We start from the raw sequence: 56,729 nt of genomic DNA on the forward strand, positions 1-56,729 counted from the left end.
TTCCCCGAGCCGGTCACCCAGGAGGAGCAGCAGGAGCAGGGGCAGGCGCAGATGATCAGCTCTCAGGAGTCAGCCACCGTGGCGGCGCTCACCGCGCTCGGCTACGAGGTGCCCACCACCATGACGGTGGTCGCTGCCGCGCAGGGCACGGGGGCGGACGGGATGGTGGATCCGGACGACGTCATCGTGGCGATCGACGGCGAGCCGCTCGAGAGCTACCCCGAGCTGCTCACCGCGCTCGACGCCGTCACGCCGGGCGAGGACGTCGTCCTCGGCGTCGAGCGGGCGGGCGAGCCGGTCGACCTGACGATCACGACGGGGGAGGGCGACGGCCGGGCGCTGCTCGGGGTCCTCATCGACCCCGTGTACGACTTCCCGGTCGACGTCACGATCCGCATCGAGGACATCGGCGGCCCCAGCGCCGGCACGATGTTCGCCCTCGGGATCATCGACTTGATGACGCCGCAGGACGAGCTCGGCGGGGCGGTGGTCGCCGGGACCGGCACCATGGACGTCGACGGGCGGGTCGGCCCCATCGGAGGGATCGGGCAGAAGATGTACGGCGCGCAACGCGACGGGGCCGAGTGGTTCCTGGCCCCCGCGGACAACTGTCCGGAGGTGGTCGGCCACGAGCCCGAAGGGCTCGAGGTGGTGTCCGTGGGCACCCTGGCCGAGGCTCGCACGGCCATGGAGGCCATCGGCGCCGGAGAGGGCCACGACCTGCCCCGTTGCTCGTGATCGGAGATCGTGACCGGTTCGTGAGGGTCCCGGTGCCCCCGTGTGCCGGAATCGTGGGAACCTGGGACGACGCTGGAACGTTGTCCTGACGTCCCCGCGTGCCTGCACGTGTCCCGTCCCGAGCACGAATGAGGTGCCCGCACCGTGTCCTTCGCCCCACCCCGACGACCGGACGGACCGCCAGCAGCGAGGCGTCGGAGCCCGCTGCTGATCACGGTCGTGATCCTGGCGGCCCTCGTCGCCGCCCTCATCTTCCTGGCCACGTTCTGGACCGAGGTCCTGTGGTTCACCCAGGTCGGCTACGCCAACGTCGTCTGGACGCAGTGGATCGCCCGAGCCGTGCTGTTCGTCGTCGCGTTCCTCCTCATGGGTGCCGCCGTGTACAGCTCGTTCGCGGTCGGCTACCGCTCGCGGCCGGTCTACGCGCCGTCGACCCCTGAGCAGGCGACCCTCGACCAGTACCGCGAGGCGGTCGAGCCGCTGCGCAAGATGGTGACGTACGCCGGGCCGCTCCTCATCGGGTTCTTCGCAGGCGTGGCCGCGTCCTCGCAGTGGCGCACCGTGATGCTGGCCCTCAACGGTCAGACCTTCGGGCAGTCCGACCCGGAGTTCGGCATCGACATCGGCTTCTACGTCTTCACCCTGCCGGTGGTGCGCTTCGTCGTCAGCTTCCTGATGGCGGTCGTGGTCATCTCTGCCATCGCCGCGGTGGTGACCCACTACCTCTACGGGGGGCTGCGCATCGGTGCGCTGCCGGCCGGGATGTCCCGGACGACGACGGCGGCCCGCATCCACCTCGCCGTGCTCGGCGCCGTGCTGATGCTGCTCATCGGCGCGAACTACTGGCTCGACCGCTACAGCATCCTGACGAACTCGAACGCCCGCTACGACGGTGCTTCCTACACGGACGTGCACGCCGTGATCCCCTCCAAGGAGATCCTGATGGGCGTGGCCGTGCTGGTCGCCGCGCTCTTCGTGGTCGCGGCGTTCCGCGACACGTGGCGGCTGCCGGCGATCGGTGTCGGGCTCATGGTCGTCTCCGCGATCGCCATCGGCGGCATCTACCCGTCGATCGTCCAGCGGTTCCAGGTGGACCCGAACGCCCAGTCGCTCGAGGCGCCGTACATCCAGCGCAACATCGACGCCACGCTCGAGGCGTTCGGCATCGACGGGATCGAGTCCGAGCAGTATGACGCCACGACGGAGGTCACGGCCGGCCAGCTGCGGGACGACGCCGAGACGACGGCGTCGGTCCGGCTGCTCGACCCCCAGGTCGTCAGCCCGTCGTTCCGCCAGCTCCAGCAGAACAAGCAGTTCTACAACTTCACGGACCACCTCTCGGTGGACAGGTACGACATCGACGGGGAGTCGCGCGACACGGTGATCGCGGTGCGCGAGCTCAACCTGGACGGTCTCGCCGACCGCAACTGGACCAACGACCGCACCGTGTACACGCACGGCTTCGGCGTCGTCGCGGCCTACGGCAACCAGCCCGGTCCGGACGGCCAGCCCGCGTTCTTCGAGGGCGGCATCCCGACCCAGGGCGCGCTGACCGAGATGTTCTCGGACGGTTACGAGCCGCGGATCTACTTCAGCCCGGAGGCGCCGACGTACTCCATCGTCGGTGCGCCGGAAGGGACCGACGCGTGGGAGCTGGACTACCAGGCGGACGACGAGGGCGGCCGTCAGGTGCTGTACCAGTTCCCGACGGACGAGGTCTCGGCGGGCCCGGAGATCGGTACCTTCCTGGAGAAGCTGCTCTATGCCCTGAAGTTCGGCGACGAGCAGATCTTCTTCTCCGACCGTGTGACCGAGGAGTCGCAGATCCTCTACGACCGTGACCCGCAGGAGCGCGTGGCCAAGGTCGCGCCGTGGCTGACCCTCGACAACAAGGTGTACCCGGCCGTGGTGGACGGCCGGGTCAAGTGGATCGTCGACGCCTACACGACCACCGACGCCTACCCGTACTCGACGGCGGCGCCGATGCAGGAGGCGACCACCGACTCGCTGACGCTCGCCGCGCAGGGTGTCCCGGTCGACCTGCCGCCGGAGGTCAACTACATCCGCAACTCGGTCAAGGCGACCGTCGACGCGTACGACGGCACCGTGACGCTCTACGCCTGGGACGAGGAGGACCCGCTGCTGCAGGCCTGGAGTCAGGTCTTCCCGGACTCGCTGCAGCCGATCTCGGAGATCTCCGGCGACCTCATGTCGCACGTGCGGTACCCGGAGGACTTCTTCAAGGTGCAGCGGACGCTCCTGGAGCGGTACCACGTCACCGACGCGGTGCAGCTGTTCTCCGGCTCGGACGAGTGGGTGACCCCGAACGACCCCGTCTCCACGTCCGAGCTGGCGGCGTCCAAGCAGCCCCCGTACTACCTGACGCTGCAGATGCCGGGTCAGGACGACTCGGCGTTCTCCCTGACGAGCACGTTCATCCCGGGCGGTCACACCGACCGGGAGATCCTGACGGGCTATCTGGCGGCCAACGCCGACGCCGGTTCGGCGGACGGCGAGGTCGCCGAGGGCTACGGCACGCTGCGGCTTCTCGAGCTGCCTCGTGACTCGACGGTCCCCGGTCCGGGTCAGGTGCAGAACAACTTCAACTCGAACCCGACCATCTCCGAACAGCTCAACATCCTGGGCCGCGGGGACTCCGTGGTGGTGCGCGGGAACCAGCTGACGCTGCCGGTGGGCGGTGGTCTGCTGTACGTGCAGCCGGTCTACATCCAGTCGGCGGAGGGCACACAGTTCCCGCTGCTGCGGCGCGTGCTCGTGGCCTTCGGTGACCAGACGGGTTACGCGGAGACGCTGGACGACGCGCTCGACCAGGTGTTCGGCGGTGACTCCGGTGCACAGGCCGGGGACGCCGACGAGGCGGAGACGGACGTGCCCACGGACGTCCCGACGGACGAGATCACGGACCCGGCGGCGGAGCCCACGGACGAGCCGGAGGAGCCGGCAGAGCCCGCCGAGCCGGAGGAGCCGGCCGAGGAGCCGGCGGCGCCGTCCGGTGACGCCCAGGCCCGTCTGAACGCCGCGCTGGCGGACGCCAACGCCGCGCTGACGGACGGCCAGCAGGCACTGGAGAGCGGCGACTGGGCGGCCTACGGCGAGGCGCAGGAGCGCCTGCAGACGGCTCTCGAGGAGGCGCTCGCGGCCGAGGAGGAGCTCCAGGGCTGACAAGGGCCGGGCGGATGGGGCGCGGTTGTGACCTGCGTCCCATCCGCCCGGATCGATTGGACTTCGACCGAATCGATGCCGTAACGTTCAGGACATCGACGCGGGGTGGAGCAGTTCGGTAGCTCGCTGGGCTCATAACCCAGAGGTCGCAGGTTCAAATCCTGCCCCCGCTACCAATGTGATGTCTCAGGACATCGGAATGGCCTGAACCTACGGATCGTAGGTTCAGGCCATTCGTCATTTCCGGGCAGGTCCGGGTGGTCTGCCGGTGGGCTGGTAGACGACGTTGGGGTTGAGGGTGAGCTCGCGCAGGATCTCTCCGGTGGCGGCGTTGATGATGCGGATGTCGAGGTCTTGGATGAGGGCCAGGACGTAGGTTCGGGCGTAGGTCTTGCCGATGCCGATCTTGTAGAGGGTGCCGCCGTGGCGCAGGGTGATGGTGCCGGCGGTGGAGACCCGGTCGTGGCGGACGCGGTCGTGGGTGTCGCGGGAGCGGTCGGCGCTCGGGAAGGCTTTCGGGCGTGCCTGGTAGGCCGTGGCCGGGGTCGCGCGGTGGGGTAGCGCGCGGTGCGGGCGACGGTGGTTGTAGTAGTCGATGAACGCCTCGAGGAGGGCGTGCAGCTCGCTGACGGTGGTCGGCTGGACCCGTTGGGCGGTCAACCATTTCTTCATGGTCTGCTGGAAGCGTTCGACCTTGCCCTGGGTGGTCGGGCTGGAGGGTTTGCCGTTCTTCTGCACGATGTTCAGCCGGCGCAGTTCTTTTTCCAGGGCGGTGCGTCCGCCCCGGTACTTGTGACTGCTCAGGCGCACGGTGTAGACCAGCCCGTTGTCTGTCAGGGTTCTGGCGGGGTATCCGTGCAGGTCACCGGCTTGGCGGAAGGTGCTCAGGACGATCTGGGCGGTGATCGCCCGGTGGGCGGAGGCGTGGACGACGTAGCGGGAGTGGTCGTCCAGCCAGGTGATGATCTCGGCGTCGCGTCCGGGGCGGCCGTCGGGGGTGGTCAGGCGGTAGTGGGTGAAGTCCGACTGCCAGGTCTCGTTGGGTTGTTCGGCGGCGAAGCGGATGTAGGAACTGCGGGGCCGCTTCCTCGGTTCCGGGTTCACCGTCCCGTGGCGGGACAGGATCCGGTGGATCGTGGCCTTGGACAGCCTGGTGGCGTGATGGTGTTCCAGGTGCCAGGCGATGGTGTCGGCGCCGGCGTCCAAGCCGGCGTCGGACAGTTCCTTGCGCAGGGCCAGGACATGCTCGACGACGGTGTCGGGCGTGGCCTGCGGGCGAGTCTTCGGGGCGCGTGAACGTGGCTCGAACACGGCTTCGCCCTCGAGCTTGTGGCGGGCCATGAGCTTGGAGATCCAGCCCTGAGACACGCCGTAGGTGCGGGCGGCCTCGGACTGGGACTGGCCGGCGAGAACGGCGGTGATGACCAGACGGCGCTTCGACATGGCGGAGCATCCACCACGACCCGATCTCCGGCCGAGCAGCCATGCCGATGTCCCGAGACACGGGTATTCCGATGTCCCGAGACACCTCATTCCGATGTCCTGAGACTGGACACTGCCCCCGCTACCAACAGAGGGCCCCTCGCCTGGTTATCCACCAGGTGAGGGGCCCTTTTTCTTGGTCTCATCCTCGCGGTGCGGCGTCGTGGAGCCCCGGAAGCGACGAGCCACCCGCCGCCGAGCCGATGATGATGTTGCTGCTGCGAGCGGCTCATCGACGGCCGCCCGGCGCCCGGGCAGCGCTGCAGAGGCGGGTGGAACACGCCCGGCCTCGACGAGCGCACACCTCGCCCGACACCGAGCGCACCCCTCGGCCGGCGTCGGCCGTGCTGCGTCCGTCCCCGGCGCGGTGACGTCGAAGGCCGCTCGGTGTTCCGGTCAGCGGGTGAGTGCTGACGCGAGGAAGTTGCGGATGTGCGTGGCGGTCTCGTCGAGGTGGGACTCGAGGAGAAAGTGCCCTCCGTCCAGCAGGGCGATCCGGGCGTCGGGGAGATCCCGGGCGAACGCCTCCGCACCGGCGGGGCCGAAGATCTCGTCGTGCCGCCCCCAGACGGCCAGCAGCGGCACCTGGGACGACCGGAAGTACTCGTGCACCGCGGGGTACAACGGGCGGTTGCTGGAGTAGTCCTGGAACAGCCGGAGCTGCACCAGGTCGTTGCCCGGGCGCGAGACGAGGGCGAGGTCGTGCTCCCAGGTCTCCGGGTCCACGAGGGTGGGGTCCGGCACGCCGTGCAGGTACTGCCACCGGATCGCCTCGCGGGTGAGCGCGAAGCGGATGGCGGACTCGGTGTGCTCGTTCTGGTCCTCGCCCCAGGCCCAGACGTCCTTCCAGAAGTCCTCGACGAACCCGTCCTCGTACGCGTTGCCGTTCTGGCTGATGATCGCGGTGATCGCGGACGGGTTCTCCAGTGCGAGGCGCCAGCCGATCGGCGCGCCGTAGTCCTGGACGTAGATGGCGTAGCGGGTGAGCCCCAGCTGGGACAGCAGCGTGGACGTGATGCGCGCGAGCGCATCGAAGCTGTAGTCGAACTCGTCCACCCCGGGTGCGTCGGACAGCCCGAACCCCAGGTGGTCGGGCGCCACCACGTGGTACTCCTCGGCGAGCTGCGGGATCAGCGTGCGGAACATGTGCGAGCTGGTCGGGTAGCCGTGCAGCAGCACGACTGTCGGGGCGTCGACGGGTCCGGCCTCGCGGTAGAAGATCGTGCGTCCCTCGACGTCGGCGAACCGGTGATGGATGGCAACCATGGGGCTAACCCTCTCAATCGGTAGTAGGTGGTTAGTACAGCATGCCGATGCTAACCTGTCAATACCGACGGAGGAGGTTAGAGATGAACGTGGTGACGCGGGAGGACGAGGGCCTGCTGCTGGATCTGCTCAACACGACGCCCGTCGTCGACGGCGAGCGGACCGATGAGCTCGCCGAGCCTGACGCCGGCCACGAGTGGGCGGCGGAGCATGGCGGTGCCGGCAGCCCTCGGGAGGTCGCGACCCTGCGCCGCGTCCGTGCCGCGATCCAGGACGTCGTCCGCGGAGCCGCTGACGCGCAGACGCTCGAGGCGCACGTCGAACGGATCGAGCTGCGGCCGCGGCTGCGCGACGGCGCCCTCGGCTGGGAGCTGAGGACGCCCGCCGACGAGGCGCTCGCAGCCCGAGCGCTACTGGCGTGGGCGGTCCTCGACGAGCGCGCGCCCGGCCGCCTCCGGCCGTGCGCGAACCCCGACTGCCACCGCTATCTGCACGACCGCAGCAACGCGAACACCGCCCGTTGGTGCTCGATGGCCCTCTGCGGCAACCGGTTCAAGGCCCGTCGGCACTACCAGCGCACACGCAAGGCCGCGGACTGACGAACGTCGCGGGCAGGCGGACGCTTCCGGCGCCCGGCTGTTCGAGATGCGACGATCTCCGGTACGAGGCGACGATGGCGACGAGGCGGCCGTCGTCCGACGATCGCCCGTCGACGCGAAGGGAGTCACCCCGATGCCGCAACGAGATCCTGGCCCCAGCGTCAAGGACGAGGAGCTGTACGAGAAGCTCCGCGACGAGGGCAACAGCAAGGAGAAGTCGGCCCGGATCGCGAACGCGGCGGCGAACCGTGGCCGTCGCTCGGTGGGCGCGAAGGGCGGCCGGTCCGGGTCCTACGAGGACTGGACGGTCGACGACCTGCGGGAGCGCGCCGCCGAGGTCGGGGTCGAGGGCCGTTCGACCATGCGCAAGGAGGAGCTGATCGACGCCCTCCGCTCGCACTGAGTAGCCGCGCGCCCGTCGCGAGTGCGCCACGTCGGGGGCACCATGGGAGGACGACCTCGACTCGACGGCGAGACGGAGGAGAACATCATGAAGGCCTCGGTGGGAGACAGGATCGTGACGGCGTCCGGTGTGGTGGGCGGCGCGGTGCGCGACGGGACGGTCGTGGCGTGCGAGCACGAGGACGGATCACCGCCGTACCGCGTGCGCTGGGCCGACACGGGCGAGGAGTCCCTGGTCTTTCCCGGTCCGGACTCGATGGTCCAGCCCGCGCAGGGCGACGCTGACGACCGGAGCGAGGGTGAGCGGAACTCGGCCCGGTCCGTCACGTGGCAGGTTCAGCTCTCGCTCGTGGAGGCGGCCGGCAGCACGACGGCTGAGGCCGTCCTCCTGGCCGGCCCCGCGGAGCACGACGACATCGGGCGCCTGCGGTCCGTGGGTCACGCCCGCAAGGACCCGGACGACGCGGAGGTGCCGGTCATCGGCGACGAGGTGGCGGCCGGGCGTGCGCTGCGACGTCTGGCGGACATGCTGCTCGGGCAGGCGGAGGACGACATCACGGCGGCGACGGGCACCCCGGCCCACGTGCACCCCTGATGCCGCGCCCGCTCGACCGGGGCGGCACCGCTGCGGTGTGACCGGCGGCATAGAGCCGGACCACCGCACCGTCGTCGACAGGTCCTAGGCTCGACATGTCCTGTTGTCGCGTCGGAAGGCACCACCGTGCGTACGTCCCGTCCCGTTCTCACCGCCGCTCTGGCGTCCCTCGCAGTCGTCGCTCTGGCCGCGTGCGGCGCCGACGACGCCCCGACGGATGACGCCACCGAGCCGGCCGACGGCGCCACCTCGGCCACGCAGTGCGCGCCGGGCGAGCTGCCGACGCTCACGGAAGGCACGCTGACCGTCGGGGCGTCCGAGCCCTTCGAGCCCTGGTACGTGGGCGAGCCCACCAGCGGAGAGGGATTCGAGTCCGCCCTGGTGTACGAGGTCGCCGAGCGTCTGGGCTACGCCGCCGACGACGTCGAGTGGACGTCGGTGACCTTCGAGCAGATCGTCTCCCCGGCGATCAAGCCGTTCGACCTGGCCGCCTACCAGACGACGATCACCGACGAGCGGGCCGCGGCGGTGGACTTCTCCAGCCCGTACCTCACCAGCCGCCAGGGCGTGATCGTGGCCGACGACGGCGACTTCGCCGACGCGGCGAGCCTGGCCGACCTGACCGGTGCCAAGGTGGGCGTTACCGCGTCCCAGACCTCCCTCGACGCGGCGGAGCAGGCATGGGGCGAGGACGTCGAGATCGTGCCGTTCAGCGGCGCCGGCGACGGGATGACGGCGCTCACCTCGGGAACCGTCGACGCGATGGTCATGGACGTCGACCAGGGTGTCGCCGCCTCGACGGTGTACTTCCCGGACACCACCGTCATCGGCACGCTGCCCGACGCCGGTGAGCCCGAGCAGCTCGGACTGGTCCTCGACAAGGACTCGGAGCTCACCGACTGCGTCTCCGCCGCGATCGACGAGATGTCCGCCGACGGCACGCTCGACGAGCTGCGCACCACCTGGCTCGCCTCCGACGACATCGAGCAGCTCTCCTGACCCCGTGAGCGGCTGGCAGCCCTCCGCACGGGCGCGGGAGCGGGACACCTTCCGGCGGGCCCAGCGCCGCCGGGCGCTCGCCGTCGCGACCGTCGCGACCGTCGTCGTCGTCGCGGCGGTGGCGTACGTCGTGGCGACCGCGCCCGGCTGGGAGCGGGCACGCACGGCGTTCTTCTCGCCCGAGCGAGCCGTCGAGGTGCTGCCCCAGGTGGCGCAGGGGCTGTGGCTCAACGTGCGGGTGTGGCTGGTGGCGTCGGTGGTGGGGCTGGTCGTCGGGCTGCTGCTCGCCGTGGTGCGGACCTCGCGGCTGCCGGCACTCTTCCCGCTGCGGGTGCTGACCGTGGCGTACGTCGACGTGTTCCGGGGTGTCCCGGTGCTGCTCGTGCTGCTGCTCGCCGGCTTCGGCCTGCCCGCCCTGCGCCTCGAGTGGCTGCCGGTGAGCGCGGCGTTCCTCGGCGGCCTGGCGATCGTGCTCACCTACACCGCCTACCTGGCGGAGATCTTCCGCGCCGGCATCGAGTCGGTCCATCCCTCCCAGGTGGCGGCGGCCCGCTCGCTCGGCCTGAGCCGCGGGCAGACGGTGCGCCGGGTCGTGCTCCCGCAGGCGGTCCGCAACGTCACGGCCCCGACGGCGAGCATGCTGGTCTCGCTCCAGAAGGACTCCGGGCTGATCTCGATCCTCGGGGCCGTCGACGCGATCCGCGCGGCGCAGATCGCCACGACGGGCGACTACAACTTCACGCCCTACGTCGTCGCGGGCGTGCTGTTCCTGCTGCTGTCGATCCCGCTCACCCGCCTCGTGGACGCCTGGTCCGCCCGGCAGGGATGGCGCGGGCGGCTGCGGGGCGTGAGCGGCGGCGGGGTGATCCGATGAGCGCGGACGCGCTGCTGTCGCTGCGTGGCGTGCGCAAGACCTACCCCGGCGACGGCCGGCGGGCCGAGCCCAAGGTCGTCCTCGACGGTATCGACCTGGACGTCACCGAGCACGAGTGCGTCGTGCTCGTCGGGTCCTCGGGCTCGGGCAAGTCGACCCTGCTGCGGGTGATCGACCTGCTCGAGGAGATCGACGACGGCCAGGTGCTGCTCGACGGTGTCGACGTCGCGGACCCGTGGGTGGACGCCGACGCGGCCCGCGCGCGGATGTCGATGGTGTTCCAGCAGTTCAACCTGTTCCCCCACCTGCGTGTGCTGGACAACGTCACCCTCGCGCTGCGGCTGGTGCACGGCCGGGGTCGCGCCGAGGCAGTGACAGCGGGCCTGGCGATGCTCGAGAAGGTGGGGCTGGCGCACAAGGCACGGTCCTTCCCCGACGAGCTGTCCGGCGGGGAGCAGCAGCGGGCCGCCATCGCGCGAGCGCTGGTCAGCGGTCCCGAGCTGCTGCTGCTCGACGAGGTCACCTCGGCGCTCGACCCCGAGCTGGTGGGCGAGGTGCTCGACCTGCTGGTCGCGCTGCGGGACGAGGGCACCACGATGGTCGTGGCCACGCACGAGATGGGCTTCGCCCGCGACGTGGCCGACGAGGTGGTGTTCCTGCACGACGGCCAGGTGCACGAGCGGGGCGCCCCGGCCCAGGTCCTCGGCGACCCGCAGCGGCAGCGCACGCGCGACTTCCTGCGCCGCCTGCGCTGACACGCCGCGAGGCTCACAGGCCCGCGTATCAGGTCGGGCTCACGTCCCTCCCTCCAGGAGAGGGGGGTGAGCGGGATGAGGCGTCTGGTCCTGTGCTGCGACGGTCGGTGGAACCGGGGGTCCGACGAGCGTGCGTCGTGCCTCGAGAAGATCGCCTGGGTCCTCCGTCGCGGCCTGGTGCCCGGGCGCGACGGTGGGCCCGGCGTCATGCAACGGGTGGGTCACGTGGGTGACGTCGGCGCCCCCGGGCCCCGGCTCGCCCGGGTGCTGGCAGGCGCCCTCGGCCTCGGGATGACGCGCGACGTCGTCGACGGCTACCAGTTCCTGGCGACGAGCCACGAGCCGGGCGACGAGATCGTCGTCCTGGGGTGCTCGCGCGGGGCGTACACGGCTCGCAGCATCGTCGGCATGCTGAGCCAGGTCGGTCTGCTCACGCGCGAGGCGCTCCACGACGGGAGGCTGCCGGAGGCAGCGCGGCTCTATCGTCGGCGCGCGCGGGACACGGAGGCGGCCGAGGTGCTCGCCTGGGACCGGGCGGAGTTCCGGCGCGCGTACGCGCGCCAGGTGCCGGTGCGGTTCCTCGGGGTCTTCGACACGGTCGGCGCGCTCGGGGTCCCCGTCCTGGCCCGGCGCACCTACCGGTTCCACGACGTCCGGCTCGCCGACCAGGTCGAGGTCGCCCGGCAGGCGGTGACGGTCGGCGAGGGGCGGTCCACGGTCGCGCCCTCCTTGTGGGACGTCCCCGCGGACGATGCCGACAGGGTGCGGCAGGCGTGGTTCCCCAGCGGGTCCGACGGCGCCGCCCTGCGGTGGATGGTGGAGCAGCTGCGATCGGTGGGGGTCGCGTTCGACGAGGACCTGCTCCCCGCGCAGGGAGCTACCGATCGTGACCGAGGTGGTCAGGCGCCGTAGGTGTCCTTGACCACGAGGACGGGTACGGGCGAGTCGAGCAGGACGCGCTGTGTCGTGGTGCCCATGAGGAACGTGCCCTGGCTGGAGCGCTTGCGCGAGCCGACGACGACGAGCGTCGCCCCGGTCTCCTCGGCGGCGTCGAGGATCGCGTCGGCCGGCTCGGTCTGCTCGTCGCGGGAGAACACGACCGGTGCGGCACCCGCTGCGGCGAGCAGCGCGTCCAGCTCCGCGGGGGCGGGAGCTCCGGGGGGTTGCGGGTCGAGCACGAGCACGTGCAGCGGCAGGTCGCGTGACGCGGCCTCCTCCAGCGCCGTCCGGACTGCCGCCTCGCCGTGCGGGGAGACGTTGTAGGCCACGAGCACCGTCATGGCCCCAACTCTGTCACACCTGGCGGCGGCCGCGCCGCAGCCCGAGCTCGTAGGCGGCCAGGGCGACGAGCCAGACGGCCGTGACGGGCAGGACGAACCAGAGCATCGTGGCGCTGAACGGTTCCAGGGCCTCGTGGTCGGTGGCGGCCAGCAGGACGAAGGCGACGTAGGCGACGTAGAGGGCGACGAAGAGCGCTCCCTCCCACCGCTTGATGATCTGGCCGGTGAACGCCACGGGGAGCAGGGCCAGGGTGACCGCCACCATGAGGGGCAGGTCGAAGTGCACGGCGGCCGGGTCCACGCCGATGCCACCGGGGGCGATGACGGCGGTGATGCCCAGGACCGCGCCGATGTTGAAGATGTTGCTGCCCACGATGTTGCCGACCGCCAGGTCTCGCTCCCCGCGCCGGACGGCGATGATGCTCGTCGCGAGCTCGGGCAGGGACGTGCCGACGGCGACGACCGTCAGCCCGATGACGAGGTCGCTCACCCCGAACGTCGTGGCGATCTGCGTCGCACCACGGACCAGGAGCTGTGCGCCGGTCACCAGGAGCGCCACCCCGACCGCCACCAGGATGATGTCGGTCAGGACGGAGCGCGCGCGGGTCGTCCGGAACCAGCGGGTCGGGCGCGTGTCGCCGCGGGGCGGTGCCTCGTCCGTCCACCCCCGACGGGAGCGCAGGACCGTGACGACGAGGTAGCCGGCGAGGAGCGCGATCAGCAGCACGCCGTCGACGGTGCTGATCGTCCCGTCGAGCGCCAGGACCAGGGCGAGGGCCGCGAGGCCGATCATCACCGGGATGTCGGTGCGCACGACCTGCGACGTGACGGCCAGCGGGACCACGAGCGCCGAGACGCCGAGGACGAGCAGGATGTTGGCGATGTTGCTCCCGACCACGTTGCCGACGGCGAGGCCGGGTGACCCGGACAGGGCGGCGCCGGCGCTGACGGCGAGCTCGGGGCTGGACGTCGCGAAGGACACCACGGTGAGACCGACGACGAGGGCTGACATCCCCATCGTCCGCGCCAGCGAGGCGGCGCCGCGGACCAGGGCCTCGCCGCCACCGACGAGCAGCACGAACCCGGCGAGCAGCAGCAGGATGTTCGAGAGGCTCACGCGCCCAGGGTACGGGCGGGCGAGCCTCTCGGCGGTCGGGGCGGGCCGTCCCGGGTCAGGCCCTCGCGAGCTGCTCGACGACCTGCCGCTTGGCGCGGGTGAGCATCCCGGCCATGCCGTTGAGGCGCAGAGCGCTGACGGCGCGGGTCAGGCCGAGCTGCAGGGGGAACTCCTCGGGCACGTCGAGGACCTGCTGCGGCGTCAGCCCCGACAGCCCTTGGGCGAGGATCGAGGCGAACCCGCGCGTGGTGGGTGCCTCCTGCGGGGCGGAGGCGTAGAAGTGCACGACGTCGCCGTCGACCTCCGCGAACGCCCGGACGGGGGACTGGCACTCCTCGACCTTCTCGAGCAACCCCGGTGCCAGGGCGTAGCGCTCGGGCAGCTCTGGCAGCTCGCGGGAGAACTCGAGCAGGAGCTGGAGCCGGTCGGGCTCGGTCAGGGCCAAGAAGTCCTCGCGGATCTCGGCCAGAGGCTCGGGCAGGGCGTGCGCGGGATCGCTCATGGTCTCAGTCTCTCTCGGTGCGAGGTAGCGCAGAACTCGGCGAGGTAGCGCACGGTGCGCTACCTCGCCGACGGGCGGTACCGGTTCAGGCGGCCCTGAGGCTCGCGGGCACCTCGCCCGGCTGGTCGCCCGCGACGATCGGCACGCGCACGGCGTTGCCCCACTCGGTCCAGGAACCGTCGTAGTTGCGCACGTCGGGTACCCCCAGGAGGAAGTGCAGGGCGAACCACGTGTGGCTGGAGCGCTCGCCGATGCGGCAGTAGGTAATGACCTTGTCATCGGACCTGATCCCCAGGCCGCCGTCGAGATAGATGTTCTCGAGCTCCGCGCGGGGCTTGTAGGTGCCGTCCTCGGCGACCGCGGTGGCCCACGGGACGCTGTGCGCGGTGGGGATGTGGCCGCCGCGCAGCACGCCCTCCTCCGGGTAGTCGGGGATGTGCAGGCGCTCGCCCGTGTACTCCTGCGGGGAGCGGATGTCGACGAGCGGCCCCTGGCCGAGGTGCGCGAGCACGTCCTCCTTGAAGGCGCGGAAGGTCGAGTCGTCGCGGTCGACGGCGGGGTAGTCGGCGGGCGTCGGCTCGGGCACGTCCGTGGTCAGCTCGCGGCCCTCGGCGACCCAGAGGTTGCGGCCGCCGTCGAGCAGGCGGACGTCGGAGTGGCCGAACAGGGTGAACACCCATGCGGTGTACGCGGCCCACCAGTTGTTCTTGTCGCCGTAGAGCACGATCGTGGTGTCGCGGGAGATGCCCTTGGACCCGAGCAGCTCGGCGAAGCCGGGGCCGTCGAGGTAGTCGCGCTCGACGGGCAGCAGCAGGTCGGTGTGCCAGTCGACCTTCACGGCGCCGGGGATGTGGCCAGTCTCGTAGAGCAGCACGTCCTCGTCGGACTCCACCACCACGAGGTCCGGGCTGTCGAGGTTCTGCGCGAGCCACTCGGTCGTCACGAGACGCTCGGGGTGGGCGTACTCCTGCAGGCGCGGGGTCGGGTCGAGCGGAGCGGGCATGGTGTCCTCCAGTGGGTGCGTCAGCGGGGCCGCGTGGTCCGCACACACCCTAGGCAGGCACCCACCAGGGGCGACACCTGGTGTCCATGATGTGGGACCAGGATTTGAGACGGCTTCCCCGGGCGCCCTCCGGTGCGCCACCTAGACTGGGCGGCACCACCGCACGACGACGTCGGAGGCGCCATGCCGGACCGATCTGCCGCACGGGACTCCGCTGAGCCCGGCCGTGCACCCGGTGCCGGTCGCCCCGTCCGCCGCGACCGCAGGTCCGTGCAGATGGCCTACGACACGTTCCTCGGCACAGGCTCCCTCGCTCCCGGCCTGGACCCGCTCGTCGCCGCCTCCTGGCGACGCAGCCGACGTTCCGGCGTCGACCCGGACTCGCTGCGCGCCGCCGCCGACCTCGGTGACCGGGAGCTCGACGACTACCGCACGACGCACCCCTTGGCGCCCTTCATGCCGCTCGTCCGCGACCTCGTCGTCGACGCGGCACGTGACGACGGTCTGGTCGTGGCCGTCTCCGACGACGCCGGCCGGCTCCTGTGGGTGGAGGGCGACGCCCGCACGCGCACGACAGCGGAACGCGTCGGTTTCGTCGCGGGTGCCGTCTGGCGCGAGGAGAGCGTCGGCACCAACGCCCCCGGCACCGCGCTCGCGACGCGGCGGGCCGTGCAGGTCCTGGGCGCCGAGCACTTCTCCCGCCCCGTCCAGTCGCTCAACTGCGCCGCGGCCCCGATCCGCGCCGCCGACGGCCGGGTGATCGGCGTGCTGGACGTGACCGGCGGCCGAGCCGCCGCCTCCCGCGTGGCGCTCTCGTTGGTCCGTGCCACGGTGGCGAGCCTCGAGCGCGAGCTCCTCGCGCGGGGGCAGGGGACGCCCCCCGCCGGGGTCGCCACCGGCCGCCGACCCGCGGTGCGGCTCCTCGGTACGCCGACGCTGCACCGGCCGGACGGCGACCACCGCCTCTCTCAGCGGCACGCCGAGATACTCGCGCTCCTCGGCGAGCACCCACGCGGACTCACCGTCGAGGAGCTCGCCGTGCTGCTGCACCCGGGCGACCTGTCCGACGTCGCGGTGCGTGCCGAGATCTCCCGCCTGCGACGCGTCGCGGGTCAGCTGGTGACCGGCTCGCGGCCCTACCGGCTGGCGCCAGGGGTCCGCAGCGACGTCGCCGTCGTGCGGGAGCACCTCGCGGCGGGGGACACGACGGCGGCGCTCGCCGCCTACGCCGGCCCCCTGCTGCCGCGCTCCGGTGCGCCCGGCGTCGAACGGGCCCGTGCCGAGCTCACGGCCGAGGTGCGGTCCGCCGTCCTGAGCAGCGGCGACCCGGCCGCGCTGGACGCCTGGACCCGGTGCGACGACGGTGCCGACGACGTCGAGGCGTGGGCACTCCTCGTGCGGCGCGCCGGTCACGGGAGCCCGCTGTGGTGCCGGGCGCGGGCGCACCTCGTGGTCGTGGACGCGGCACTGCGCTGAGCGCCTCCCGCCTCCGCCGGCATGCAACGGTGCTGCAACTCCCGGCGCCTAGCGTGGCGGACACGGCGCGACGAGGCGCCGTCGTCGGGCACCCGGCCGCGAGGCGGACCGTGCACCCGGTGACGTGTGTACTGCGAGGAGGCAGCAAGCATGACCGTCTACACGCCCCCCGGCCAGCCCGGGTCGATCGTCGAGTACCGCAGCCGGTACGACCACTGGATCGGCGGCGAGTACGTGGCCCCGGCCGGCGGGGAGTACTTCGAGAACCCCAGCCCTGTCACGGGGCAGACCTTCTGCGAGGTGGCGCGCGGCAACGCCGACGACATCGAGCGTGCGCTCGACGCGGCGCACGGCGCGGCGCCCGCCTGGGGCCGCACCTCGGTCACCGAGCGGGCGAACGTCCTGAACCGCATCGCCGACCGCATCGAGGCGAACCTCGAGAAGATCGCGGTGGCCGAGAGCTGGGAGAACGGTAAGCCCGTGCGCGAGACGCTCGGCGCCGACATCCCCTTGGCGATCGACCACTTCCGCTACTTCGCCGGCGCGATCCGTGCCCAGGAAGGCTCGATCTCCGAGATCGACGGCGACACGATCGCCTACCACTTCCACGAGCCGCTCGGCGTCGTCGGGCAGATCATCCCGTGGAACTTCCCGATCCTCATGGCCACGTGGAAGCTGGCGCCGGCGCTCGCGGCGGGCAACGCCGTCGTGCTCAAGCCGGCCGAGCAGACGCCGGCCTCGATCCTCTACCTGATGGACCTCATCGGTGACCTGCTGCCGCCGGGCGTGCTGAACGTCGTCAACGGGTTCGGCGTGGAGGCGGGCAAGCCGCTCGCGTCGTCGTCACGGATCCGCAAGATCGCCTTCACCGGCGAGACGACCACCGGCCGGCTGATCATGCAGTACGCGTCGCAGAACATCATCCCGGTCACGCTCGAGCTCGGTGGCAAGTCGCCGAACGTGTTCTTCTCCGACGTCGCCGCCGAGCGGGACGACTTCTACGACAAGGCGCTCGAGGGCTTCACCATGTTCGCCTTCAACCAGGGCGAGGTGTGCACCTGCCCGTCCCGCGCGCTGATCCAGTCCGACATCTACGACCAGTTCCTCGGCGACGCCCTTGAGCGCACGAAGGCCGCCGTGCAGGGCAACCCACTGGACACCGAGACGATGATCGGCGCCCAGGCCAGCAACGACCAGCTCGAGAAGATCCTGTCGTACATCGACATCGGCAAGGCCGAGGGAGCCACGGTCCTCGCCGGGGGCGAGCGGGCCGACCTCGGCGGCGACCTCTCGGGCGGCTACTACGTGACGCCGACGATCTTCGAGGGGAAGAACTCCATGCGGATCTTCCAGGAGGAGATCTTCGGCCCCGTGGTGTCCGTGACCGATTTCGCGGACTTCGACGACGCGATCAAGACCGCCAACGACACCCTCTACGGTCTCGGCGCGGGCGTGTGGACCCGCAACGGCACGACGGCGTTCCGGGCCGGCCGCGCCATCGAGGCGGGCCGCATCTGGACCAACTGCTACCACGCCTACCCGGCCGCGGCCGCGTTCGGCGGGTACAAGGGCTCCGGCGTCGGTCGCGAGAACCACAAGATGATGCTCGACCACTACCAGCAGACCAAGAACCTGCTCGTCAGCTACTCCGGCGTGCGCGACGGCTTCTTCTAGGAGGGGGAACAGATGGCGGACGACGGCGGGGCGGTCGCTGCCCGGGAGCGACCCGCGCGCGTCGCCGTCACCGACGCCGCGGCCGAGCTCCTCGCTCGGCTGCGGCGTCGGCACGGCGACCTCATGTTCCACCAGTCCGGCGGGTGCTGCGACGGGTCCAGCCCCATGTGCTACCCGGCCGGCGACCTGCTCACCGGCGACGCGGACGTCCACCTGGGCGACCTCACCGTGCCGGACGAGAGCGCCGCCTTCACCGTGCCGGTCTGGATGAGCCGGGCCCAGTTCGAGTACTGGAGCCACACCCACCTGACGATCGACGTGGTGCCGGGGCGGGGCGCCGGGTTCAGCGTGGAGGCCCCCGAGGGAGTGCGGTTCCTCATCCGCTCGCGGCTGTTCACGGACGTCGAGGCCGAGGCGCTGCGCGGCTGACCGTCGTCGCACGGGGGGTACCGCACCAGGGTCCCGACCGGCTATGTTGCACTCCGTGAGCACCGAAGCAGAGGCCTTCCCGTCCGTGTCGTCGCTGCCTGCATGGCTCGTGCCGTCCGTGTACCTGAACTGGTCCACGGACTGGCTGCGTGAGTCCATCGCCATCGCGACGCGTTCTCACGAGCATGCACTGCCAGGCGGCCCGGACGGCCCCAAGCGGGGCGACGTCGTCGTGACCGTCCTCGGCGAGGCGGGCGTGGTCGCGTCCGTCGAGCTCATGGGGTCCTCCGACGGCGACTCCTGGGTCACCGACGAGCTCTTCGGCCCCGACCGACCGATCGTGTGGGCCGACCTCTTCGACGGGGCGGACGCCTACATCGGCTCCTCGGGGTGGTTGCCCGCCGAGCACGCCCGCGCGGTGCTCGACGGCGTCGCCAACCAGTTCCACGACGGGCCGGTGCACACCATCGACCCCGGCGACTGCGCCGACGGGACGGCCGCCTCCGACGTGCACGTCCTGCGGGTCCTCGGCCACCGCGCCGTGTCCGGCTGGGCCATGCGCCGCGAGGAGCGGTGCGCCACCTGCGAGCGCTTCGTCGACGTCCACGAGCTGCAGGCGCACGACGACGGCGCGGTGCGGCTCGGCACGACCACGGCCGGCGGCCGCACCCTCGAGCAGGTCATCCGTGACGTGCACCTGATGTGCCCGCAGTGCCACGACCTCATGCACGCCCACTCCGTGTCCGCCCAGCGCGCCCGCCTGCGGCCGCAGTGCCCCGGCTGTGGTGTGCGCGGCAAGACCAAGCGCATCGTGTGGGGCATGACCTTCAGCGACGACGTCGTGAGCTCCGAGCCCGACGTCGTCTACGGGGGCTTCGAGGTGCCCGTGCCGGCGCCGGAGTGGTACTGCACCGAGTGCCACGCGAACTTCGGCAGCACCGTCGTCGCGTCCCGCGTGCTCGACTCCGAGGGGCCGGCCGTGCCGCAGCCCGTCACGGGTGCGATCGCGCGGGTCAGTGACGACACCGAGCTGATGGCCCCCGCGGCTGCCGAGCCGGACGCTGGCGAACCGCGCTGGGAGCCCATCGAGGGAGCCTGATCGGTTCGGTACGACGCGGCCGGGTCGGCACACCTGCGTGCCGACCCGGCCGCATCCTACCGACCTGACCGAGGAGCGATGCGACGTCGTTCAGGCGGCCACGGGTCTGGCTCGGCGACGGCGCCGGACCAGCCCGTGGTCGAAGGGCGGCACGTACGGCGCGAGCCGCAGCGGCATGCCAGCCTCGAGAGGTGTGCGGTCGGCCTTGCGGTGGTTGCACGGCCTGCATGCGGCGACAAGGTTGAGCCACGAGCTCTCGCCGCCTCGGGACCGGGGGACCACGTGGTCGACAGTCTGTGCCGGGCCGCCGCAGTAGGCGCACGCCCCGTCACGGCGCTTGATGCCGTCCTTGGTCACCGCCGGACGCCCACCACCGCGGTAGAGCCACCGCATCGTCACGTAGCGCACGAGCCTCAGGACGCGGGGGAGCGGGTAGGGGCCGAAGGACTTGCCCTCGTCGAACTCCTCGACCACGGCGACCTCGCGGACGAGCATCGTGATGGCGTGCTTGACCGATACCCGGTGCAGCGGCTCGTAGCCGGCGTTGAGGACCAGTACGTCGGTCACGGTCCTGCTCCCTCCTGCGTTGCGCCGGTCCGTACGGCCGGCGCAGTCTCAGCGGCTCCCTCGGTCGGTCGGTGACTCGGACGGCGGCGATCCGGGCAGGACCACCGGACGGGCGCACTGTGGCGTCCGTCACGGAAAATGTAAAGGCCCAGAGCGCGCAGGTCCAGGGCATTGGTGGTTGTTCTCGGCCAGGAGACGGGCTGCGGAGGGGCGAAGCGGGACATCTCCGGCAGGCTCGGTGGTCGCGTCCGCGATCGGCGACGCGGTGTGTTGCGGAGGCCTCGACCTTCCGACGGTCACCCCGCGTCGTCCATCGCCAGCGGCCGGACCGCGCCACCGGCGGCGACGAACAGCCCGTGCAGCCGGAACCCGCGCTGCGCGGCTTGGTCCCGCAGCGCGGCGTTCCAGGCGCGGTCGGCCGTGGTGACGGACTGCTCGCCGGGGCGCTCGAGCATGGCCACGACGGATCCGCCGGGCACGGACTGCTCGGTGACCGAGGCGATGACGCCGCCGAACCGCGCGGCGTCGTCGTCGCTGGGGCGGTCGGGGACGTCACGGACGGGCACGGCGATGCCGGTGACGCGGTCGTCGGAGTCGAGCCAGGCGAGGGTGAGGACGCGTTCGCGGGGCAGGACCCCGCCGCACAGGAAGCTCGCGAGCTCGAGGAGGGCGGCGTCGTCGGCGACCTTGTCGCCCGGGCGGAACGGTCTGGTGGTGAGGTTCATGCCGTCACCCTGCCCGCCGCCGCCCCCCACCCGCACCTGCTATCCACAACCTGTGGACAAACGCCGAACGTCTCGGTTCGGCACGGTTTGGCAGGTCAAACCGTGCCGAACCGAGACGTTCGGCGACGCCCTTAGAAGTAGCGGGCGTAGGCGCTTGTTGTCAGGAACGGCGGGAACTCGTCGCCGAGGGCCACCTCGCGGAAGATCGCGGCGGCCTCGTCGAGGCGGTCGCCCCGCGAGCGCGGCTGGGACTGCAGGAGCTCCCGCAGCATGGACTCGCACAGTGCCCGCGTGATCGTCACGCCCCCGGCGGTCACCGTCCCGGAGTGGATCCACTGCCAGATCTGCGACCGGGAGATCTCCGCCGTCGCGGCGTCCTCCATGAGGCTGTCCAGCGCTGCCGCGCCCGCGCCCCGGAGCCATGAGGCGATGTACCGCACGCCCACCGAGATGTTGGTCCGCAGACCGTCCTTGGTGATCGTCGCGCCGGCACGGCGGGCCGAGGCCACGTCGAGCAGGTCCGCCTGTCCGACGGTCACGTCGTCGCGCAGGCGCTCCACCTGGTTCTCCCGCTCGCCGAGCACGGCGTCGAACGCCTCGCGGGCGATCGGGATGAGGTCGGGGTGAGCCACCCAGGAGCCGTCGAACCCGTCGCCGGCCTCCCGCTCCTTGTCGGCGCGGACCTTGGCGAAGGCCTGCTCGGTGACCTCCGGGTTGCGGCGGTCGGGGATGAAGGCGCTCATCCCGCCGATGGCGTGCGCCCCGCGCCGGTGGCACGTGGCGACGAGCAGCTCGGTGTAGGCCCGCATGAACGGCGCCGTCATCGTCACCTGCGCCCGGTCGGGCAGCACGTAGGAGTCACCGCGGTTGCGGAAGCACTTGATGACGCTGAACAGGTAGTCCCAGCGTCCGGCGTTGAGGCCGGCGCAGTGCTCGCGCAGCTCGTAGAGGATCTCCTCCATCTCGAACGCCGCGGGCAGCGTCTCGATCAGCACCGTGGCGCGGATGGTGCCGCGCGGGATGCCGAGCGCGTCCTGCGCCAGCTCGAAGACCTCGTTCCACAGCCGCGCCTCGCGGTGCCCCTCCAGCTTGGGCAGGTAGAAGTACGGCCCGCGGCCACGGGCGATGAGCTCGGCGGCGTTGTGGAAGAGGTAGAGCCCGAAGTCGACCAGGGAGCCCGACGCCGGCTGCGTCGAGCCGTCCGTGCCCGTGTAGGCCAGGTGCGACTCGAACAGGTGCCAACCGCGCGGCCGGAACACGATGGTCGGCATCTCGGTCAGCTCGGAGGTGCGCAGCGCGTACCGCTTGCCGGGGGTGCGTCCCCCGTCCGACGACGGCGCCTCGAACGTGAGGGCCCCGCGGATCGCGTCGCGCAGCGCACGCTGCCCGGTGATCACGTTGGACCAGGTGGGGGACTGGGCGTCCTCGGCGTCGGCGAGCCAGACCTTCGCGCCCGAGTTGAGCGCGTTGATCGTCATCTTCGGGTCGGTCGGCCCGGTGATCTCGACGCGGCGGTCGGCGAGGCCCGGCGCTCCGGCGGAGCCGGCGACGCGCCACGACGGGTCGTCCCGCACGGGCCGGGTCACGGGCAGGAAGTCCGGGTCGGCGCCGTCGGCGATCTCCCGGGTGCGCCGCTGCCGGGTCAGCAGCAGCTCGCAGCGGGCGTCGGCGAACTGGTCGTGCAGCAGGGCCAGGAACTCCAGCGCCTGCGGCGTGAGGATCTCGTCGAAGCCGGGCTCCATGGGGCCGATGACGTCCATGGTCCCCTCCGCGACGGTGGCGGAGTCGGCCAGGGCGATGCCGCGGGGCGGCGTCGGCGGGTGCTCGGTGGACGGTCGGGGCCGGTCGTCGATCGTGGTCATGGTGTACCTCCAGGTTGTCGCCGCGGGACGGGGGAGAGCGCCCCGCGGCGACGGAACGGGTGAGTCAGAACTGGGCGGCCTCGGTGGAGCCGGCGAGGGCGAGGGTGGCGGCGTCGGGGTTGAGCGCCGTGGACACGCGGTCGAAGTAGCCGGTGCCCACCTCTCGCTGGTGCTTCGTGGCGGTGTAGCCGCGGGTCTCGGAGGCGAACTCCGCCTCCTGCAGCTGCACGTAGGCCGTCATCTGCTCACGGGCGTATCCGTGGGCCAGATCGAACATGGAGTGGTTGAGGGCGTGGAAGCCCGCCAGGGTGATGAACTGGAAGCTGAAGCCCATCGCGCCCAGCTCGCGCTGGAACCTCGCGATCGTGTCGTCGTCGAGGTGCTTCTTCCAGTTGAACGAGGGCGAGCAGTTGTACGCGAGCATCTGGTCGGGGAACTCGGCCTTGACGGCTTCGGCGAAGCGGCGGGCGAGGTCGAGGTCGGGTGTGCCGGTCTCCATCCAGATGAGGTCGGAGTACGGGGCGTAGGCCAGGGCGCGGGTGACGCACGGCTCGATGCCGTTCGTCACCTTGTAGAAGCCCTCGGCGGTCCGCTCACCGGTCAGGAACGGTCGGTCGCGCTCGTCGACGTCGGAGGTCAGCAGGGTGGCCGCCTCCGCGTCGGTGCGGGCGATGATGACGCTCGGCACGTCGGAGACGTCGGCCGCCAGCCGTGCCGCGTTGAGCGTGCGCACGTGCTGCTTGGTCGGGATGAGCACCTTGCCGCCCAGGTGGCCGCACTTCTTCTCCGACGCGAGCTGGTCTTCCCAGTGCACGCCGGAGGCGCCCGAGGCGATCATCGACTTCATGAGCTCGTAGGCGTTCAGCGGCCCGCCGAACCCGGCCTCGGCGTCCGCGACGATCGGCGCGAGCCAGTTGCGTGAAGGGCCGTTTCCGGCGTTCTCAGAGACGTCGATCTGGTCGGCCCGCAGCAGCGCGTTGTTGATGCGCCGCACGACGGCCGGCACCGAGTTCGCGGGGTAGAGCGACTGGTCGGGGTAGGTCTGCCCGGACAGGTTCGCGTCCCCGGCCACCTGCCAGCCCGAGAGGTAGATGGCCTTCAGGCCGGCCTTGACCTGCTGCACGGCCTGGTTGCCGGTCAGCGCGCCGAGGGCGTTGACGTAGTCCTCGGTGTGCAGGAGCTCCCAGAGGACCTCGGAGCCGCGGCGGGCGAGGGTGTGCTCCTCGGCGACGGACCCGCGCAGCGCGACGACGTCCTCGGCCGAGTAGTCACGCACGATGCCGGACCAGCGCGGGTCGGTCGCCCACTGCTCGGCGAGCGCGGCAGCCGTCGTGACCTGGTCGCCCGGGCGGGTTCCGTGGGTCGAGGCGGTCGTGGTCCCGTTCGTGGAGCCGGTCTCGAGCGTCGCGGTCATGATCTTGCCTTCCGGTCGTGGTGCCTTCGTGAGGAGGAACGTGCCCTCGACAACGACTCTGCGCCCTGCGCAAGCCCCCCGACCAGGATTCGTGAGAAGAAGTATCGGGATTCTTCTGCTTCCCAGAAGCAGTGGTCCATGTCACGCTGGACCATGGCCATCACGACGACGAACCGGTCCGGCTCGGCGCTCCCGACGCCGCCCTCGACCGGCGCCGAGCCCGACGCCCTGACGATCGGGCGGCGCATCCGGCACCTGCGCACCCGCCGGGGGATGACCCTCGGTGAGCTTGGAGACGCTATCTCACGTGCGCCGTCGCAGGTCTCCATGCTGGAGAACGGCAAGCGCGAACCCACCATCGCCCGCCTGCAGGCCGTGGCGCGCGCCCTGGGCACCAGCGTCGACGACCTGCTCTCGCCCGAGCCGCCGTCGCGCCGGGACGCCCTCGAGATCGAGCTCGAACGGGTGCAAAGAGGGCCGCTCTTCTCTGCGCTCGGCGTCAAGCCTGTGCGCGTCGGCAAGTCCTTGCCGAGCGATGCGCTCGAGGCGATCGTCGCGCTGCAGGCCGAGCTCGAGCGGCTGCACCGCGAGCGCGCGCTGACGCCGGAGGAGGCGCGTCGCGCCAACACCGAGCTGCGGGCGGACATGCGCGCGCAGGACAACTACTTCCCGGACCTGGAGATCGTCGCGCGCACCCTGCTGGACGACGTCGGGCACACCCGGGGGCCGATGCCACAACGGGCCGCCGTCGACGTGGCCGCGCACCTGGGCTTCACGATCCACTACGAGCCGGACCTGCCGCAGTCGACGCGCGCCGTCATCGACCGGCGCAACCGCCGCGTCTACCTGCCGAGCAACGGCATCCGCGGGCGGTCCGACGCCCGCTCGGCGCTGCTGCAGGCGCTCGCCTCGCACGTGCTCGAGCACTCCGAGCCGGGCGACTACGCGGAGTTCCTGCGTCAGCGGGTCGAGGCGAACTACCTCTGCGCGGCGCTGCTGCTGCCGGAGCGCGACGCCGTCAAGCACCTGCGCGAGGCGAAGGACGCCCGGGCGATCTCCATCGAGGACCTGCGCGACGCGTTCGCGGTCTCGTACGAGACGGCGGCCCACCGGTTCACCAACCTCGCCACGCGACACCTCGGCATCGGGGTGCACTTCATGAAGGTCCACGAGTCCGGGGCCATCCACAAGGCGTACGAGAACGACGGCGTCCGCTTCCCGGCCGACGCGCTCGGTACCGTCGAGGGCCAGCACGTGTGCCGGCAGTGGACGGCGCGGGTGGTGTTCGGGATCCAGGACCGGCTCAGCCCGTACTACCAGTACACCGACACCCCGACGGGGACCTACTGGTGCACCTCCCGGGTCTCGGACACCCCGGAGGGCCGGTTCTCGGTGAGCGTGGGCGTGCCGTACGCGCAGGTCAAGTGGTTCCTGGGACGGGAGACGACGGCGCGATCGACCTCGCGGTGCCCGGAGGACTCCTGCTGCCGCCAGCCGGCACAGCCCCTGGCAGAACGATGGGCGGGCCAGGCCTTGCCGAGCGCTCGTCCGCACGCCTCGATGCTGGCGGCGATGCCGTCGGGCGCGTTCCCGGGCGTCGACACCTCCGAGGTCTACGAGTTCCTGGAGCGGCACGCCCCGACAGCCTGAGACCACGGCCTCGCCTGGCGTGGACGCGCCCCTTGGATAGCATCGAGAAGTACCAGGTCAGGTCCACGGTCCCGACGCAGAATGAAGAGGTTCATGACCGACGACGTCGCCTCGAACCCGCAGGTCCTCGAGGTCGTCGAGGGCCTCCCTCCCGAGCTCGGGCGCCACGTGAGACAGCTCCTCGGCGCCTACACCGCGGAGGATCTCACCGAGCGCGAGCCGCGTGACGTCGTCGGGGCAGCGGCGTCGACGTGCGAGTTCGCTGCCCGTCGCGAGCCCGGGCAGACCCTCGTGCGGGTCTTCACACCGACGCTGCGCGAGGACGGTTGGACGTCGCGTCGCACCGTCGTCGACATCTGCACCGACGACGTGCCCTTCCTCGTCGACTCCGTCGACGGGGCCATCGCACGGCACGGCCGCACGCTCCACCTGCTGCAGCACCCCGTGCTGGAGGTCCGCCGCGACGACGACGGCGCGCTGCTGGAGATCGGGGCCCACGGCGGCCGGCTCGAGTCGTGGATCCACGTGGAGACCGACAGGATCACGAACCAGGAGGAACGTGACGCGCTGGTCGTCAGGCTGCGGGACGTCGTCGCCGACGTGCACAGCTCCGTCGAGGACTGGTCCGCGATGCGCCGGGCCTGCCTCGACATCTGCACGGACCTGCGCGTGCAGCCGCCGCCCACCGCCGACCCGGCGACGATCGCGCCCACGGTGGAGTTCCTCACCTGGCTGGCGGAGGACCACTTCACGTTCCTCGGCTACCGCGAGTACACGCTCGACACCCTCGACGGCGAGGACGTGCTGAGGCCGTTGCCGCACACCGGGCTGGGCATCCTGCACAAGCCGACCTCCGCCGTCGTGCACCTGCGCCCCGAGGCGCGACGCACCGCCCGTGAGCCGCGCCTGCTCACCATCACCAAGGCGAACTCCCGAGCCACGGTGCACCGCGACGCCTACCTCGACTACGTCGGCGTGCGCTCCTTCGACGCCGAGGGGAACGTCACCGGAGAGCGCCGGTTCCTCGGGCTGTTCACGTCCGCGGCCTACGCCTCGTCCGTCCTCACCCTTCCGATCGTCGCGCCGAAGGTGCGGGCGGTGCTGCGGGCCTCGGGCTTCGCCCCGACCTCGCACTCCGGCAAGGACCTGCAGCAGGTCCTCGAGCAGTTTCCGCGCGACGAGCTCTTCCAGGACTCCGTGGACCACCTGGCCGACGTCGCCGGCGAGGTGTCCCGCCTGCGGGAGCGTCGCAGCACCCGCGTCTTCCTGCGGACGGACGAGTTCGGCCGGTTCGTCTCGGCCCTGGTGTACCTCCCGCGCGACCGCTACAACACCACGGTGCGGCTGCGCATCGAGGCGCTGCTGCGCGACGCCTTCGACGCGGAACGCGTCGAGCACACGACGCGCGTGGACGACGGACCCCTCGCACAGCTGCACTTCGTGGTGCGGGTCCCGCGCGACGCCACGATCCCCGACGTCGACGAGGCCGACCTGCAGCGCCGGCTCGAGGACGCCATCCGCACCTGGGAGGCGGCGCTCGTGGACGAGCTGCACCACGTCCACGACGAGGAGGTGGCCGCGGAGATCCTGGGCCGCTACGGGGCGGCCTTCCCCGAGGCGTACAAGGAGCAGGTCGTTCCGGCGGCGGCCGTCGGGGACATCGAGCGCCTCGACGGGCTCTCTGACGCCGACCCGATCGCGGTGCATCTGTACGCGCCTCCCGGAGCCGACCCGACCGTGCGCCGGCTCACCCTCGCCTCGCTCCACGAGCACCGGCTCACCCAGGTGCTGCCGCTGCTGACCGACCTCGGCGTGGACGTGATCGACGAGAGGCCGTACCAGGTCAACCTCGCCGACGGCGAGACGCGGTACATCTCGGACTTCGGGCTCACCGCACCCGACCCCGCGCTGTGGGACGGCGACGGTACCGCGACGGCCCTCGAGGAGACGTTCCGTGCCGTGTGGTCGGGCGCCGCGGAGAGCGACGTGCTGAACGCGCTCGTCCTGCGCGCCGGCCTGTCGTGGCGTGACGTGGTGATCCTGCGGTCGATCGGGCGCTACCTGCGCCAGACCGGTTCTGCGTTCTCGATGGAGTACATCGACGCGGCCCTCATCGCTCACCCGGAGATGGCCGCCGACGTGGTGCGGTTGTTCGCGCTGCGCTTCGACCCGGAGGTCGAGGGCGACCGTGCCGAGCAGGTTCAGCAGGCGACGGCGGCCCTGCTGGCGGGCCTGGACGACGTCGCCAGCCTCGACCAGGACCGCATCCTGCGCGCCTTCGTCGGGGTGGTCGGCGCGGTCTGGCGCACCAACTTCTACACCCGCGACGCGCACGGGGCGCCGAAGCCGTGGGTGTCGATGAAGCTCGACTGCGCGCGCGTGCCGGACCTGCCGCCACCGCACCCGATGGCGGAGATCTGGGTGTACTCCCCCCAGGTGGAGGGGGTGCACCTGCGCTTCGGCAAGGTGGCGCGGGGTGGCCTGCGCTGGAGCGACCGACGCGAGGACTTCCGTACCGAGGTGCTCGGCCTGGTCAAGGCACAGATGGTCAAGAACGCCGTGATCGTCCCCACCGGGTCGAAGGGCGGTTTCGTGGCCAAGCAGCTGCCCGACGCCGGTGACAGGGCGGCCTGGCTGGCCGAGGGCAAGGCGGCGTACCGCACGTTCGTCCGGGGCCTGCTGGACCTCACCGACAACCGGGAGGGCGCCGACGTGGTGCCCCCGGAGCGGGTCGTGCGCCACGACGGCGACGACCCGTATCTCGTCGTCGCTGCCGACAAGGGCACGGCGTCGTTCTCGGACATCGCCAACGAGATCTCCCGCGAGTACGGCTTCTGGCTCGACGACGCCTTCGCCTCGGGCGGGTCGGCCGGCTACGACCACAAGGCCATGGGCATCACCGCTCGCGGAGCCTGGGAGTCGGTGAAGCGGCACTTCCGCGAGCTCGGGCACGACACCCAGACGCAAGACTTCACCGCGGTGGGTATCGGGGACATGTCCGGTGACGTGTTCGGCAACGGCATGCTGCTGTCCGAGCACATCCGGCTGGTGGCCGCGTTCGACCACCGCCACGTCTTCGTCGACCCCGACCCGGACGCCGCGGTCTCCTACGCCGAGCGGAGGCGGCTATTCGAGCTGCCACGTTCGTCATGGGCGGACTACGACCCCGACCTCGTCTCGGCGGGTGGAGGCGTCTTCCCGTTGTCGGCGAAGTCGATCCCGGTGACGCCGCAGATGGTCGAGGCGCTCGGGCTCGACGCGAGCGTCACCGCGCTCACGCCGGCGGAGCTGAAGAGGGCCGTCCTGCTGGCCCCTGTCGACCTGCTCTGGAACGGCGGCATCGGCACCTACGTCAAGGCGAGCGCCGAGTCGGACGGCGAGATCGGCGACCGGGCGAACGACGCGATCCGGGTGAACGGCGACGAGCTGCGGGTGCGGGTCGTCGGTGAGGGCGGCAACCTCGGTGTCAGTCAGCGGGGCCGGATCGAGGCAGCGCAGTCGGGGGTCCAGATCAACACCGACGCGATCGACAACTCGGCGGGCGTCGGCACCTCGGACCACGAGGTGAACATCAAGATCTTGCTCGGCGCCGTGATGCGGGACGGCCGGCTGGGGCTCGCCGAGCGCAACGAGCTGTTGCAGGCCATGACCGACGAGGTCGCGGCACAGGTGCTCCGCGACAACTACGAGCAGAACGTGCTGCTCGGCAACTCCCGGGCGAACGCGGCCGTCATGCTGCCCGTGCACGAGCGGCTCATGGCGTGGCTCGAAGCGCGCGGCGAGCTGGACCGCGAGCTGGAGTTCCTGCCCGACGTCGGTGAGATCGCCGAGCGTGTGAAGCAGAGGCAAGGACTGACCCGGCCGGAGTTCGCGGTCCTGGTGGCCTACGCCAAGCTGGCGCTGAAGGAGGACCTCACCGAGACCGATCTGGCGGACGACCCGTGGTTCGCCCGCACGTTGGCGGCGTACTTCCCGGCCGAGATCCGGGACCGGTATCCGGACGACCTGGCGAAGCACCCGCTGCGTCGGGAGATCGTCGTCAACGCCGTGGTGAACTCGATGGTGAACCGCGGTGGCATCACGTTCGCCTTCCGCGCGGCGGACGAGACGGGGGCACCGACGGAGCAGATCGCGAGGGCGTTCGTGGCCGCGCGGGAGATCCTCGACCTGCGCGGGTTCGTCGCCGCGATCGAGGCCACGGACAACGTGGTGGTGGCCCGGGTGCAGACCGACCTGTACCTGGAGCTCCGCCGGCTGCTCGACCGCACGGCGCGGTGGATCGTGCAGCACCGGTCCCACCGGGTCGAGGTCGGCGAGGAGATCGCGGCGTACTCCGGCCCCGTCCGGTCCTACGCCGTGCGGTTGGGCGAGGTGCTGCAGGGCGCCGAGCTGCGGCGGTACACCGAGCGGGTCGCCGATCTGGAGGAGGCGGGGTGCGACCCGGCCCTCGCCCGGCGCGGCGCGGGTCTCCTGGGCACGCTGCCCCTGATGGACGTCGCCGAGCTGTCGTCCACCCGCGGCTGGGATCTCGACGAGGTGGCACGGACCTACTTCACGCTGTCGGGCCGCCTCGGGGTCGGCGACATGCTCACCAGCGTGTCCGGGCTGCCGCAGGACGACCGTTGGGACTCGATGGCTCGCGCCGCCCTGCGTGACGACGTGTACGCGGTGATGGTTGCGCTGACGGCGTCGGTGCTCGACCGCACAGGGTCCGGTGACGCCCCGGAGCGGATCGAGTCGTGGCTCGAGGCGGGTGGCGCGACGGCCCGGCGTGCGATGGAGGCGCTGGACATGGCGCACGCTGTGGAGCGGCCGGGCATCGCCACGCTCTCCGTCGCGCTGCGCCAGCTGCGCTCGCTCGCCCGCTGAATCGTTGTGGGCGCGATTTCTGGCCCGAAATGTCGTTGATCTCCAGGTATGGTGGCCCAGATTTCGCGCCCACAACGCTTGCGGTCAGGCCTCGAGGAGCAGTGCCTCGCCTTGTCCGCCGCCGCCGCAGAGCGCGACGGCGGCACGTGCGCCGTCCTGCCCGTCGGCCCGGCGCCGCGCCAGCTCGTGCGCGGCATGCACCGCGAGGCGGGCTCCGGAGGCACCGATCGGGTGACCCAGCGAGATGCCGCCACCGTGCGGGTTGACGATCTCGGGGTCGAGACCCAGAGCCCGTGTCGACACCGCGGAGACGACGGCGAAGGCCTCGTTGATCTCCACGTGGTCCAGGTCGTCCGCCGCCCACCCCGCACGGGCCAGCGCCACCGAGATCGCGTGCGCGGGCTGGGAGTGCAGCGAGGTGTCCGGGCCGGCGACCTGCCCGGCCGATCGCACGGTGGCCAGCGCGGTCACCCCCGCGGCCTCGGCCCGTGCCCGCGTGGTGAGGACGAGCGCCGCCGCGCCGTCGGAGATCTGCGAGGAGTTGCCGGCCGTGAGGGTCCCGTCGGAGGAGAACGCCGGCCGCAGGCGAGCGAGCCCGTCGGCGGTGGTGTCCGGCCGCACCCCCTCGTCGGAGGAGACGACCACGGGCTCGCCCCGCCGCTGCGGTACCTCCACGGGCGCCAGCTCGGCGGCGAAGACGCCGTCCTTCGTGGCGCGGGCCGCCCGCTGGTGGGACGCCGCGGCGAGCGCGTCCTGCTCGTCGCGGGAGACGAACACGTCCCCGGAGTTGTGCTGCTCGGTGCTCAGCCCCATGGCCTGCCCGTCGAACGCGTCGGACAGCCCGTCGCGCGCCACGGCGTCCAGCAGGGTGGCGTCGCCGTAGCGGAACCCGGCGCGCGCCCCGGGCAGCAGGTGCGGGGCGTTGGTCATCGACTCCTGCCCGCCGACGAGCACCACGGAGGCCTCGCCGGTACGCAGCAGACGCGCCCCGTCGACGACGGCGGTCAGCCCGGACAGGCAGACCTTGTTCACCGTCACGGCGGGCACGTTCATCGGCACGCCGGCGGCGACGGCGGCCTGCCGGGCCGGGTTCTGCCCGGCCCCGGCCTGCAGGACCTGGCCGAAGATCACGGCGTCGACGTCGCCGGCGAGGTCGCCGGCCGAGGCCAGCGCCGACCGGGCGGCCACCGCGCCGAGCTCGACGGCGGACAGGGTGGCGAGCGACCCCGCCAGCCGTCCCTGCGGGGTGCGGGCGGCGGAGACGACCACGACGTCGTCGGGCCTCGGTGCGATGGTGCTGGTCATGACTGAGCCTTTCTCGGTGGATCGAGGTCGGGGTCGATGCGCAGGGGTGCGCCGGTGGCGGCCACGACCTCGTCGGCCGTCACCCCGGGCGCGAGCTCGCGGAGCACGAGACCGTCATCGGTCACGTCGATCACCGCCAGGTCGGTGATGATGCGGTCGACGACGCCGCGGCCGGTGAGCGGCAGGGTGCACTCGCCCAGGATCTTCGGTGAGCCGTCGCGGGCGGTGTGGTCCATCAGGACGATCAGGCGCCGCGCCCCGTTCACGAGGTCCATCGCGCCGCCGGGCCCCTTGACCATCTTGCCGGGGATCATCCAGTTGGCGAGGTCGCCGGTGGCCGAGACCTGCATGGCGCCGAGGATCGCGGCGTCGATCTTGCCGCCGCGGATCATCCCGAAGCTGGTGGCGGCGTCGAACACCGAGGCGCCCGGCAGCAGCGTCACGGTCTCCTTGCCCGCGTTGATGAGGTCCGGGTCGACCTCGTCCTCGGTGGGGTAAGGCCCCACGCCGAGCAGCCCGTTCTCGGACTGCAGCACGAGGTGACGCTCGGCCGGGACGTGGTTCGGCACCAGCGTCGGCATACCGATGCCGAGGTTCACGTACGAGCCGTCGGTCAGCTCGGCGGCGGCCCGGGCGGCCATCTGGTCCCGGGTCAGTCCGCGCCGCGGCGTGCCGGCCTCCGGGGCCTGCGCAGTGGTCGCAGGGCCCGTGCCCTGGACCGACGGCGCTCCGGCGGGGCGGGTGGTGCGCTTCTCGATCCGCTTCTCGACGTCCCTGCCGACCGGGACGACGCGGTGCACGTAGACGCCCGGCAGATGGATCTCGTCCGGGTCGAGCTCACCGGGCTCGACGAGCTCCTCGACCTGCGCGACGCACACGCGCCCGGCCATGGCGGCCTGCGGCGCGAAGTTGCGGGCCGAGCGGTGGAACACCAGGTTGCCGTGCCGGTCACCCCGGGCAGCGTGCACCAGGGCGAAGTCGGTGCTGATCGCCTCCTCGAGCACGTACTCGGTCTCGACACCGTCCGGGTCGATGAACGTGCTGCGGTGCTTGGCCGGCGAGGCGACCGCGACGTCGCCGTCGGCCGTGTACCGCTGCGGCAGACCGCCGTCGGCCACCTGGGTGCCGACCCCGGCGCGCGTGTAGAAGGCGGCGATCCCCGAGCCTCCTGCCCGCAGCTTCTCGGCGAGCGTCCCCTGCGGCGTCAGCTCGAGCTGGAGCTCGCCGGACAGGTAGCGGCGCGCGAACTCCTTGTTCTCGCCGACGTAGGACGCGGTGATGCGGCGGATGCGGTCCGCGCCGAGCAGGATGCCCAGGCCCCAGTCGTCGACGCCGCAGTTGTTGCTCACGACCCACAGGTCTCGGGTGCCCTGGTCGAGGAGCGCCTCGATCAACGCGATCGGGTTGCCGCAGAGCCCGAAGCCTCCGACGGCGAGGCTGGCTCCGTCGGGCACGTCGGCCACGGCGTCGGCCGCGGACGCGACGACCTTGTCCGGTCCCGTGGGTGGGGCGGGGCGCATGGTGACCTCCGGTGTCGTCGTCGACCGTGGTGATGTGCAGCCGGCTGCCGCTGCTGGTCCTCTGATCGTCACTCTGATAGTCACAGCAACCCGATGTGCACGCAACGCTCGCCGAGGCACATCGGGTGTGCGCGGATGCACACGTCGGCTACCGTGCAACGATGCCGACGCCGTCCGCCGACCACCTGCTCGTCCTGCTCGCCGTGGCCCGCACGGGGCGCTACACCGCGGCGGCCGTCGAGCTCGGCGTCACGCACACCACGGTGGCGCGCACCGTCGCCACCCTGGAACGCAGCCTCGGTGACCGGGTCCTGGTCCGCGGCGCCGACGGCTGGGAGCTCACGGCCCTGGGGGAGCGGGCGACCCGCGCCGCCGAGGCCGTCTCCGACGCCGTCGCCCGCCTCGCCGCCGCCGACGGCGTGGGCGACCCCGTGACGGGCGTGGTCCGCATGACGGCCACCGATGCGTTCAGCGCCTACGTCGTACCGCCCGCCGTCGTCGCGCTGCGCCGTGAGCACCCCGACCTCGCCGTCGAGGTCGTGACCGTCACGCGCCGGCCGGCGCAGCACCGGTCGGGCGTGGACGTCGAGGTGGTGGTCGGAGACGCCCCCGCCCCCCGCGCCCAGGTGGTCCCGCTCGGCGAGTTCGAGCTCGGCATGTACGCCGCGCGCGGCTATCTCGCCGAGCACGGGACGCCGCGCACCGTCGCGGAGCTCGCCGACCACGGGCTCGTGCACTTCATCGACTCGATGCTGCAGGTGGACGACCTGGACACCCCGCGCCGCCTCGTGCCCGGCATCCGCGACGCGATGACGTCCACCAACGTGTTCGTGCACGTCGAGGCCACGCGGGCCGGAGCCGGCGTCGGGTTCGTGCCCTGCCTGGCGGCCGACCGGCACCCCGACCTCGTCCGGCTCCTGCCGGACCAGGTCCGGGACCGGTTGCCGTACCGGGCGCTCGTGCACCCCGAGTCCTGGCGCCGGCCTGCCGTCGCGGCCGTGGTGGCGGCGCTGCGACGGCAGGTCGGGCGGCAGCGTGACGAGCTGTTGGGCACGAGGGGCGGATGACCGCGCTCGCCGGCTCCGCAGGTCAGGGGCGCGGTTGCGGTGTCTCCGCGTCCTCGGCGAGCTGGTCGGGTGAGGTCCCGGCGACCAGCGGCGACCCCGTCAGGTAGCCGGCCCGCGCGAGGGCCATACCTCCGATGGCCGACGTCGCGAGCTGCAGGACGATCGCGACGATCGCCTTGACCGTGTTCTCCGGGCCCGGCAGGAGCAGCAGGACACCGACGAGGACCTGCATGAGCCCGAATCCTGCCGCGGTGGAGATCGCGGAGATGCGGGTGTAGACGTCGGGCAGCTTGAGCACGCCCAAGCCGGCCGTGGCGAACACCACGGAGCCGAGCAGGACGAGGGCGTAGCCGACGATGTCCATCCCTGTCACCTCTTTCCTCGGGTCAGGGCGCGGGCCAGGGACACGGCGGCCAGGAAGCCGGTGAGGGAAGCGACCAGCACCAGGTCGAACGTCCCGGTCGCTCCCGTACCGGCTCCCACCAGGCCGATCAGCGCGATCACGGCGAAGAACAGCAGGTCAGCGGCGACCGCGCGGTTCGCGTCGTCCGGTCCGACCAGGATCCGCCACACGGCGGCCAGCAGGGAGGCGACGATCAGCGTGGCGGCGGTCCACAGGACGATCATGCGGTGCCCTTCCGTCGGGTGGCGGAGAACAGCTTGTCCTCGATGCGGCGCACGGAGGCCGCGAGCCCCTCCGGGCTGCCGTCGTACATGCCGTGCACGTAGAGCGTCCGGGTCCCGGACTCCTCCGTGCGGGTGCCGAGCGTCAGCGTGCCCGGCGTCAGCGTGATCGCGATGGCGAGCAGGGTCAGCTCGGCGTCCGACCGGCAGCGCGACGCGTACTGACCGATCAACGGCCGCGAGGCCTGACCGGGCGTGAGGGTGTCCCAGATGACGGTGAAGTTCGACCGGACCACCAGCGCGAGGAACCACACGGCGAACCAGGCCCACCGCAGAGGCCACGTGAACCAGCTCATCCGCCCATCACCGCCTGCACGTAGTTGGAGGTGTCGACCAGGTTGCCTGCGGCGACCTCGCTCAGCGCCATGAGCCCCTGGGCTCCGATGCCGAGCGCCACGGTCAGGGCGGCGAGGAACACCGCCGGAGCGGCCAGCCCGAAGCTGATCTTGCGGCGTGGCTGGACGGCGAGGATTGTCGCCGCGTCCCGCAGCGCGATCTCGTCGAACTCACCGGTGACGTCCCCCGGCCGCTCAGGGGTACGCCCCGGGCGCCCCCAGAACGTTCCGGACCAGATCTTGAGCATGGACATCAGGGTCACGATGCTGACCGCGAGGGCAACCACCGCGGCGGCCACCTGACCGCCGTCGAACGCCGCCCGGAGCAGGGACAGCTTGGCGACGAAGCCGGAGAACGGCGGGAGGCCGGCCAGCGACATCGCCGCGACGAAGAACGCCGCGGCGATCACCGGTTCGGCGCGGGCGATCCCGTGCACGGTGCCCAACGGCCCTGCCCCGTACCGCACCTCGATCGCGCCGGTGGACAGGAACAACGAGGCCTTCACGATCATGTGGTGCAGCAGGTAGAAGATGCCTGCCGTCAGCCCGATCGGCCCGAAGAGGGCGACACCGAGCAGGATGTACCCGATCTGGCTGACCATGTGGAACGCGAGGATCGAGCGTGTGCTTCCCTCGCCGACCGCTCCCAGCACCCCGACGGCCATGGTGAGGGAGAACATCACCACACCGACCCACAGGTACTCGCTCATCCCCTCGAACACGACGGCGTAGATCCGGTAGATCGCGTAGATCGCCACCTTCGTGTGCAGGCCCGAGAAGAGGGCCGTCACCGCCGGGGACGCAGCCGGGTAGGTGCGGGCCAACCAGCCGTGCACGGGGACGACCGCTGCCTTCATCGACAGGGCGAACAGGCAGACCGCCACGGCGATCGCCACGGCCGTCGACTCACGGGCCGCCCCGGCGAGGTCGGCGAGGTTCACGCTGCCCGCCACGCCGTAGGTCACGCCGACACCGGCGAGGAAGACCGTGGAGATGAGCAGGTTCGCGGTGACGTAGAGCCGGGACCCGCTGACCCGCTTCAAGGGTGCGCTACCGGGCGCCGAGAGGACCAGGAGGCCGTAGGACGGCAGCAGCATGACCTCGATGAACACGAAGAGGTTGAACAGGTCGGCGGTGAGCAGCGCACCGTTCACCCCGGCGGCCAGGACGAGCACCAGAGGAGCGAAGAACCGCAGGTGCGCGTGGGAGGAGGCGACGGCGAAGGCCACGCAGGTGACGCTCAGGATCCCGGTCAGGGTGATCATGAGGGCGGTGAACTGGTCACCGACGAACGGGATGGAGATGCCTGCCGGCCACAGCCCCACGGCGTGTCCGAGCGCCGAGCCGTCGACGGTGGACACGATGAGCCAGATGCCGCCGCCGATGGAGGCGAGCAGCGTGGCGACCAGCGTGGCGACCGACCCGATCCGGTTGAACGGCATCAGCACGAGGACGGCGGCGACGACGAGGGGCACCGCCACGAACAGTGTGAGCAGGTCTGCGGGCATCAGGCCTCCCCCCTCGGTGCGGGCTCCGGCGCCAGACCGTGCGCGCGGGCGATCTCGTCGATGTCCAGCGGGTCCTCGATCGCGCCGTGGTCGGCTCGTGCGGTGTCGGAACGGTCGGCGGTGTCGTCGTCCTTGCGGCCCACGATGGCGAGCGTGAGCATGTAGATCGTGATCGCCAGGGCGATGACGATCGCCGTGAGGACGAAGGCCTGGGGCAGCGGGTCGGCGGTGATCAACGGGTCGGGGTCGTCACCGAGCGGCTGGTTGCGTCGGTCGGCACCTCCGGCCGCGAAGATCAGCACGTTGACGGCGTGGCTCAGCAGGATGAATCCGAACACGATCCGCAGCATCTCGCGCTGGAGCACCAGGTAGACGCCTCCGGCGACCAGGACGCCGACGATGAGGGCGAGCGTCATGCGTCCTCCTTGGTCGGTGCTCCGGTGGTCACGGGTTCAGGCCAGGGTTCGCGGTCTGGCGGAGACGGGTCCGGTGGCGGGTCCGCTGCGTCCGCCCCGGGCCCCCCGGTGGGGTGCTTCGGCGCCGGCCAGCCGCCGAGCAGGTCGAGCGCGGCGACCACGACACCGATGACGGCGAGGTAGACACCGACGTCGAACAGCACGGCGCTGGTCAGGTGCAGGTTGCCGATGTCGACGTGCAGGGGCTTGAGGAAGGAGCCCTCGAGGAAGCCCAGCAGGCCGGTCACGGTCGCGATGAGGACACCGCTGCCGATGAGGCGGAAGTAGGAGGCGCGGCGGGCGGTGTCCGACGACGCCGCGAGGTAGGCCAGGGCGAAGGCGGACGCCGCGACGAGTGCGCCGATGAATCCACCGCCCGGGTTCTGGTGCCCGCGCAGCAGCAGGTAGATCGAGAACAGGAGCAGCAGCGGCATGCCTAGCCGTGCGAAGGTGCGGTTGAAGACACCGTTGGTCTGGGTGTCGATCAGCGGGGAGCTCGACGGGACCTGCTGGACCGGCTGGGGGTCGCGGTACTGCAGCGGCAGGGCGCGGGCGGACTCCAGCAGGACGTAGATGACCACGCCGGCGATGCCGAGCACCGTGAGCTCGCCCAGTGTGTCCAGGGCTCGGTAGTCCACGAGGATCGTGTTGACGACGTTCGACCCGCCGGTGTCGTCCGGGGCGTTGAGCAGGAAGTGCTCGCCGGCGGCCGAGAGGTCGCGCCGACCGGTCAGGGCGAAGGTCCCCACGGCGGCCGCCAGACCACCGGCGACGGCGATCACGGCGGTGAGCACGACGCGTGGCCGTGGCGCGCGGCGGAACCCACGTGGGAGGCGGCGCAGCAGCAGGACGGCGACGACGACGGTGAGGATCTCCACCAGCAGCTGGGTGAGCGCCACGTCGGCCGCGCCCAGGGTGAAGAACAGTAGCGTCACGGCGAACCCGGCCACACCGATCACGGCCAGTGCACCGATGCGGGAGCGGATCGTCACCGCGCCCAGCACCCCGACGGCGATCAGGCCGAGGAGCACCCAGTCGAGGGGCCGGCTGGTGTCGCGCACGTCGCCCAGCCCGGTCACACCGACGAGGCCGGCCACGGCCAGCACCCCGATGCCGATGACCGGCACCGCCAGGTGCCGTGTTGGTGCGTCCGCACGGGTCAGGTCGCCGACGCGGGCGCCGAACGCCACGGTGCCACGCTGCCACGCGGCGACGGCCTCGACGCCGGTGAAGGGGAAGAGCTGACGGTCCAGCAGGCGGTCGACGGCCGCGGCGCGCCAGACCACCAGTGCCCCGACGGTGTACACGGCGGCCGAGAGGAAGAGCGCCGGTGTCAGCCCGTGCCAGAGCGTGAGGTGCGAGTGGACGTCGTGGCCCGAGGCCGCCGTCGCGCCGGCGCTGGTGAGGGTGTCGAGCAGCCAGGCTGCCGGGCCCAGCAGGACACCGAGGACGGCAGGAAGTGCCGCGGGCAGGATGAGCCAGAACCCGCCTTCGGACATCCCGGACAGCGACGCCGGGCGGACGCCGGGCAGCGGGCGCAGGACCATGCGCGCGCAGTAGGCGAACGTGAAGACGGCACCGAGTGCGGCGATCCCCGCCACGAGCCAACCGGCGCCCGGCCCTGCGAGCATGGCGTCGAGGATCGACTCCTTGGAGATGAACCCGAGAAGCGGCGGGAGCCCGGCCATCGATGCCGCGGCCAGCACGAGCATCACCGAGGTCCATGGCATCGCTCTGCCGACCCCGGCCAGCGTACGGATGTCTCGTGTTCCGGCCTGGTGGTCGATGACGCCCGCGAGCATGAACGCCGCGGACTTGAACAGGGCGTGCGCCATCGTGTGCAGGGTCGCCGCGGCGAGCGCCGCCTGGGTTCCGACGCCGATGGTGGCGACGATCAGCCCGAGCTGGCTGACGGTGGAGTAGGCCAGCAGCTCCTTGAGGTCGTTGCGCTGCAGGGCGAACACCGCACCCATCACGGTCGTGATGAGACCGATCGTGATGAGCAGGACGTTCCACGTCAGGACGTCGCTCATGGCGGGGGAGAACCGCAGGAGGAGGTAGATGCCGGCCTTGACCATCGCGGCGGCGTGCAGGTAGGCGCTGACCGGCGTCGGGGCGACCATCGCGTCGGGGAGCCAGGCGTGGAAGGGGAACTGCGCGGACTTCGTGAAGGCGGCCACCGCGATGAGCACCGCGATCACGGCGGCGAACGTCGAGTCCTGGGACCACACCGGGTCGGCCAGGATGGCGCTGAGCTGGGTGGTTCCGGTGCGCACCACTGCGGCGATGGCCGCGCCCAGCAGGCACAGACCGCCGCCGACCGTGACGAGGAAGGTCCGCACGGCGGGTGCCTGGGCCTGCGGGCTGGTGCGTGCGATGAGGAAGAAGGAGCACACCGTGGTGAACTCCCACATGACGAACAGCAGGATCACGTCGTCAGCGAGGACCAGCCCGGTCATCGCCGCGGCGAACGCCGTCATCAGCCCGTAGAAGCCGGGGTGCGGCCCGCGCTTGAGGTAGCGCGCCGAGTATGCCAGCACGGCGCCACCCACGCCCAGGACGAGGAGCAGGAACACCCAGCTGAGCCCGTCGAAGCGCAGGTGGAGGCCCACGTCGAGGCTCGGGATCCACGGCAGGTACCAGGAGGTGCCGTCGGGCGGCGGGGCCAGGCCGACCCACAACGCCAGGGCGAGGAGCCCTGCGGCGAGGGGCCAGCCGCCGGGGCGTCCGGCATGGCGGCCCAGGAACGGGGCTACCGCGGCAAGCAGCACGGCGAGCCCGAGGAGAACGGCAAGCATCACGTCGGTGGCCTTGTCGATCGAGGCGGTCGGTTCGGACAGCGAGTCGAGGCGAGAACCTCAGCGGCGGCGGTCGGGAGAGATGCCGGCCTGCTGGTCTCCCCAGGACGAGATGTAGCCGTTCGTACCGCGCGCGACCCTTGTCGGGGAAGCCGCTGGGGCAAGGGTCCTGCTCAGCTGGGTCGTCTCGGGCACCCGTGGATTCTAGCGGTCGTGGCGCCCAGGTCATGTCGGTATCCGCGCGCCGGACGCCGTGTGAACTCTCGATGACGACTTTGCGACGCGCCGGTCCCGTGACGTCCGTCACGCCGCCGGGGTCGTAGCGTGATCTCCAGGTCGCACGCCCAGTGCGTCCTCGGGAGGCCGTCTGATGGAGTGCTCGCTCCGTGCAGGAGGGCCGGCCCCGGCTCTGCTGCACGACGTGCGCTCGGCCGGTCGCCCGCCCACCACACCGTTCCGCTCTGCGCGAGGAGCACATCGTGGCCACTGAGAACACCAGCACCGACCGACGGACGTTCGTCGTCGACACGTCCGTCCTGCTGTCCGACCCGCGAGCCATCCACCGATTCGCCGAGCACGACGTCGTCCTGCCGATCGTGGTCGTCACCGAGCTGGAGGCCAAACGGCACCACGCCGAGCTCGGCTACTTCGCCCGCAGCGCGCTGCGGGCGCTGGACGACCTGCGCGTCCAGCACGGCCGCCTCGACGCCGCCGTGCCGATCGGCAACGACGGCGGCACGCTGCGGGTCGAGCTGAACCACACGGACCCCGAGGTGCTGCCCGCAGGGTTCCGGCTGGGGGACAACGACACCCGCATCCTGTCGGTCGCGGCCAACCTGGCGGCCGAGGGGCGGGACGTCACGGTGGTGTCCAAGGACCTGCCGATGCGTGTCAAGGCCTCGGCGCTCGGGCTGCGGGCCGAGGAGTACCGCCACGAGCTCGCCGTCGACTCCGGCTGGACCGGCATGCGCGAGATCACGATGACGGACGACCAGGTCGCGGCCCTGTACGAGGGATCCGCGGTCGACCTGGCGTCGCTGGACCCGCAGGTGGTCGAGGAGGCGAGCCCGCTGCTGTGTCACACGGGCCTCGTGATCCACGGGGCCGGCGGATCCGCGCTCGGGCGGGTCACCGCGGACAAGCAGGTGCGGGTCGTGCGTGGCGACCAGGACGTGTTCGGCGTGCACGGGCGCTCTGCCGAGCAGCGGGTCGCGATCGATCTTCTGCTCGACCCGGAGATCGGCATCCTGTCCATGGGTGGCAGGGCGGGGACCGGCAAGTCCGCGCTCGCGCTGTGCGCAGGCCTCGAGGCGGTGCTGGAGCGTCGTCAGCACCGCAAGATCCTCGTCTTCCGCCCGCTGTACGCCGTCGGCGGCCAGGAGCTCGGCTACCTGCCCGGCACCGAGTCGGAGAAGATGAACCCGTGGGCGCAGGCCGTGTTCGACACGCTCGGCGCGCTGGTCTCGCCCGAGGTGGTCGAGGAGGTCATCGACCGGGAGATGCTCGAGGTGCTCCCGCTGACGCACATCCGCGGCCGGTCCTTGCACGACGCGTTCGTCATCGTCGACGAGGCCCAGTCGTTGGAGCGCAACGTGCTGCTGACGGTGCTCTCACGGATCGGTCAGGACTCGCGGGTGGTGCTCACCCACGACGTGGCGCAGCGGGACAACCTGCGTGTCGGGCGGCACGACGGCGTCGCGGCGGTCATCGAGGCCATGAAGGGGCACCCGCTGTTCGCGCACGTCACGCTGACGCGGTCGGAGCGGTCGCCGGTGGCGGCGCTGGTCACCGAGATGCTCGAGTCGCTCGAGATCTGACGTGTGCGGGCAGGCGCGCCGTCCCAGGTGGAACCCCCCAGCCCCGCGCCCTGGTCGGCGCGCCTCCCGCGTCCTGCGACAGTAGCAGGTGAGGTAAGGCTTACCAAACCTCGGGTCCGTCACCTGAGACGAAGGGCTGTGGGCACAGGCCCACAGCCCTTCGTCTCAGGTCAGGCCTGCGGGGGCCTCGTCATCGACAGGACGTCGAGGGCCTTGTCGAGCTGCGCCTCGGTGACCTCGCCACGCTCCACGAACCCGAGCGCGACGACGGCCTCGCGCACCGTCATACCCTCGGCCACCGCCTTCTTCGCGACCTTCGCCGCCGCCTCGTAGCCGATCACCTTGTTGAGCGGCGTCACGATCGACGGCGACGACTCGGCGAACGCCCGGGCCCTCTCCGTGTTCGCGGTCAGCCCGGCGACCGTCTTATCCGCGAGGACGTGGGAGGCGTTCGTCAGCAGACGGATCGACTCCAGCACGCCCTGCGCGATGACTGGGATCTGCACGTTCAGCTCGAAGGAGCCCGTCGCACCGGCCCAGGCCACCGTGGCGTCGTTGCCCACCACGCGCGCGGCCACCATCAGGACCGCCTCGGGGATGACCGGGTTGACCTTGCCCGGCATGATCGACGACCCGGGCTGCAGGTCGGGGATGGCGATCTCGCCGAGGCCCGTGTTCGGACCGGAGCCCATCCAGCGCAGGTCGTTGCAGATCTTCGTGACCGAGACGGCGATCGTGCGCAGCGCGCCCGAGAGCTCGACCAGGCCGTCACGGGCCGACTGCGCCTCGAAGTGATCCCGCGCCTCGGTCAGCGGCAGGCCGGTGTCCTCGCGCAGCAGCTCGATGACACGCTGGGGGAAGCCCGCCGGCGTGTTGATGCCGGTGCCCACGGCCGTGCCGCCGAGCGGGACCTCGGCGGCACGGGGCAGCGCGGCCTCGAGGCGCTCGACGCCGTAGCGCACCGCCGCCGCGTAGCCGCCGAACTCCTGGCCGAGCGTGACGGGCGTGGCGTCCATGAGGTGGGTGCGGCCCGACTTCACGACGCCGGCGAACTCCTCCGCCTTGGCCGCGAGGGCGTCGGCCAGGTGCTGCAGCGCCGGGACGAGGTCGCGCACGACGCCGGCCGTGGCCGCCACGTGCACCGAGGTCGGGAACACGTCGTTCGACGACTGCGAGGCGTTGACGTGGTCGTTCGGGTGCACGTCACGGCCCAGGGCACGGGTCGCGAGCGTCGCGAGGACCTCGTTGGTGTTCATGTTCGACGACGTCCCGGACCCGGTCTGGAAGACGTCCACCGGGAAGTGCTCGTCGAGCTCGCCGGACGCGACCCTGTTCGCGGCGGCGGCGATCGCGTCCGCGATGTCGCGGTCGAGGACCCCCAGCTCGGCGTTGGCGAGGGCCGCGGCCTTCTTGACCTGGGCGAGCGCCTGGATGTGACCACGCTCGAGCGGGGTGCCCGAGATCGGGAAGTTCTCCACCGCGCGCTGGGTCTGAGCGCGGTACAGGGCATGGGCCGGGACACGGACCTCGCCCATCGTGTCGTGCTCGATGCGGTACTCGGTCTCGGGCGCGTCGGCGCCGCCGGCGACGATGTCGGAAGTCATGTGTCTATCGTGCCGCACCCGCAGGCGCGTCAGCGTGTGAGAGGTGTCACGCGCAGCGGCTCCTCGGCGACGTCGCCCGCCACCTCGACCAGCCGGGCCGAGCCCTCGGCCAGGTCGTACTCGACACCGACGATCGCCAGGCGCCCGTCGGTCACGGCGGCGTCGAGCGCGCCGGAGTAGCCGCGGAGCGCCTCGACCGTGTGCCGCACGTGCGCCGTGCGCAGCCGGTCGGCGAACGCGCCGTTCTCGTCGTCGTCCCTCGAGGTCCCGGCGAGATCCGCGATGGACGGGATGACCTTGTCCACGACCGACCGCACGAACCCGGGCGGCTGCTCGCCCGTCCGCAGGGTGTGAGCCGTGGCCGCCACCGCACCGCAGGAATCGTGCCCCAGCACGACCACGAGCGGGGCACCCAGGACCTCGACGCCGTACTCGATCGAGCCGAGCACGGTGGTGTCGACGACGTGGCCGGCGGTCCGGACCACGAACACGTCCCCGAGGCCCTGGTCGAAGATGATCTCGGCCGCCACGCGCGAGTCCGAGCACCCGAACACCACCGTGTGGGGGTGCTGCGCCGCGGTCAGCTCGGCGCGCCGCACCGACATCGGGGACCTCTCGGCGGGCTCGTCACGGACGAAGCGCTCGTTGCCGGCCCGCAGGGCGGCCCAGGCTTCCTTCGGGGTCATGCGTCCTCCAGCTCGTGGGACCACGGCGGGTTCGCACCCGCCCGGGAGACGGTCACCGCGGCGACGGCGACACAGCGTTCCAGCAGTGCCTCCACGGTGGGATGGTCGACGGCGCGCAGGGCCGCGCGGCGGTCTGCGCCCAGGAGTCCGGCGGTCCACAGGCCGTCGAGCAGCGCACCCATGAACGAGTCGCCCGCGCCGACGGTGTCGACCACCTCGACCTTCCGGGAGGGGACGTGCACCTCGCCCGACTCCGTCACCGCCGTCGCGCCCTGGCCGCCGAACGTCACCACCACCAGCGCCGCGCCGAGATCGTGCACCCAGGCGCGCGCGACGTCGAGCGGGGCCGTTCCCGCGGCCAGCCACTCCAGGTCCTCGTCGCTGACCTTGACGACGTCTGCCCGACGGACCAGGGACTCGATCTTCACCCGGGCGTCGGCGGGATCACCCATGAGCACCGGGCGGGCGTTCGGGTCGTAGGTGACGGTCGCCGTCGCGCGCGCGGCCTCGACCAGGGCGTGCACGTCGGCAGCGCCGGGCTCGAGCACCGCGGCGATCGACCCGGTGTGCACCGCGAGGGTCTCGGCCGTGACACCTGCTCCGGCGGGCACCCGCCACTCGAGGTCGAACTCGTAGGTCGCCCCACCTGCCGCGTCGAGGGTGGCCTGCGCCACCGACGTGCGGTCGGCGCTGTCGCTGCCCGGCGTCGTCGTCACGCCTGACTCGGCCAACCAGGCACGGACCGCGTCGCCGCGCTCGTCCGGCCCGAGCCACGTGGCCAGCCGGGCGTCACGGCCCAGCCGCCCCAGGGTCAGGGCGACGTTGGCGAGCGACCCGCCGGGGTGCTCGGCGCTGGTCCCGTCCGGCCGGTGGACGACGTCCACGAGGGCCTCGCCCACCGCGAGGACGTGCTGCGACATCAGGCCTCCTCCGCCGGGCTCGTGGCAGTCTGCGCTGCAGCGAGGCGCTCACGGGCGCCGTCGAGCCACTCCTGGCAGCGGGCGGCGAGGGCTTCGCCCCGCTCCCACAGCGCCAGGGAGTACTCCAGCGGCTCGCCCCCGGCCTCGAGCCGGGACACGACCTGGACGAGCTCGTCACGGGCCTGCTCGTACGTGAGCGTTCCGACCTCCGGAAGGTCGGCCTGCCAAGAGTGTTCTGCGTCGGTCACGGAGGACAGTCAACCGCACCGCACCGACATCGGGCAGGTCGTCTCGCGAAGGGGACGCCCCGGTCCCTCGCAGGAGCCCGTGCCCCGCCCCGGCGATCGGGGAAATGCCCGTGCGGCGGCGCAGGCCGGAGGCCTAGGGTCACCGGTGTGAACGAGTTCGACCATCCCGTCGTCGCGGGCCTCTACGACCCGCTCGACCCCGACCGCAGCGACCTGGACCTCTACGTGGGGCTCGCCGGCGAGCTCGGCGCCCGGTCGGTGCTCGACGTCGGCGCGGGGACCGGCGTGCTCGCGCTGCTCCTCGCCGCGAGGGGGATCGAGACGCGCGTGCCCGCTCACCGCGCATGGGAGGGTTGGACCCGCGCACACGCACGACGTGACCGAGGTCCCGGGGACCGGGGCCGTCTCCACGTTGCGGTTCCGCGAGAGTGACGAGATCGAGACGGCGCTCGTCGGCGCAGGGTTCGCCGTCACGGGCGTGCGCGACCTCGCGTACCGACCCCGGTCATGGATGGGTGTTCGTCGCCCGCAAGGAGGAGTGAGCAGCATGGGTCATCTTGAGGTGGCGCACGTCGACTACGTGCTGCCCGACGGTCGCGTCCTGCTCGACGACGTCTCCTTCCGCGTGGGGGAGGGCAGCGCCACGGCGCTCGTCGGTCCCAACGGTGCCGGGAAGACGACGTTGCTGCGGCTGGTCACCGGCGAGCTGCGCCCGGACTCCGGGACGGTCACCGTGAGCGGCGGGCTCGGGATCATGCCGCAGTTCGTGGGCTCCGTCCGCGACGACACCACCGTGCGCCAGCTGCTCGCCGGCGTCGCGCCGCCCCGGGTCCGCGAGGCCGCTCGAGCCGTCGAGGACGCCGAGACCGCCGTCATGACGGTGGACGACGAGGCGGCGCAGATGCGCTACGCCCAGGCGCTCGCGGACTGGGCCGAGGTGCAGGGGTACGAGGCCGAGACGCTCTGGGACGTGTGCACGACGGCGGCGCTCGGCGTGGAGTTCGAGCGTGCCCAGTGGCGCGAGGTGCGCACCCTGTCCGGCGGTGAGCAGAAGCGGCTCGTGCTCGAGGCGCTGCTCCGGGGACCCGACGAGGTCCTGCTCCTCGACGAGCCCGACAACTACCTCGACGTGCCGGGCAAGCTGTGGCTCGAGGAGCAGCTGCGCGCGACCCGCAAGACCGTGCTGTTCGTGTCCCACGACCGCGAGCTGCTGGCGCGGTCGGCCGACCGGATCGTGGCGCTCGAACCCGCACCGACGGGATCGGACGCCTGGGTGCACGGCGCCGGCTTCGCGACGTTCCACGAGGCACGGCGGCAGCGGTTCGCGCGGTTCGAGGAGCTGCGCCGGCGCTGGGACGAGAAGCACGCCCAGCTCAAGAAGCTGGTACTCACCCTGCGGCAGCAGGCGGCGAACAGCCCCGACATGGCCTCGCGCTACCGGGCGGCGCAGACCCGGCTGCGCAAGTTCACCGAGGCCGGCCCGCCGCCGGAACCGCCCCGCGAGCAGGACATCCGCATGCGCCTGCGTGGCGGACGGACCGGCACGCGGGCCGTGACGTGCGAGGCGCTCGAGCTCGTGGGGCTCATGAAGCCCTTCGACCTTGAGGTCTTCTACGGCGAGCGCGTCGCGGTGCTCGGGTCCAACGGGTCCGGCAAGTCGCACTTCCTGCGGCTGCTGGCCGGTGGCGACGTGGCGCACACAGGTTCTGCGCGGCTCGGGGCGCGCGTCGTGCCGGGGCACTTCGCCCAGACGCACGCCCACCCCGAGCTGACGGGTCGCACGCTGCGCGACATCCTCTGGGAGGACCACGCGCAGGACCGCGGGAAGGCCATGGCGGCGCTGCGGCGGTACGAGCTGACGACGGCGGCCGAGCGACCCTTCGACCGGCTCTCCGGAGGTCAGCAGGCCCGGTTCCAGATCCTGCTGCTCGAGCTGGCGGGCTGCACCGCGCTGCTGCTCGACGAGCCGACGGACAACCTCGACCTGGAGAGCGCCGAGGCGCTGCAGGAGGGCCTCGAGGCGTTCGACGGCACGGTGCTCGCCGTGACCCACGACCGGTGGTTCGCCCGCGGCTTCGACCGGTTCCTGGTGTTCGGCCAGGACGGGACCGTGCGGGAGTCCTCGGAGCCGGTCTGGGACGAGGGCCGGGTCGAGCGCGCACGCTGATCACCGGCACCGTGGTCCCGGCCGGACTGCCTCAGCCGAGGCCGGCGAAGAAGGCCCGGATGTCGTTCGCGAGCAGCTCGGGCTCCTCCATCGCGGGGAAGTGCCCGCCCTCGGTATGCTCGGTCCACCGGTCGATCGCGCCCCAGGTGTTGAACGCCTTGGCCATCAGCGGGTGCGTGTCGAACACCGACCAGGCCGACGGCACCTCGGAGGCCGACAGCCAGTCGAGCCCGGAGTGCGAGGCCTCGTAGTAGAACTGCGCGCTCGAGGCGCCGCTGCGCGTGAACCAGTACAGGGACACGTTGGTGAGCAGCTGGTCACGGTCGACCGCGTCGTCCGGGGTCCGGGACGATCCGTTCGTCCAGGTCTGGAACTTCTCGGCGATCCACGCGAGCTGACCGACGGGCGAGTCGGTGAGGGCGGCGCCGATCGTGTCGGGTCGGTGGTTCTGCATCTCGAAGTAGCCCTGCTCGGCGGCCTCCTGGGTGCGTACGGCCTCGATCTGTGCGATCTCGTCGTCCGTCAGGCCTTCGGGGTACGGGAACTGGTCGCCGACCATGCCCAGCGACCTGCCGTCGCTGCCCACGTGGGTGCCGATCACACGCTGCGGGTAGAGCGCGGCGAGACGACCGGTGGTACCGGCGCCGATGTCGGTGCCGTGCGCGGCGAACCGCTCGTAGCCCAGCCGCGTCATGATCTCGGCGTACGCCTCCGTGGTGCGCGCCACCTCCCAGCCGGTGCCGGACAGCGGCGTGGAGAACCCGAACCCGGGCAGCGACGGGATGACGACGTGGAACATGTCGGTCAGGAGGGGGACGAGCCGCTGGTACTCGACGAATGAGCCCGGCCACCCGTGGCTCAGGATCAGCGGCATCGCCGCCGGGTTCGCGGAGCGCGCGTGCACCACGTGGAAGGTCTGCCCGTCGACGACGGTCGTGAGCTGCTCGTGGGTGTTGAGCGCCGCCTCCTGGGCGCGCCAGTCGAACCCGTCGCGCCAGTACTCGGCGAGCTCCGCCAGGTAGGCCGACGGGATGCCGCGGCTGAAGTCCGCGGGGTCGTCGCGGCCGGGCACGGGGTGCGGCCGGCGCGTGCGTGCGAGCCGGTCGCGCAGGTCGTCGACGTCGGCCTGCGGGACGTCGATGCGGAACGGGATGAGTGCGGTGTTCTCTGTCATGACTCCACCCTGACACCTATTGCGGCGGGTTCCCTTCCGCAATAGGTGGGAGGATCAGGACATGCTCGAGACCTCGGCCCGCCTGCTCCGGCTGCTGTCGCTGCTGCAGCTCAGACGCGACTGGACGAGCGACCAGCTCGCCGGACGGCTCGAGGTCAGCAGCCGTACGGTGCGCACGGACATCTCCAAGCTGCGCTCGCTCGGCTACCCCGTCGAGGCGCGGCCGGGCGTGGCGGGCGGCTACCGGCTGGCGGCCGGTACGGCGATGCCGCCGCTCGTCCTGGACGACGACGAGGCGGTCGCGGTGGCCGTCGGCCTCGGCGCCGTCGCGACCCGGGGCCTTGGCGCCGAGGAGACGTCGCTCACGGCGCTCGCGAAGCTCGAACAGGTGCTCCCCGCGCGGCTGCGGCGCCGGGTCGAGGCGATCCGTGAGGCGACGAGCGTGGTGCGCGGCGCCGATCCGTCGCTCGACCTGGGGATCCTCAGTGCCGTCGCTGCGGCGATCCGCAGCCGCGAGCGGTTCCGGTTCGCCTACACGGCGCACGGCGGCGTCGAGTCGTCACGGCTCGTGGAACCGCACCGGCTCGTCAGCTGGGGGTCGCGCTGGTACCTGTTCGCCTGGGACCTCGAGCGGGACGACTGGCGCGTCTTCCGCGTCGACCGCGTGGTCCCGCGGCCGCCGACCGGTGCGCGGTTCACCCCGCGCACTCTCCCGGAGGACGGTGTGGTGGAGCACGTCGTCGGGCGGGTACGGAGAGTGACGTGGCGTTACCGTGCGCGGATTCTCGTGCGGGCCCCGGCGGAGGTGGTCGAGGCGGCCTTCGGTGCGGCGTTCGAGGTCGAGGCGGCCGGTCCGGGGGCGTGCCGCGTCGAGGTGGGCTCCGACGACCCCGACCGGCTGGCGCTGTGGATCACCCAGCTCGACGCCGACGTCGAGGTGCTCGAGGGCACGGAGCTCGCCGGCGCGTTCGAGCGCCTCGCCGCGAGACTGCAGCGCGCGGCGCGTACCCGGTCCACCGACTGAGCGCGGCAGCGCCCCTCAGGACGAGGTGGCCGTGACCCGCGCGTCCAGCGACCCCGCGGCCAGCCGCACGTGGATCGCGTCGCCGGTCGCGACGTCGTCGGCGGCCCGCACGACGCTGCCGCTGCTGCGTTGCACGACGGCGTAGCCCCGGTCGAGCGTGGAGGCGGGCGACAGGGCCCGCACCTGGGCGGCGAGGCGCCCGATCTCGCCGGCACCCTGGAGCAGCGCGGCGTCGAGGCGGTGGCGGGCGTGCCGCAGGTGCTGGGTGATCTCGGTCTCGCGAGCCTCGACCATCGTCAGGGGCCGGGCGAGCACCGGGCGTGACCGGACGGCGTCGAGCCCGTGCTGCTCGCGCGCCAGCAGCGCGGTCACGGCGCCACGCATCCGCTGGCGGGCCTGGACGACCCGCTGCCGCTCCTCGGTGACGTCCGGCACGATCCGCTTGGCGGCGTCCGTCGGGGTGGAGGCACGGTAGTCGGCCACGAGCTCGATGAGCGGGGTGTCCGTCTCATGGCCGATCGCGCTGACCAGGGGAGTGGTGCACGCCGCGGCGGCGCGCACGAGGGTCTCGTTGCTGAAGGGCAGGAGATCCTCCACGGAGCCGCCGCCGCGGGCGACGACGATCACGTCCACCTCGGGCCGGGCGTCCAGCTCGGTGATCGCCTCGCACACCTCGCGCACGGCGTTGACCCCCTGGACCGCGACCTCGCGGATCTCGAAGCGCACCTGCGGCCAGCGCGCCCGGGCGTTGACCACGACGTCGTGCTCCGCCTTGGACTCGCGGCCGCACACCAGCCCGACGACGGCGGGCAGGAACGGCAGCGGCCGCTTCCGCTCGGCGTCGAACAACCCCTCCGCGGCGAGGACCCGGCGCAGCTGCTCGATCCGGGCGAGCAGCTCGCCGACGCCGACCTGACGGATCGCGGTCGCCCGCAGGGACATCCGGCCCGTCTTGACCCAGAACTCGGGCTTGGCCTGGACCACGACGTGGTCGCCGACGTCCGGCTTGCGGTCCAGCCCGTCGTAGGCGCGGGTCAGCATGTTCACCGGGAGCGACGCCTCGACGTCGGTGTCCCGCAGGGTGACGAACTGCATCCCCGAGGTGCGGCGGTAGGTGTGCTCCACGACCTGGCCCTCGACCCACACGGTGGACATCCGCGCGACGTAGTCGCGGATCTTGGTCGACAGCAGGCGGACCGGCCACGGACGCTCCGCCGTGGTCTCGGCGGCGCGCTCGGGCAGCGGCTGCGGGGAGTCTGATCCAGGGCTGGCGTCGGTCACGCGACCCAGGATGCCGCACGTCACCCACAGCGCACGTGCCGGACGGCAGGCGACCGTCACAGGCTCTCCACACCATGCCTCCTAGACTGGGCGGGTGACGACGACTGCCCCCGCCCCTGCCCGCACCTCGACCAAGCGTGTGCTGCTCGCCGCGCCACGCGGCTACTGCGCCGGCGTGGACCGTGCCGTGGTCGCGGTGGAGAAGGCGCTGGACGCCTACGGTGCGCCGGTCTACGTGCGCAAGGAGATCGTGCACAACAAGCACGTGGTCGACACCCTGCGCGAGCGTGGCGCGATCTTCGTCGAGGAGACCGACGAGGTGCCCGAGGGCGCCCGGCTCGTGTTCTCGGCGCACGGCGTCTCGCCAGCGGTCCGCGAGGCGGCGGCGGCGCGCAGCCTGGACACGATCGACGCGACCTGCCCCTTGGTGACCAAGGTGCACAAGGAGGCCGTGCGGTTCGCCAAGGACGACTACGACATCCTGCTCATCGGCCACGACGGGCACGAGGAGGTCGAGGGCACCGCCGGCGAGGCACCCGACCACGTGCAGGTCGTCAACTCGCCCGACGAGGTCGACAAGGTCGTGGTGCGCGACCCGGACAAGGTCGTCTGGATCTCGCAGACCACGCTGTCGGTCGACGAGACGATGGAGACGGTGCGCCGGCTGCGCGAGCGGTTCCCGGAGATGCAGGACCCGCCGAGCGACGACATCTGCTACGCCACCCAGAACCGTCAGGTGGCCGTGAAGAAGCTCGCTCCCGAGTGCGACCTCGTCATCGTGGTCGGCTCGGCGAACTCCTCGAACTCGGTACGGCTCGTCGAGGTCGCCCTGCAGGCCGGTGCTCGGTCGTCGTACCGTGTGGACCGCGCGACGGAGATCGACGACACCTGGTTCGACGGCGTCACCACGGTCGGTGTGACCTCGGGCGCCTCGGTGCCGGAGATCCTCGTCGAGGACGTCCTGCGCAAGCTCGCCGACCACGGGTACGGCGACGTCGAGGAGGTCCGCACCGCCACCGAGGACTTGATGTTCTCCCTGCCTCGCGAGCTGCGGGCCGGTCTCCAGCAGGCCGGTGGGGCGGACGACCGCCCTCGCCCGCAGAAGCGTCGCGAGCTGCCCATCCAGCCCGTCTGAACGTCACGCCGGCGCGGGCCAGAACAGTGGCACCAGCGTGACGGCCGCCACGATCACCAGGGCGGTGAACATCCACCCGAGGCGGGCGTAGTCCGTGAAGCGGTAGCCGCCCGGGCCGTACACCATCATGTTGGTCTGATAACCGATCGGTGACAGGAAAGACGCTGACGCGGCCACCGCCACGGCGATCGCCGCGCCCCGCGGGTCGACACCCCCCGCGGCGGCGGCGTTGACCGCGATCGGCAGCATCAGCAGTGCGGCGGCGTTGTTCGTGATGAGCTCGGTGAGCACGATCGTGGCGAGCACCAGACCCAGCAGCACACCGTGGGGCCCGAGGACACCGGCCACGTCGACGAGGCCGCCGGCGATCGTCTCGGCCAGACCCGAGCTCTCCATGGCGGCCGCCAGGCCGAACGCCGAGGCGATGACGAGGATCACGTCGAAGTCGATCGCCCGCCGTGCCTCGGACGCCGTCAGCACCTTGGTGGCGATGACGACGGCGGCCGCGATCAGCGCGCCGTTCAGGATCGGCACGAGCCCGGTAGCGGCCAGGGTGACCACCGCGGCGAGCAGGGTGACCGGGACCCACGCCCGCGACGTCGCCACGGGAGGGCTCCCGTCGAGCTCCGCAACGAGCAGGAAGTCCGGCCGGTCGCGCCAGCGGTCGCGGAAGCCGGGGTCGCTGACGATGATCAGCGTGTCACCGAGCCGGATCCGTTCGGTACCCAGCCGGTTCGCGACGAGCTGTCCGGACCGATGGATCGCGAGCACCGCGGCCTGATAGGTGGACCGGAACCCGACGTCCTTGAGCGTCTTGCCGACCAGGGGCGAGCGCTGGCCGACGACCGCCTCGAAGTAGCGCACGGACGGTTCCTCGAGGTCCAAGACGTGCTCGAGCTCGGTGGACCGCAGTCCGGGTGTCTCCTGGAGGTCGACGACACGGTGCGCGGGACCCACGAAGTGCAGGCGGTTGCCCCCGCGCAGGACGGTCTCGGGCCGGACCGGCGCGATCACCGTGTCGCCTCGGTCGACGGAGGCGAGGAACAGCCCGTCCAGCCGCCGCAACCGTGCCTGCTCGACCGACCTGCCGTCGAGCGGGCCGCCGGAGACCACCTGCATCTCGAAGGAGAACCGGCGTCCCTCCTCCTCGACCTCGGCGCGCGCCGAGCGGCGGTCCGGGAGAACCACGGGTGCCATCAGCACGAGCAGTGCCAGACCGATCAGGGCGATCGGCAGGCCGACCCGGGCGATCTCGAAGAAGCCCAGCTCATCCAGCCCGAACGTCGTCATCTGGCTCGAGACGACCAGGGTGGTCGACGTACCGATGACCGTCAGCAGCCCACCCATGATCGCCGCGAACGAGATCGGCATGAGGAACTTCGACGGGGCGATGTCGCGACGGTCGGCCCACGCCGACACCTGCATCACCAGCATCGCGACGACGGGTGTGTTGTTGAGGAAGGCGGAGGCCGCCATCGTCGGGGGCAGACTGCGCAGCAACGGCCTGCGGTAGGTGCCACGGTCGCCCAGCGTCCGTTGCATCACCGGTGTGAGGGCGCCGGTCTTCTCGACCGCGGCAGCGAGCACGAAGAGTGCGGCCACGGTGATGGGCGCCGGGTTGGAGAACCCCGAGAACGCCTCCTGGGGAGTGACCACACCGAGCACGAGGACGGCTACCGCTCCGCCGAGCAGCACGAGCGATGGTGCGATGCGTCCACGGACGAGCAGGGCCAGCACCCCACTCACCACGGCGAGCGTCAACCAGGCATCAACGGTCACGGTCTGCCTCCACGGACGCGAGGGTACCGGTCCTCGGCCTGGTCACCCCGCCGCGGCGTCAGCGTCGTCCGCGGAGCCGTTCTCGGAGTCCTGGTCCTCGCGGGTCGCCGATGCCCGCTCGAGCGCCCGGCGGTCGGCCTCGACCAGGGCCTCGAGCGCGGAGTCTGCGCTCACGGAGTCGATCGCGACCACGCCGCCCTCGTCGGCGGCGAGCAGCTCGGGCTTGGTGATCGGCCGAGGAGTCTCCTGCAGGCCCCTGACCTCCGCGATCTCGTCCCGCTGGTCCACCACGTCGAGCTCGACCATCCGGCGGGCCGAGGTGAGGACGTTGCGCTCCAGCGAACCCACCATCGAGTTGTAGGCCTTCGTCGAGGCCTCGAGCGAGCGCCCCATCTTCGTCACGTGCCCGGCCATCGTCACCAGGCGGGAGTGCAGCTCCTTGCCGACCCTGAGCACCTGTTGGGCGTTGTCCGCCAGCGCCTGCTGACGCCAGGAGTAGGCGACGGTGCGCAGGAGCGCCAGCAGCGTCGCAGGGCTGGCCAGGATCACGTTCTTGCGCGCCGCCTCCTCCATGAGCGACGGGTCACGCTCCAGGGCGGCCGACAGGAACGCCTCAGCAGGGACGAACATCACGACGAACTCAGGCGCCTGGTCGAAGAGGTTCCAGTACCGCTTGGACGCCAGGTCGTCGACATGCTTGCGCACGTGCCGCACGTGGGCGGCCATGCGCTCGTCGCGGACCTTCGGGTCGTCCGCCTGCTGCGCCTCCAGGTAGCCGAGGAACGCCACCTTGGAGTCGACCACGATGCGCTTGCCGCCGGCGAGGTTGATCACCATGTCGGGTCGCAGCGTCTCACCGTCGTCGTTCGTGGCCTGGACCTGGACGTCGAAGTCGACCTGCTCGATCATCCCGGCGGCCTCGACGACCCGCTGGAGCTGGAGCTCGCCCCACGCGCCGCGTTCCTGCGAGGACCGCAGCGCGGTGACGAGGTCGTTGGTCCCCTTGCGCAGCTCGGTGTTGACCTCGGCGAGGCTGCGCATGTTCTCGCTGAGCCGCGAGTCGAACTCGATGCGCTTCTTCTCCTGCTCGGCCACCTCGAGGCGCACCTGCTCCAGGCTCTTGCCGATCGGCTCCACCAGGGCGGCGAAGGCCTTCTCGCGCTTGGCCAGGGTCTCGTCGCCGTGCATCGCGGACTGCTTGAGGCGCTGCTCGGCGAGGTCCAGGAACTGCTTGCTGCTCGACTGCAGCACCTCTCCGGCCAGCGAGCGGAACTGCTGGGCCGTGCGCTCCTGGTCGCCCTTGACCTCGGCGAGCTGGCGCTCGGCGTCCTGGCGGACCTGCAGCAGCTGCCTGTCCGCCTGCTCGCGGAGCGAAGTGAGCTCCCGGGCATGCTGCTCGCGGGCGTCGGCCAGCCGTCGCTCGGTCTCCTGACCTGCCTGCTCGAGCTGGTCGCGCAGCGCCGCCGTCTCGCGCCGGGCGCCGGCGAGGTCGCTCTGCAGCCGGACCGACTCCATCTCGCCGGACCGGTCCTGCCCGGTGGTGCGCAGGGCGTTCCAGAGCCAGCCGACGAGCACCCCCACGGCGAGGGTCCCGAGCGCGAGCAGCAGAGCGGTGGTCGTCTCCATGCCCGTCAGGTTGCCACGGGGCACCGACAGTCGTGCCGGTGCCACCCGGGGAAGGGCGCGATCGGCCCGGACCGGACCGTTACGGTGGTGCCGTGACCGTGCCTCCCGACCCTGCTGAGCAGGGTTCTCCCGCGTCCGGCTCTCCGCCGCACGTCGTCTCCGACCCGTCGGCGGCGCTCAGCCTGCGCGGCCTGTGGAAGAGGTTCGACGACAAGATCGCCGTGGCAGGGATCGACCTGGACGTGCCGGCCGGTTCGTTCTTCGGCCTGGTCGGCCCCAACGGCGCCGGCAAGACGACCACGCTGTCGATGGCGACGGGGCTGCTGCGCCCCGACTTCGGCACGGCCCACGTGCTCGGGACAGACCTGTGGGCGCACCCGGACGAGGCGAAGGCGCGGCTCGGGATCCTGCCCGACGGCGTGCGCCTGTTCGACCGTCTCACCGGTGCCCAGCTGCTCACCTACGCCGGCCTGCTGCGGGGCCTCGACCGGGTGACGGTCGCCGAACGGGTCGACGAGCTGCTCGCGGCCATGGACCTCACCAGGGACCGCGACACCGTCGTGGTCGACTACTCCGCGGGCATGACCAAGAAGATCGCGCTGGCGAGCGCGATGATCCACGCCCCGCGGATCCTCGTGCTGGACGAGCCCTTCGAGGCCGTGGACCCGGTCAGTGCCGCCAACATCCGCGACATCCTGCACGCCTACGTCGCCGGGGGCGGCACGGTGGTGGTGTCCAGCCACGTCATGGACCTGGTGCAACGGATGTGCTCGCACGTCGCGATCATCGCTGGCGGCCACGTGCTCGACGCCGGCACGGTCGAGGCCGTCCGCGGCGAGCAGACGCTGGAGGACCGGTTCGTCGACCTGGTCGGTGGCCGCCGGGAGACGGAGGGACTGGCGTGGTTGCGCACCTCGTCCGACTCAAGCTGAGGCTGTTGGCCAACACCCTGCGACGCAGCGCGTGGCAGACCATCGGGCTCTGCGTCGCCGTGCTGTACGGACTGACCGTCGTCGGTTTTCTCGTGGCCATGGCG

49 protein-coding genes, 1 tRNA gene and 1 pseudogene (2 of these 51 running past the window's edge) are annotated in these 56,729 nt (G+C 71.7%); 24 read left to right on the forward strand and 27 right to left on the reverse strand.

Features of this window, described 5'->3' with window-relative positions:
* From PZC42_RS04730 to PZC42_RS04740, 3 genes are all read left to right on the forward strand, one after another.
* A protein-coding gene (locus PZC42_RS04730; protein ID WP_277208873.1) for a YlbL family protein crosses the window boundary here: on the forward strand, positions 1 to 738 show its 3' portion. Its footprint begins 438 nt before the window's first position; 738 of the gene's 1,176 nt are visible here — the last part of the coding sequence; its start codon lies beyond the left edge, outside the window; its stop codon occupies positions 736 to 738.
* Positions 739 to 882: 144 nt separating this feature from the next.
* Positions 883 to 3,921, forward strand: a complete 3,039-nt coding sequence (locus PZC42_RS04735) for a UPF0182 family membrane protein (protein ID WP_277208875.1) — start codon at positions 883 to 885, stop codon at positions 3,919 to 3,921.
* Between the two features lie 99 nt (positions 3,922 to 4,020).
* Positions 4,021 to 4,097: transfer RNA gene (locus PZC42_RS04740), tRNA-Met, on the forward strand.
* Between the two features lie 61 nt (positions 4,098 to 4,158).
* On the opposite strand, the gene PZC42_RS04745 is transcribed toward PZC42_RS04740, so the two are convergent.
* A complete protein-coding gene (locus PZC42_RS04745; RefSeq protein WP_277208877.1) occupies positions 4,159 to 5,364 on the reverse strand; it encodes an integrase core domain-containing protein in 1,206 nt (401 codons plus the stop codon).
* Positions 5,365 to 5,799: 435 nt separating this feature from the next.
* Positions 5,800 to 6,669: an alpha/beta fold hydrolase gene (locus tag PZC42_RS04750; protein ID WP_277208878.1), complete on the reverse strand. Its 870-nt coding sequence runs from the start codon at positions 6,667 to 6,669 to the stop codon at positions 5,800 to 5,802.
* Between the two features lie 83 nt (positions 6,670 to 6,752).
* Between PZC42_RS04750 and PZC42_RS04755 the strand changes: the two genes are divergently transcribed.
* The 7 genes from PZC42_RS04755 to PZC42_RS04785 all read left to right on the forward strand — a co-directional run bounded on the left by PZC42_RS04755 (position 6,753) and on the right by PZC42_RS04785 (position 11,805).
* On the forward strand, positions 6,753 to 7,268 hold the full coding sequence (locus tag PZC42_RS04755) for a CGNR zinc finger domain-containing protein (RefSeq protein ID WP_277208880.1): 516 nt from the start codon (positions 6,753 to 6,755) through the stop codon (positions 7,266 to 7,268).
* Positions 7,269 to 7,401: 133 nt separating this feature from the next.
* A complete protein-coding gene (locus tag PZC42_RS04760) occupies positions 7,402 to 7,671 on the forward strand; it encodes a DUF7218 family protein (protein ID WP_277209289.1) in 270 nt (89 codons plus the stop codon).
* 42 nt (positions 7,672 to 7,713) lie between these two features.
* A complete protein-coding gene (locus PZC42_RS04765) occupies positions 7,714 to 8,265 on the forward strand; it encodes a dsRBD fold-containing protein (RefSeq protein ID WP_277208884.1) in 552 nt (183 codons plus the stop codon).
* Between the two features lie 126 nt (positions 8,266 to 8,391).
* The gene (locus PZC42_RS04770) at positions 8,392 to 9,264 is read left to right on the forward strand and encodes an ABC transporter substrate-binding protein (protein ID WP_277208886.1); all 873 of its coding nucleotides are present in this window, start codon (positions 8,392 to 8,394) and stop codon (positions 9,262 to 9,264) included.
* A 4-nt stretch (positions 9,265 to 9,268) separates the two neighbouring features.
* Positions 9,269 to 10,138, forward strand: coding sequence for an amino acid ABC transporter permease (locus PZC42_RS04775; RefSeq protein WP_277208888.1), 870 nt, complete (start codon positions 9,269 to 9,271; stop codon positions 10,136 to 10,138).
* Complete coding sequence (locus PZC42_RS04780; RefSeq protein WP_277208890.1) at positions 10,135 to 10,893, forward strand: amino acid ABC transporter ATP-binding protein; 759 nt, start codon at positions 10,135 to 10,137, stop codon at positions 10,891 to 10,893. The genes PZC42_RS04775 and PZC42_RS04780 overlap by 4 nt, the downstream gene beginning before the upstream one ends.
* A gap of 75 nt (positions 10,894 to 10,968) precedes the next feature.
* A complete protein-coding gene (locus tag PZC42_RS04785) occupies positions 10,969 to 11,805 on the forward strand; it encodes a phospholipase effector Tle1 domain-containing protein (RefSeq protein WP_277209290.1) in 837 nt (278 codons plus the stop codon).
* On the opposite strand, the gene PZC42_RS04790 is transcribed toward PZC42_RS04785, so the two are convergent.
* From PZC42_RS04790 to PZC42_RS04805, 4 genes are all read right to left on the reverse strand, one after another.
* On the reverse strand, positions 11,793 to 12,173 hold the full coding sequence (locus PZC42_RS04790) for a universal stress protein (RefSeq protein WP_277208892.1): 381 nt from the start codon (positions 12,171 to 12,173) through the stop codon (positions 11,793 to 11,795). The two genes, PZC42_RS04785 and PZC42_RS04790, sit on opposite strands and share 13 nt — an antisense overlap.
* Before the next feature lie 13 nt (positions 12,174 to 12,186).
* Complete coding sequence (locus PZC42_RS04795) at positions 12,187 to 13,290, reverse strand: calcium/sodium antiporter (RefSeq protein WP_277208894.1); 1,104 nt, start codon at positions 13,288 to 13,290, stop codon at positions 12,187 to 12,189.
* Between the two features lie 55 nt (positions 13,291 to 13,345).
* Positions 13,346 to 13,792, reverse strand: a complete 447-nt coding sequence (locus tag PZC42_RS04800) for a SufE family protein (RefSeq protein ID WP_277208896.1) — start codon at positions 13,790 to 13,792, stop codon at positions 13,346 to 13,348.
* 85 nt (positions 13,793 to 13,877) lie between these two features.
* A complete protein-coding gene (locus tag PZC42_RS04805; RefSeq protein ID WP_277208898.1) occupies positions 13,878 to 14,795 on the reverse strand; it encodes a sulfurtransferase in 918 nt (305 codons plus the stop codon).
* Positions 14,796 to 14,978: 183 nt separating this feature from the next.
* On the opposite strand from PZC42_RS04805, the gene PZC42_RS04810 reads away from it, so the two are divergent.
* From PZC42_RS04810 to PZC42_RS04825, 4 genes are all read left to right on the forward strand, one after another.
* Complete coding sequence (locus PZC42_RS04810; RefSeq protein ID WP_277208899.1) at positions 14,979 to 16,271, forward strand: GAF domain-containing protein; 1,293 nt, start codon at positions 14,979 to 14,981, stop codon at positions 16,269 to 16,271.
* A gap of 150 nt (positions 16,272 to 16,421) precedes the next feature.
* Complete coding sequence (gene exaC / locus PZC42_RS04815) at positions 16,422 to 17,945, forward strand: acetaldehyde dehydrogenase ExaC (RefSeq protein ID WP_277208901.1); 1,524 nt, start codon at positions 16,422 to 16,424, stop codon at positions 17,943 to 17,945.
* Between the two features lie 12 nt (positions 17,946 to 17,957).
* Positions 17,958 to 18,374: a DUF779 domain-containing protein gene (locus tag PZC42_RS04820; protein ID WP_277208904.1), complete on the forward strand. Its 417-nt coding sequence runs from the start codon at positions 17,958 to 17,960 to the stop codon at positions 18,372 to 18,374.
* Positions 18,375 to 18,429: 55 nt separating this feature from the next.
* The gene (locus tag PZC42_RS04825) at positions 18,430 to 19,473 is read left to right on the forward strand and encodes a hypothetical protein (RefSeq protein WP_277208906.1); all 1,044 of its coding nucleotides are present in this window, start codon (positions 18,430 to 18,432) and stop codon (positions 19,471 to 19,473) included.
* A gap of 90 nt (positions 19,474 to 19,563) precedes the next feature.
* Here the strand turns inward: PZC42_RS04825 and PZC42_RS04830 are convergent, their stop codons facing one another.
* The 4 genes from PZC42_RS04830 to aceA form a co-directional block, all read right to left on the reverse strand.
* Positions 19,564 to 20,040, reverse strand: coding sequence for an HNH endonuclease (locus PZC42_RS04830; RefSeq protein WP_277208908.1), 477 nt, complete (start codon positions 20,038 to 20,040; stop codon positions 19,564 to 19,566).
* 296 nt (positions 20,041 to 20,336) lie between these two features.
* Positions 20,337 to 20,765: a hypothetical protein gene (locus PZC42_RS04835; protein ID WP_277208910.1), complete on the reverse strand. Its 429-nt coding sequence runs from the start codon at positions 20,763 to 20,765 to the stop codon at positions 20,337 to 20,339.
* A gap of 131 nt (positions 20,766 to 20,896) precedes the next feature.
* Entirely contained in the window at positions 20,897 to 22,627 is a 1,731-nt protein-coding gene (gene aceB, locus PZC42_RS04840) for a malate synthase A (RefSeq protein ID WP_438802907.1), read from the reverse strand.
* Positions 22,628 to 22,691: 64 nt separating this feature from the next.
* Positions 22,692 to 24,041 (reverse strand): isocitrate lyase, encoded by a 1,350-nt coding sequence (gene aceA / locus PZC42_RS04845; protein WP_277208912.1) that lies wholly within the window; start codon positions 24,039 to 24,041, stop codon positions 22,692 to 22,694.
* A gap of 138 nt (positions 24,042 to 24,179) precedes the next feature.
* Here aceA and PZC42_RS04850 point away from each other — a divergent pair, with 138 nt between their 5' ends.
* Both PZC42_RS04850 and PZC42_RS04855 read left to right on the forward strand, forming a co-directional pair.
* A complete protein-coding gene (locus PZC42_RS04850) occupies positions 24,180 to 25,691 on the forward strand; it encodes an XRE family transcriptional regulator (protein WP_277208913.1) in 1,512 nt (503 codons plus the stop codon).
* 93 nt (positions 25,692 to 25,784) lie between these two features.
* Positions 25,785 to 30,560, forward strand: coding sequence for an NAD-glutamate dehydrogenase (locus PZC42_RS04855; protein ID WP_277208915.1), 4,776 nt, complete (start codon positions 25,785 to 25,787; stop codon positions 30,558 to 30,560).
* 84 nt (positions 30,561 to 30,644) lie between these two features.
* On the opposite strand, the gene PZC42_RS04860 is transcribed toward PZC42_RS04855, so the two are convergent.
* The 3 genes and pseudogenes from PZC42_RS04860 to PZC42_RS04870 form a co-directional block, all read right to left on the reverse strand.
* On the reverse strand, positions 30,645 to 31,865 hold the full coding sequence (locus PZC42_RS04860) for an acetyl-CoA C-acetyltransferase (protein ID WP_277208916.1): 1,221 nt from the start codon (positions 31,863 to 31,865) through the stop codon (positions 30,645 to 30,647).
* Positions 31,862 to 32,506 carry a 3-oxoacid CoA-transferase subunit B gene (locus PZC42_RS04865; RefSeq protein WP_277209292.1) on the reverse strand — a complete coding sequence of 215 codons (645 nt, stop codon included), beginning with the start codon at positions 32,504 to 32,506 and terminating at the stop codon, positions 31,862 to 31,864. Before PZC42_RS04865 ends, PZC42_RS04860 begins: the two co-directional genes overlap by 4 nt.
* A gap of 84 nt (positions 32,507 to 32,590) precedes the next feature.
* Positions 32,591 to 33,385, reverse strand: a pseudogene (locus PZC42_RS04870) (CoA transferase subunit A); the annotation flags it as partial.
* Positions 33,386 to 33,546: 161 nt separating this feature from the next.
* Here PZC42_RS04870 and PZC42_RS04875 point away from each other — a divergent pair.
* Positions 33,547 to 34,452, forward strand: a complete 906-nt coding sequence (locus tag PZC42_RS04875; RefSeq protein WP_277208917.1) for a LysR family transcriptional regulator — start codon at positions 33,547 to 33,549, stop codon at positions 34,450 to 34,452.
* A 22-nt stretch (positions 34,453 to 34,474) separates the two neighbouring features.
* Here PZC42_RS04875 and PZC42_RS04880 read toward each other — a convergent pair whose 3' ends face one another.
* Genes PZC42_RS04880 through PZC42_RS04905 form a run of 6 tightly spaced genes read right to left on the reverse strand, consistent with a single transcriptional unit; the run spans position 34,475 to position 40,232 of the window.
* Positions 34,475 to 34,816, reverse strand: coding sequence for a cation:proton antiporter (locus PZC42_RS04880; RefSeq protein ID WP_277208919.1), 342 nt, complete (start codon positions 34,814 to 34,816; stop codon positions 34,475 to 34,477).
* A gap of 5 nt (positions 34,817 to 34,821) precedes the next feature.
* On the reverse strand, positions 34,822 to 35,079 hold the full coding sequence (locus PZC42_RS04885; RefSeq protein WP_277208920.1) for an MrpF/PhaF family protein: 258 nt from the start codon (positions 35,077 to 35,079) through the stop codon (positions 34,822 to 34,824).
* Positions 35,076 to 35,432: a Na+/H+ antiporter subunit E gene (locus tag PZC42_RS04890; protein ID WP_277208921.1), complete on the reverse strand. Its 357-nt coding sequence runs from the start codon at positions 35,430 to 35,432 to the stop codon at positions 35,076 to 35,078. The genes PZC42_RS04885 and PZC42_RS04890 overlap by 4 nt, the downstream gene beginning before the upstream one ends.
* Entirely contained in the window at positions 35,429 to 36,979 is a 1,551-nt protein-coding gene (locus PZC42_RS04895) for a monovalent cation/H+ antiporter subunit D family protein (protein ID WP_277208923.1), read from the reverse strand. The genes PZC42_RS04890 and PZC42_RS04895 overlap by 4 nt, the downstream gene beginning before the upstream one ends.
* Positions 36,979 to 37,395, reverse strand: a complete 417-nt coding sequence (locus PZC42_RS04900) for a sodium:proton antiporter (protein ID WP_277208925.1) — start codon at positions 37,393 to 37,395, stop codon at positions 36,979 to 36,981. Before PZC42_RS04900 ends, PZC42_RS04895 begins: the two co-directional genes overlap by 1 nt.
* Positions 37,392 to 40,232 (reverse strand): DUF4040 family protein, encoded by a 2,841-nt coding sequence (locus PZC42_RS04905; RefSeq protein ID WP_277209293.1) that lies wholly within the window; start codon positions 40,230 to 40,232, stop codon positions 37,392 to 37,394. The genes PZC42_RS04900 and PZC42_RS04905 overlap by 4 nt, the downstream gene beginning before the upstream one ends.
* 479 nt (positions 40,233 to 40,711) lie before the next feature.
* Here PZC42_RS04905 and phoH2 point away from each other — a divergent pair, with 479 nt between their 5' ends.
* Positions 40,712 to 42,049, forward strand: a complete 1,338-nt coding sequence (gene phoH2, locus PZC42_RS04910; protein ID WP_277208926.1) for an RNA 5'-3' helicase PhoH2 — start codon at positions 40,712 to 40,714, stop codon at positions 42,047 to 42,049.
* Positions 42,050 to 42,219: 170 nt separating this feature from the next.
* On the opposite strand, the gene PZC42_RS04915 is transcribed toward phoH2, so the two are convergent.
* The 4 genes from PZC42_RS04915 to PZC42_RS04930 are packed head-to-tail and all read right to left on the reverse strand — an operon-like array spanning position 42,220 to position 45,507.
* Positions 42,220 to 43,653, reverse strand: a complete 1,434-nt coding sequence (locus tag PZC42_RS04915) for a class II fumarate hydratase (protein WP_277208929.1) — start codon at positions 43,651 to 43,653, stop codon at positions 42,220 to 42,222.
* 29 nt (positions 43,654 to 43,682) lie between these two features.
* Positions 43,683 to 44,339, reverse strand: coding sequence for a carbonic anhydrase (locus PZC42_RS04920; RefSeq protein ID WP_277208931.1), 657 nt, complete (start codon positions 44,337 to 44,339; stop codon positions 43,683 to 43,685).
* Positions 44,336 to 45,259, reverse strand: a complete 924-nt coding sequence (locus PZC42_RS04925; protein ID WP_277208933.1) for a carbohydrate kinase family protein — start codon at positions 45,257 to 45,259, stop codon at positions 44,336 to 44,338. The genes PZC42_RS04920 and PZC42_RS04925 overlap by 4 nt, the downstream gene beginning before the upstream one ends.
* Positions 45,259 to 45,507, reverse strand: coding sequence for an exodeoxyribonuclease VII small subunit (locus PZC42_RS04930; protein WP_277208935.1), 249 nt, complete (start codon positions 45,505 to 45,507; stop codon positions 45,259 to 45,261). Before PZC42_RS04930 ends, PZC42_RS04925 begins: the two co-directional genes overlap by 1 nt.
* 147 nt (positions 45,508 to 45,654) lie before the next feature.
* On the opposite strand from PZC42_RS04930, the gene PZC42_RS04935 reads away from it, so the two are divergent.
* Both PZC42_RS04935 and PZC42_RS04940 read left to right on the forward strand, forming a co-directional pair.
* A complete protein-coding gene (locus PZC42_RS04935) occupies positions 45,655 to 45,939 on the forward strand; it encodes a class I SAM-dependent methyltransferase (protein ID WP_277208936.1) in 285 nt (94 codons plus the stop codon).
* Positions 45,940 to 46,054: 115 nt separating this feature from the next.
* Positions 46,055 to 47,674 (forward strand): ABC-F family ATP-binding cassette domain-containing protein, encoded by a 1,620-nt coding sequence (locus tag PZC42_RS04940; protein WP_277209294.1) that lies wholly within the window; start codon positions 46,055 to 46,057, stop codon positions 47,672 to 47,674.
* 31 nt (positions 47,675 to 47,705) lie between these two features.
* On the opposite strand, the gene PZC42_RS04945 is transcribed toward PZC42_RS04940, so the two are convergent.
* Positions 47,706 to 48,848: an epoxide hydrolase family protein gene (locus PZC42_RS04945; RefSeq protein WP_277208937.1), complete on the reverse strand. Its 1,143-nt coding sequence runs from the start codon at positions 48,846 to 48,848 to the stop codon at positions 47,706 to 47,708.
* Positions 48,849 to 48,909: 61 nt separating this feature from the next.
* Between PZC42_RS04945 and PZC42_RS04950 the strand changes: the two genes are divergently transcribed.
* Positions 48,910 to 49,872, forward strand: a complete 963-nt coding sequence (locus tag PZC42_RS04950; RefSeq protein WP_277208939.1) for a helix-turn-helix transcriptional regulator — start codon at positions 48,910 to 48,912, stop codon at positions 49,870 to 49,872.
* A 15-nt stretch (positions 49,873 to 49,887) separates the two neighbouring features.
* Here the strand turns inward: PZC42_RS04950 and xseA are convergent, their stop codons facing one another.
* Complete coding sequence (gene xseA, locus PZC42_RS04955; protein WP_277208940.1) at positions 49,888 to 51,153, reverse strand: exodeoxyribonuclease VII large subunit; 1,266 nt, start codon at positions 51,151 to 51,153, stop codon at positions 49,888 to 49,890.
* Between the two features lie 94 nt (positions 51,154 to 51,247).
* Here xseA and PZC42_RS04960 point away from each other — a divergent pair, with 94 nt between their 5' ends.
* Entirely contained in the window at positions 51,248 to 52,288 is a 1,041-nt protein-coding gene (locus tag PZC42_RS04960) for a 4-hydroxy-3-methylbut-2-enyl diphosphate reductase (RefSeq protein WP_277208941.1), read from the forward strand.
* Between the two features lie 3 nt (positions 52,289 to 52,291).
* Here the strand turns inward: PZC42_RS04960 and PZC42_RS04965 are convergent, their stop codons facing one another.
* Both PZC42_RS04965 and PZC42_RS04970 read right to left on the reverse strand, forming a co-directional pair.
* The gene (locus PZC42_RS04965) at positions 52,292 to 54,067 is read right to left on the reverse strand and encodes an SLC13 family permease (protein ID WP_277208942.1); all 1,776 of its coding nucleotides are present in this window, start codon (positions 54,065 to 54,067) and stop codon (positions 52,292 to 52,294) included.
* 42 nt (positions 54,068 to 54,109) lie between these two features.
* Complete coding sequence (locus PZC42_RS04970) at positions 54,110 to 55,693, reverse strand: DNA recombination protein RmuC (RefSeq protein WP_277208943.1); 1,584 nt, start codon at positions 55,691 to 55,693, stop codon at positions 54,110 to 54,112.
* A 92-nt stretch (positions 55,694 to 55,785) separates the two neighbouring features.
* On the opposite strand from PZC42_RS04970, the gene PZC42_RS04975 reads away from it, so the two are divergent.
* Both PZC42_RS04975 and PZC42_RS04980 read left to right on the forward strand, forming a co-directional pair.
* On the forward strand, positions 55,786 to 56,625 hold the full coding sequence (locus tag PZC42_RS04975; protein ID WP_438802908.1) for an ABC transporter ATP-binding protein: 840 nt from the start codon (positions 55,786 to 55,788) through the stop codon (positions 56,623 to 56,625).
* Between the two features lie 5 nt (positions 56,626 to 56,630).
* Positions 56,631 to 56,729: the 5' end (the start) of a hypothetical protein gene (locus tag PZC42_RS04980; RefSeq protein WP_277208945.1), read on the forward strand. It continues 1,488 nt past the right edge of the window; the window shows 99 of its 1,587 coding nt (coding positions 1-99); it begins with the start codon at positions 56,631 to 56,633; the stop codon falls past the right edge of the window.

The sequence above is a fragment of the Isoptericola croceus genome (assembly GCF_029382255.1).
Lineage (GTDB): Bacteria > Actinomycetota > Actinomycetes > Actinomycetales > Cellulomonadaceae > Isoptericola > Isoptericola croceus.

Bases quoted from the DNA above. Each gene is read 5' to 3' on its own strand.
- PZC42_RS04745 (WP_277208877.1), bottom strand. From the start codon at position 5,364: ATGTCGAAGCGCCGTCTGGTCATCACCGCCGTTCTCGCCGGCCAGTCC.
- PZC42_RS04750 (WP_277208878.1), bottom strand. From the start codon at position 6,669: ATGGTTGCCATCCATCACCGGTTCGCCGACGTCGAGGGACGCACGATC.
- PZC42_RS04755 (WP_277208880.1), top strand. From the start codon at position 6,753: ATGAACGTGGTGACGCGGGAGGACGAGGGCCTGCTGCTGGATCTGCTC.
- PZC42_RS04760 (WP_277209289.1), top strand. From the start codon at position 7,402: ATGCCGCAACGAGATCCTGGCCCCAGCGTCAAGGACGAGGAGCTGTAC.
- PZC42_RS04765 (WP_277208884.1), top strand. From the start codon at position 7,714: ATGGGAGGACGACCTCGACTCGACGGCGAGACGGAGGAGAACATCATG.
- PZC42_RS04780 (WP_277208890.1), top strand. From the start codon at position 10,135: ATGAGCGCGGACGCGCTGCTGTCGCTGCGTGGCGTGCGCAAGACCTAC.
- PZC42_RS04785 (WP_277209290.1), top strand. From the start codon at position 10,969: ATGAGGCGTCTGGTCCTGTGCTGCGACGGTCGGTGGAACCGGGGGTCC.
- PZC42_RS04790 (WP_277208892.1), bottom strand. From the start codon at position 12,173: ATGACGGTGCTCGTGGCCTACAACGTCTCCCCGCACGGCGAGGCGGCA.
- PZC42_RS04800 (WP_277208896.1), bottom strand. From the start codon at position 13,792: ATGAGCGATCCCGCGCACGCCCTGCCCGAGCCTCTGGCCGAGATCCGC.
- PZC42_RS04805 (WP_277208898.1), bottom strand. From the start codon at position 14,795: ATGCCCGCTCCGCTCGACCCGACCCCGCGCCTGCAGGAGTACGCCCAC.
- PZC42_RS04810 (WP_277208899.1), top strand. From the start codon at position 14,979: ATGCCGGACCGATCTGCCGCACGGGACTCCGCTGAGCCCGGCCGTGCA.
- exaC (WP_277208901.1), top strand. From the start codon at position 16,422: ATGACCGTCTACACGCCCCCCGGCCAGCCCGGGTCGATCGTCGAGTAC.
- PZC42_RS04820 (WP_277208904.1), top strand. From the start codon at position 17,958: ATGGCGGACGACGGCGGGGCGGTCGCTGCCCGGGAGCGACCCGCGCGC.
- PZC42_RS04835 (WP_277208910.1), bottom strand. From the start codon at position 20,765: ATGAACCTCACCACCAGACCGTTCCGCCCGGGCGACAAGGTCGCCGAC.
- aceB (WP_438802907.1), bottom strand. From the start codon at position 22,627: ATGACCACGATCGACGACCGGCCCCGACCGTCCACCGAGCACCCGCCG.
- aceA (WP_277208912.1), bottom strand. From the start codon at position 24,041: ATGACCGCGACGCTCGAGACCGGCTCCACGAACGGGACCACGACCGCC.
- PZC42_RS04850 (WP_277208913.1), top strand. From the start codon at position 24,180: ATGTCACGCTGGACCATGGCCATCACGACGACGAACCGGTCCGGCTCG.
- PZC42_RS04855 (WP_277208915.1), top strand. From the start codon at position 25,785: ATGACCGACGACGTCGCCTCGAACCCGCAGGTCCTCGAGGTCGTCGAG.
- PZC42_RS04860 (WP_277208916.1), bottom strand. From the start codon at position 31,865: ATGACCAGCACCATCGCACCGAGGCCCGACGACGTCGTGGTCGTCTCC.
- PZC42_RS04865 (WP_277209292.1), bottom strand. From the start codon at position 32,506: ATGGCCGCCCGGGCCGCCGCCGAGCTGACCGACGGCTCGTACGTGAAC.
- PZC42_RS04875 (WP_277208917.1), top strand. From the start codon at position 33,547: ATGCCGACGCCGTCCGCCGACCACCTGCTCGTCCTGCTCGCCGTGGCC.
- PZC42_RS04880 (WP_277208919.1), bottom strand. From the start codon at position 34,816: ATGGACATCGTCGGCTACGCCCTCGTCCTGCTCGGCTCCGTGGTGTTC.
- PZC42_RS04885 (WP_277208920.1), bottom strand. From the start codon at position 35,079: ATGATCGTCCTGTGGACCGCCGCCACGCTGATCGTCGCCTCCCTGCTG.
- PZC42_RS04890 (WP_277208921.1), bottom strand. From the start codon at position 35,432: ATGAGCTGGTTCACGTGGCCTCTGCGGTGGGCCTGGTTCGCCGTGTGG.
- PZC42_RS04895 (WP_277208923.1), bottom strand. From the start codon at position 36,979: ATGCCCGCAGACCTGCTCACACTGTTCGTGGCGGTGCCCCTCGTCGTC.
- PZC42_RS04900 (WP_277208925.1), bottom strand. From the start codon at position 37,395: ATGACGCTCGCCCTCATCGTCGGCGTCCTGGTCGCCGGAGGCGTCTAC.
- PZC42_RS04905 (WP_277209293.1), bottom strand. From the start codon at position 40,232: ATGCTTGCCGTTCTCCTCGGGCTCGCCGTGCTGCTTGCCGCGGTAGCC.
- PZC42_RS04915 (WP_277208929.1), bottom strand. From the start codon at position 43,653: ATGACTTCCGACATCGTCGCCGGCGGCGCCGACGCGCCCGAGACCGAG.
- PZC42_RS04920 (WP_277208931.1), bottom strand. From the start codon at position 44,339: ATGACCCCGAAGGAAGCCTGGGCCGCCCTGCGGGCCGGCAACGAGCGC.
- PZC42_RS04925 (WP_277208933.1), bottom strand. From the start codon at position 45,259: ATGTCGCAGCACGTCCTCGCGGTGGGCGAGGCCCTCGTGGACGTCGTC.
- PZC42_RS04940 (WP_277209294.1), top strand. From the start codon at position 46,055: ATGGGTCATCTTGAGGTGGCGCACGTCGACTACGTGCTGCCCGACGGT.
- PZC42_RS04945 (WP_277208937.1), bottom strand. From the start codon at position 48,848: ATGACAGAGAACACCGCACTCATCCCGTTCCGCATCGACGTCCCGCAG.
- PZC42_RS04950 (WP_277208939.1), top strand. From the start codon at position 48,910: ATGCTCGAGACCTCGGCCCGCCTGCTCCGGCTGCTGTCGCTGCTGCAG.
- PZC42_RS04970 (WP_277208943.1), bottom strand. From the start codon at position 55,693: ATGGAGACGACCACCGCTCTGCTGCTCGCGCTCGGGACCCTCGCCGTG.